The following is a 57671-nucleotide window of genomic DNA, read 5'->3' as shown; positions in this document are numbered from 1 at the left end:
GAAAGTGCCACCCCAAAACGGAAACGCGGATCGGCAACGTAACTCTTGAGTGAGAGGAAAAACAGTGAATCACCCAAAACATGCCGCAGCATGTGAAGCACGGATGCCCCTTTGCGATACACGGTCGGTTGATCAAACAACGTCCGGACAACCGATGTGTCGATCTTGACAAGAGGGCCGACGGCTCGCTTTGCCGTTGTCATCGTTTCAGACATTCTGTTCCGGTACTGTTGTATTCCATACCGGCCCTCTGCAAATATTGACTCGCCGTACGATGCGAAGCCTTCGTTGAGCCAGAGATGTTGCCAGTTTGCACAGGTAATGAGATCGCCGAACCATTGATGCGCAAGTTCATGCGCGAGAACGTATTCCTCAAACGCAGCGAGCGTAAGCGAAGTCATGGTTTGATGTTCCATTGCGCCGCCCGAGCCGAATTGTGCGTGCCCGTATTTCTCATTGAGAAATGGATAGGGGCCGAAGCGATCCGAGAAGATGTCCAACATCGGGAGAACTTTTGAGAGGCTATCGCGGGCTTGCGTAAGATGTTGGGGGAGAACGTAGTTCAGAACAGGCATCGAATCGGTTGGAGTATAGCGGTACCAATCGGTGAACTCGGCGTAGTTTGTGAGCGACACGAATACGAGGTACGTCGCAATCGGGTAGCGTGTGGACCAGAAGTATGTGTGCGTGTTGTCCGGATTCCGGGTAATGCCGGCGAGTTTGCCGTTTGACGCAACCTTGAAATCCTGCCGGCAAGTAACGAAAATGTCAACCGAATCGGCCTTGTCGATGGGATGATCCTTCGAAGGCCACCAATCCCGCGAGCCGTAGGGTTGACTCAACGTCCAAACCCAAGGCGTGGAGCCGTGCCCGCCGAAGACGAAGCTGCCGAATCCTGTTCCTTGCGGAGTTCCTTGATAATACACATCCAGCACCACCATCTGACCGAAACCGTAACTTCGGTTGAGTTCGATTGAAACGGTAGTGGGGTGCTGGACAAACTGAACGTTGACGTTCTCCACCTTGATGGAATCGACCGTCAAGGTATTGGTCAAGTCGAGAGATAGTGTCGCTAGCTGGTCGACTCTGCTGATGGCGTTAATGGTCACGACGCCTCTCAGGAAATGAGGAGACGTCGTGAGGTGGAGATTCAAGCGGTAGTATGTAACATCAATTCTGCTGTCGGCGACGGATTGCCGCTGAGTTGTGAGGTACGACTGATACCGACGGGCTTCGGAGTTGAACGTATCAACCTGCTTTTCCGGCAAAACCAGCATTTGGCCGGGTGCCGCATGCATACACACCAACACCGCAACCGCCAGTTTCAGCAATCTCATCAACTCTATGCAAGTAGTAAGACCCCGGGCCGTTCCGTGCACGACGCACGAAAACGGCCGGAGGTGAAAGAACACGTTTATCGTTTGCTCAGTGAAACAACGTCCCGCTTGTCGTGCCCCAGATACACTTGCCGCGGACGGGCAATCTTCTGCTCGGGATCGAGCAGGAGTTCCTGCCACTGGGCAAGCCACCCGCTCATCCTTCCGATTGCGAACAGAACGGGGAACATGTCAACGGGGAACTTCATTGCCTGATAGATCAATCCGGAATAGAAATCAACGTTGGGATACAGCTTTCGTTTCACAAAGTAGTCATCCTCGAGAGCGATGCGTTCGAGTTCGAGCGCAATATCCAGTTTCGGGTTGCGTCCCGTTACCTCGAATACCTGATCGGCGAGCTTCTTGATAATTTTGGCGCGAGGATCGTAGTTCTTGTACACGCGATGGCCGAAGCCCATCAGTTTGCCTTTGCCATCTTTGACTTCGCGAATGAACGCCGGAATCTTGTCCTTGCTGCCGATTTCATCGAGCATATAAAGTACTTCGGCATTTGCTCCGCCATGCAGCGGGCCATACAGGGCTGCTGCCGCCGCCGCCGCCGCGCTGTACGGATCGACATGCGAGCTGCCGACGGAACGCATGGCATTTGCACTGCAGTTCTGTTCGTGATCTGCGTGCAGGATGAAGAGAATGTCGAGTGCCTTGGCAAGAATCGGATTGGGCTTGTACTTTGGCTCGGCCACTTTGAACATCATGTTCAGGAAGTTCTCAGCATACGTTAGCTCATTATCGGGATGGACATACGGCATGCCGATGCTGTGACGATAAGCGAACGCAGCCAACGTCGGGACTTTACCGATGAGCCGATAGATTGTGAGCATCCGCTCTTGGGCATCATGAATTTTCTTTGCAGATGGATAAAACGTTGAAAGTGCAGCGATGGTGCTGACAAACATCCCCATCGGGTTTGCATCGTAGTGGAATCCATCCATGAACTTCTTGATGTTCTCGTGAACGAACGTATGGGTCGTGATGTTGTTCGTCCACACTTCAAGTTGTGTCTTGTTCGGTAACTCACCGTGAATAAGCAGGTATGCTACCTCAAGATAGGAGCAGCGCTCTGCAAGCTCATCAATCGGATAGCCGCGGTAGCGTAGAATACCTTTGTCTCCGTCGATGAACGTAATCTTGCTTTTACATGATGCCGTGTTCATGAACGCGGGGTCATAAGTCATCATGCCGAAGTCCTCTGCATCGACTTTGATCTGACGTAGATCGATCGCCTTGATTGTACCGTTGTCGATCGGGATTTCGTACTGCTTACCGGTACGGTTGTCGGTGATTGTAAGCGTGTCAACTGTTTGTGTACCTTTCTGTTGTCCGCTTGGGGCAGTTGTAGGTTCCATTGTTGCTCCTCCAAATAAGTGGGTTATTAATCACGAAGAGAAATCTCGCAAGGGAGGTGGGGAATGAGTAGAGCGGAAGTAAAAAGTCCCAGAGAGATTTGCTCTCCATTTGGATCTGAAAGAACGAGACTTTCTGAAAGTAACCTATGAAGAACAGAGAGCAAAAACAAGTATCTAAAGTGTCAGAACAGGAACACAGAGAGCTTCCAAATCGCTGATGTACGTAGTGTGCTTGCGTGGGTCTCTGCGGATGCTCTTTTCTCCTAACCCATTCCTTAGAACACGGCACATTCACAAAACGAGTAAAATAGGGAAATTAAAAATTCATAATTACAAGAATATCTGAAAATTTTTGCTTGACAAATCAGTATAATACGTTATATTTGTATTTGTCTGCTGTATGGCTAAGTCGGTAAGGATAAACAAGTAAAATGAGAACCATAAGGGCTGGCTACAAGTGTCTGTCAGGTACGTTTTACTCTAATTTACGCATGGGGGCTCTTTTGGAATATCTTCGTACAGCAGTTTTTGCATCCCTCCTTCTTCTCACAATGCATTCATCGGCAATCTCCCAACGGGTAGACTCAACGTTTGCAATATCTAAGCCGTCACCAATTAATCTCAATGATGGAGTAAGTTTCGAAATCGCACCGCACACCGGATTGATGGGTCGAAGTGGAACATTCGGGTTACGTCTTTCAATGAACTACGGATCGTTCAATCTTGAACTGGCGGGGGAGCAGGTGATCGGCAATCTGGCAAATCTGTACCCCTTATCTGTCAATGCAATTCTGAATCTGTCGACCCGTTCCCGGCTTATTCCGTACGGGGCAGCCGGAGTAGGCTTGCTGCTTACCGTGCCAACCGCTACTATCGGAGACGAAACAGTCTCGTCCCTTGCCGTGAACTTCGGGGCCGGGGCTCGATACTATTTTACACGATCTTTCGGCGTGCGCGTCGAAGTGAAGCAGTATGTCACTAATGTGAAGAACACTAGAGACCAGAAGGATGAGTTGCTGCTCTTTCAAGAGATAAGTCTCGGCGTTACGTTCATGGTTCGATAAACATCTACCAACGGAGTTCACTGCATGAATATGCGACTTCCTCAGATCTTCTTTTTACGCCTTCCCTTGCGGGTCATTCTGCTGATTGCTTCGTTGTCACTGTTCGTTACTGCCCCCGTGCGTGCACAGATGCCGTACGATAACAGTGTCAGTATATCACTGGGTGCATATGCCGCAAGCGGATTCGGTACGAATTTCAGTTACGGAGCGCGATACAACTACTTCATTTCAGGAGGAAAGTTCTTCATTGAAGGCGCCCTGAGTTTCGGAAGTTTGAAATCGCAGGTTCTCGAGAACATTACGCGATCGCAAGTCTTTGATACGGATCGCTTGTATACGTACGAGTTCGTTGCAGGCATTGACCCGTATCCGAATGGCTATACTCCCTATCTTGTGGTTGGAGTGGCGGGATTGAATCAGGGCGGGCAATCAAACTTTGCCGGAGTTCTCGGTCTCGGAAAGAGAGTTCCGTTGAAAGGGCTGTTTGGAGGCGACAGGCTGGGATTCCGGTATGATGTACGCGATCAGATTTTTTCCCAAAGAATAATGAACAATGATCCGTTCATTTCCCATAATATCGTCTTTACGCTCGGATTGCAACTGTATTTCTAAATCGACACACAACATGAATCTTGGGGAGAGGCGTATGATTCACAAACAAGTTGTTCTCCGAATATTCTCGAATGTACTGTTGTACGGAGTAATCGGCGCAATGCTTGCGGCGTGCGGTTCTTCACCGCCGGATGACATTCTGGATAAATCCGGCCAGGCGGCGCTCGTGTTTGTGAAGGAAAAAAGCCGCACAAATAATATCAGCGAGCCGATGCGTAGCAATATCGACAAATACTATCCCGGCAGTGATCTTTACCTGCTCAGCCCGATCTCCAGCCAGGGCAAGTTGACGAATCTGACTGCGCAGTACACGACAAATGGCATTACCGACCCGCGCAACTTCGGCGCCTGTGCCGATCCGGAAATATCATACGACGGGAGGAAGATTCTCTTCTCAATGAGAGTGAACCGGAACAGCCGGTGGCGACTGTACGAAATGAACTCTGATGGAACCAATCTCGTTCAACTCACAGACGGATCAACGGGTGACGATATGGATCCGGCATATCTTCCGAATGGCCAGATCGTATTCACGTCGACTCGTCCCGGAATTGTTGATGAGTATGAACGTCGCGAATCCCCCCTGCTTCACGTTGGAGATCGGGCGGGCGATGGAAGGCTCGTCAACATCAGGCAGATTTCCTTCAACCAGAGCCACGATATCAACCCGATGGTTCATTCAAGCGGAAAGATCATCTACGGCCGCTGGGAACATCTTGGCAACCCGAACAAGTTTCCGCTGTTCGTGATGAATCCGGACGGGACGCGTCCGTTCGTTCTGTACGGCAACCATTCTCCGCAGGCCAGCGGCGACAGATCATTTACAGAAGCTCGTGAACTCGCTGACGGCGGCTTGGTATGCTCGGTGATGGAACGAAATTCTCCATTTGAGGGCGGCGCAATCGCCATCATTGATATTTCAAAATCGGATGATAATCTCACTTTTATCTCCCCGCCGGATGCAATTTTCAACAACTCCGGCAGGGCAACAAGCGCCTTCTTCAAAACTCCTCATCCGATTATTGATAAAGGCGCCTCTGCCGATAGAAGAGAGAAAATCCTCGTCGCAATGTCGCCCATACCGCGTGACCCCGGGGGAAGCCGAAGTGAAGGAGTAGACTACGGGCTCTACATTATGGATAAAGACGGCCGTAATCTGCGCCTCATCTATAACGATCCCGAGTACAACGAAATCGACCCGGTTCCCCTTCTCCCTCGTGAAAAAATTCCCGGCGGGATTCCGCAAGTGATTGCAATGGACCCGAATGTTGCGAGCGGCCTTGCGACCGGTGCATCAACAGGAATGTTCTTTGACGGCAACGTGTATGATAGGGCGACGAACGACGGGCAAGTGCGGCCATCGGCGACATTCGTGAACGATGACGGGACGGCAGGCCAGGTAAGGTACGTGCGGGTGTTGGAGGCAGTATCATTGCCGCGGGAAGGCAACAGGCGGGGACAAGCCATCGGTAATACAAATCTCGAAAAACAAAGAGTCGTGGGGTATGCCGCAGTCAGGTCGGATGGTTCGTTCTCAATTGAGGTGCCTGCCAACCGTTCGTTGCATCTCCAAACCCTTGACCAACATGGCGTTATGCTCGTCAACCAGCTGACCTGGATTCAGGTGATGCCGGGCGAAAAGCGTTTATGCACTGGCTGTCACGATTCACATGATCGCGACAAGATCATCAATGACCTGCAGATTGCGCCGAACAACCAGGTCTTGAACCGTGCACGCGGCAGTGCCTATGAATCGGGGTTTCATAACGCCGAAGTTGTTGTGAACCATCCCGCGGCGCGAACCGATACACTTGACTTCTTCGACAGACACCGAACGAATCGGACCAACACGGTCCAGGCTGTTTTCGACCGGCGTTGCATTTCGTGTCACGGTGAAACTGCTCCCGCTGGTTCACTCAGCCTGCAAACAGTCGCAGCCGACCTGACGCCGCCGCCGGCAAACAGCAACATCACAACCACTGTGTACGAAAGGATCACGCAGAATGGAACGTACCGCACGCCATCCGGCAACCAGTTGCGGTACGTGAGGGATGACGGGGCACGACGCAGCCCGCTCATCTGGGTTATGTTTGGAAAGCAATTGAACGATCAAACTAATAGAGACTACCGAACACTTACGTACGACCATACACAACTGTGGACGAAGGATCAGTACAACAGAATCGACCCGTTCCTGCCGGCAAACCGCGACTTGCTGATGATGATCGAATGGGTTGACGCCGGAACGCAGTATTCCAACACAGTAAGCAGATAAGGGAAAGAAATGAGAATAACACAATTGTTCGCTGTGGCGCTGTTGCTGTACTTTGTTGCAGGCTGTTCGTCAACGAAAGTCTATCAACGCGGCAACCTTGGCGATCCCATCATGGAGCGGAAGGATGTGTTCGCAAAGCAGAGTCTTGAAGAGAAATTTTTTTCAACGCGTGAAGGCAGCATCGGCGGCACAAGCGGTATTGGTGGCGGCTGCGGTTGTGCGAAGTAATGTGACTCATGGAGAAACCGATACCTGAACGACACAACGATATGAGACGATACATCAAGCCGATTTCCGTATGCACGCTGTTGTCATTTCTCCCGTGGCTGACGGGGTATGCCGAGGGTGAACGTGAAGGTCTCGGCTTCACAACGTACTATTTCTCGGACAGTGGCGACAACAGTGTCGTGACGACATCATTCAAACTTGCCAAGAAACTCCTGGAGAACACGTTGTTTTTGATTGATATAGAGTTGGACCAGGTCACGGTTCCTGCTGTAACGGCTGTTACCGGTGCTACAAGGCCGCAAAGGCGGAAAAATGAACCGTTCGAGAAGAACCGCGGCCAGATAATCGTTGGTGTACAGCAAGCTCTCGGTGACAACGCATCGTTTGCGGGGAACTTCTACCGAAGCCAGGAAATCGACTACGTCTCGAATGCGTTTGTCGGCATCTTCAGCCACGAATTGAATGACAAGAACACAACGGTAACGCTGCGGGGTCAGTACAATGCCGATCTGGTCGGAAAAATTCTGGATGATGGCGATGTTGTCAATCAACGGAAGAAAACCTATAACGGCTCATTCAATCTTTCCCAAATCCTCTCGCCAAACACCGTTATGGATCTGAGTTACGACTTTGTCCTGCACAAAGGATTTCAGAGCGATCCGTACAGGCAGGTACGTGTGCTTGACGCAACCGGCGCTTCGATTACGGTTGATGAACTCCACCCGAACTCACGAACGCGGCATGCCGCAGCCATGAAGCTGAGCCAGTTCATTGCGCCGATCAAGGCATCCGTCATCGGAAGCTACCGGTACTATTTTGATTCGTGGAAAGTCAAATCGCATACGGGGGAAGTCAAGTTTAACAAGTACATTCTCAATGACCTCGTCTTCGGTGTCGATTTCCGCTACTACACGCAATCGGCGGCGTATTTTTACAGCGAGAAATATGGCGGGAACCAGTATCAGGCGGGAGGACTCCGCACAGCAGATTACAAGTTAAAGGAGTTCTCATCCAATAATTTCGGGTTTACGTTGACGTATCTGCTGCGAGGACTTGCAAAGTCGAATCCCGACATGCAATTCCTCCAGGATTCGGCCATTGAACTTCAGTATTTTCGGTACTTTAACAGCTTGGATTTTTCCGCGGACATTATTCAAGCAAGCATCACGTTTTCGATTTAATCGGGGAGAAGCGTATGGGTACGATAAAAGTGTGTGCGGTGATGGTGATGAGTGCTGGCATGTGGGTGGCGGCAAGTGCAGGAGGGTCACGCTCGCCTGAGCAGTTGGGTGCACACTGGGCACGGGTTTCCGATGAGGCGCAGATCCAGCTTATTGTTGATAGGCTGAGATCGGGTGGTGGTGAAGGGACGGAACGGAAACTCGTGCCCGCAAATCTTGCAACAGCAACACACACAACAGGGCACTCGCTCGCAGGGGAGCGCGGTGGGACGGCAGGAGCAGTGCGTACATCTACCAATGTGGCTGCGGAGCGGCAACGGGGCGACCGCTCGTCGTACAGCGTAAGGATGCAGGCGAACGCAGCCACGGTGGATTTTCAGTCTGGCGAGAAGCTTGAACTACTGAAGGTCGATGGCCTCTGGAAAGTGACCGGAGGTTCAGTTCCCAATGGCCTTTCCGCGGAAGGTGAACCCCGCACGATAACCACCATAACGGGAGGATCGGGGCTTTCCGTTGGAGAAACGTTCGCCGCCGCCGCAATCAGCCGGGAATACAGCATCGGACGCTTGACAAGTGGCGTTACGCGGGCCCGAATCGGACGGCAACTGTTCGGAGCGCCGGAGAATACTGCGTCGTACTACAGTGTTCGCTACAGGAAATCAGCTCCGTTTGTCGAGGCGACCTACATTCAGTTTGTTCTTGATCCGGAATGGAATCGCATTGTGTACGGCAGCATGGGAAACTGGATCAGAACGTACACTGTTCAAAGTCCCTCGGGAATTGCGGTGGATGCCGACGGAAATGTATTTGTGGGAGAACCCGCAAACAAACGCGTGCTGGTTCTGAAACTCGCCGGCAGCGGAAACGATGCGGTGTTACAGCATCGCCATCAAATCAACACCATCACAACACCGACCGATATTGCAATTAATGACAACGGCACGCCGTTTAACACCGCCGACGATTTCGTGTACATTGCCGATGCATCGCAAAACAAGATTTACAAATATACCGGCGGGGCAAATCGTAATTCCCTTGTTGCCGTGTTCGAAGGGTTCGACACGCCGACCGGAATTGCCCTCGGCAGATGGAACGGGGCGAACGAAAACATTCTCTATGTAATCGACAAGATTGCAAAACGCATTCGAGTGTACGACGACGAGGGGACATCCCTCTTCCTGTTGGGGGAATACAAAGGGGAATACAGCCAGTACTTTTCATCAATAAAGATTGACCATTTCGGGCATGTGTATGTGGTTGACAAGGTGAACTCCGGAATCCTGAAGTTCACATCATCGCTCGACCTCCTCGATGCGGAAGGCGGTGATGATACCTACAAAGCGCTGGCGCATATCGATATCCCGTTTGCAAAGATCGTTGTTGAAGGTGAAGGAAACTACTGGACCGGGTTCAACCAATTGTTTGCGATTGAACGTTGGGACAATGGCAGTGGTGCACAACGTCGGACACTGGGTGTGAAGATGAAAAACATCGAATTCAGCGCCGATGCCGACGTCAGTGCAGTCCGCAATGATTTTACGTTGACGGATGTCAGCAATGTGCATGTCAGAATCTATGATGAGAACAAGCGGCTCGTTCGCACTCTGACTTCATCGTGGATGGTTGCCGGAAGCAAGGACCTGCAGTGGGACAGGAGAGATGATGAGGGAATGCAGGTTCCTCCCGGCACGTACCGTTATGAAGTCGGGGCAACATCGGCGTATGGCGGCGAGCCGGCAATTTCGAATACCCGCTTCTATTTGCCGCTGTACTACCATGAAGATTGCGGCAGTACAAACCGGATCAATGATGCACATCTCGTTCAGGGAAGCGCTGTGGCATGGGGCTCTGCTCCGTCGCAAACAGCGAGTGAGCATGCTTCGTCGGTGCAATACAGGTTCACCGGTTTGAATCCGGCGGGTGAATATGAAGTCGCTGCAGAGTATGCGGCTGGTGACGGGGTGCAGCGACTTCAGGAATTAACGGCCGATGGTGTCCGGATCGGCGGGCATTTTCGCGTCTCGGCAAATCCTGCAGCAACAGGCTTTATGAAGCTCCCGCAGGAAAGTTACGCCGACGGTGAAGTAACGATTGCCGTGAACAGACTTGCAGAAGGTTCGGCAATGGTAACCCAGTTGTGGTTGAAGGAAACCGGAGTCGGGTTTAACCCGCAGCCTGTAGCCACAGTACCATCGAAATACCTGCTCGACAGAACTTCTCCCAATCCCTTCAATCCGACCACAACCATCCGGTATGCAATCCCGGAAGATGCTGTCGTGACGTTGAAGGTGTACAATATTAACGGACAGGAGGTGGCAACGCTGGTGAGCGAGCCGAAAGCCGCCGGCAAATACGAAATAACGTTTGACGCGAAAAACACATTCGGCAGCTCACTCTCGTCGGGGATTTATTTCTACAGAGTCACGGCAGGAAGGTTCACAGAAACGCGCAAAATGGTGTTGTTGCGATAGGATGTCAGCTAGTACATTTCAATAAACAACTGATACGTTACGAACGTTGGATTAGTCGGGGAGATACGAAAATGAAGACATATGCACTTTTTTTATTATTACTCATTGTTTGTTTCACACCTCAAGTTCCCGCGCAGCCGTCTGTCACGTGGGTGAATGCGTACTACACCGATTGGGACTATCAAAGAATGCCGCCGAGCGCTATCGACTTCCGAGGGCTGACGAATATCATTTTCATCAACCTCGATCCGATTGGCAGTTCTCCCTACTTTCAATTTCACTGGCCCGGTCAGCAAGTCTTTGAGGCAACTGCGGCCGATTTGATTGCCCGGGCTCATGCAAACGGCGTGAAGGTTCTTCTCGGCCTCGGCGGCGTGTGGTGTCCCGGCGACTGCGGCGGGAATGCATTTCTCAACCACGCAAATGACCCTGTGTGGGTTCACAACTACGTGACCGCTGTTCTCAACTATGCCAGATCCAAAGGGTATGACGGAGTTTCGCTTGATTGGGAAGGAAGCGTATTTCGTGAGGGGTGGATTCGGCTTACCGACAGTCTCAGGGCCGGACTCAACAGGTGGAATCCAAGAGGCAAGTTCAGCGCGGCAATAGCCGGTATGATTCAGATGGGTTGGAACAATCCATACGATATTGATGCGCTCAACAGGAACATCGACTACATTGAGTCCATGACGTTCGACCTGAACGGATTCTGGAGCGGCGCGAGCGGATTCAACTCGCCGCTATACGACCCGACTCCCAACTGGCCCGGATACAGAGGCGACAACGTACACCAGTCGTCCCTTAACTGGATAGCTCGCGGCGTTGATCCGGCGAAGTTTGCCACAGGTATCCCATTCTACGGGTTCAAATGGTGGGGGATTACGGCTCCGGGACAGACCGGTTGGTCCAACAGCTATTTTACACGGTATCATTTTGTTCTTCGAGAAGATCTGGGGAAAGGTGTGTTGCGTCGCGATACGCAGTCCAAGACTCCGTGGATCAGCAAAGTGAGTGGACAGCTTGGCTCGAACGAAACGGCATATATCGATTACCACGATTCCCAGGCCGTAACTGAAAAAGTGAATTACGCCCTGCAGCAAGGGCATGGCGGCATCATGATTTTCGACCTGAACTCAGGATATCTGGATCCACAAAACTATCCGAGTGTTGCCGACAGAAATCCACTGCAAACTGCAATGAGGGTTACACTGGGGTCCACATCACTTCAACCACCCGACGTCCTGCCCCAACGGTTTGTGCTGGAGCAGAACTTCCCGAATCCCTTCAACCCGACAACAACAATACGATACACGTTGGCTGAGGATGCGGTTGTTACATTGAAAGTGTACAACATGGTCGGGCAGGAAGTTGCAACGTTGTTGAGTGAGCCGAAGCAGGCCGGAACGCACGAAGTAGCATTCGAAGCGAGGAACAATCTCGGCGATGTGCTTACGTCGGGCGTGTATTTCTACCAAATGAAGGCAGGCGGCTACTCCGAAACAAAGAAGATGGTCTTGCTGCAGTAGATGCATGAAAAATGGGGGGTGTCGGAAGGTCCTGATGAACGGATCGGCGATAATGGTTTCCTCTTGCCTGCGGGTGAGACATTTTGTATCATTGGCTTCACGTAAACACCGTGCGCCTTGCCTTTTTGGCTCAAGAGGCGCAGCTATACACCCATCGTCTTTTGAGGGAAGCCAATGAAGAATCTCGCAGGAACAATCCTACTCGTGCTCATGTGTTTCGTTGCAGAGCGCGGCTTTGCGCTGGACAGGATTGCTGTTTCGCAAGTCGGATTTGCGCCGACGTCGATCAAACAGTTCTCATCTCCGGCACAGTTCACTTCTTTCGAGATCCGAAGGATTTCGGACAATGCTCTTGTGTTTGCCGGTGGAGCGCCTCTCCGCCAGGTGACGTCTGCATTGATTGGAGGTCTCCCTGTTTGGATCGGAGATTTTACCGCATTCACAGATCCGGGGCGCTACAAAGTTGTTGCGGGCGGCCTGGAAAGTTATCCGTTCAACATCGACATAAATGTTTTTGATCAGCCTGTGCGCGCTGCACAACGCATGTTCTACTACCAGAGGGCGTTTACGGAAATCACGATGCCGTATGCCGAAGGTCCGTGGGTACATCCTTCCGATGCAGACAAAGCTCCGGCCGGCATCGTCAAAGGCTGGCACGATGCAGGCGACTATGCTATATATATGCCGACGATGGCACAATCAATTTTCTGGCTGCTTGAAGCGTGGTCGGATTTCGGGCCGCTTGATGACAATACGAACATTCCCGAAAGCGGCAACGGTGTTCCCGATCTTCTTGATGAAGTACGGTGGGGGCTCGAGTGGGTCCGTTCCATGCAAGACCCCAACGGCGGATTCTGGGGGTCTGCATGTCCGGGATGCAACAACAACTACTACTGTGGAACCTCCTTTCCGCATACGATTCCGCAATATTGCAAGTCCATTCCACCTACGGTACAGAATACTGCAAAAGCCATCGCCGTGCTTGCGTACGGGTCACGTGTCTACACACCGTACGATGCCGCTTTTGCAAATTCCTGCCTCTCTGCAGCGCAAGCCGGGTGGACGTGGATGATCAACAATCCGACTGCAACCAACGATGCGGGTCCGTGTACGTATGAGCAAGGGGCCGACACATTCCTGCTGCAAACAAACAGAATGTGGGCGGCGGCCGCGATGCTGTACGCAACCGGCAATCCGATGTATGAGACTGCTTTTCAGTCCGAGTATCAGGAGACCGGCTGGATCAGCTCATACAGCAAGACAGACGGGTTCGCCAACAGTCTGTATTTGCGAACAACTTCGGGGGCGAATCCTGCAACACAGAATGCCATCAGGCAGCAGATTTTTGTCATGGCTGACACGATACGAAGTGATGCAAACAACCATCCCTTCCAATATGCAACCCATTATTATTGGGGATGTAACGGAAATGCAATGCACCGCAGCGGCGAATTTTCGTGGCGGGCGTACTTCCTTGATACAACACGTGTCGCCGATCGTGATCAGGCGCTTTCGAATCTGGATTACATCTTCGGACGAAACTACTACAACCAGTGTTATGTAAGCGGAATCAGCGGCGTCTCGAAACCCAGAGTGAACGGATTTCACCACTGGATGAAAGCACTGAATGCAAACCCGTGGCACTACCCGGGGGCGCTTGCCGGAGGGCCGAACGAGTTTCCCGATGTGAACGATATCTCGTATCCCGGAGCGCAGCCGTATCCCGTATGGGGATATTGGGGCGACCCGGCAAACCCGAGAAGCGCATCAACTCCCGTTGAAGGGCGTTTCACAGAAAATGACAGCTGGTCCACAAATGAAATCGATATCAATTGGAATTCGGTTCTCGTGTACAATCTCTACGCGGCGAAGAAGATCGCCCGGGGAGGAAACGTGAACGGCATTGTCCGGAACTCGGCGGCGTTGCCGGAAGGTTTTGCGCTCTACCAGAACTATCCGAATCCGTTCAATCCGCTGACAACCATAGAATTCAATTTGCCTCATCGCGAATATGTTACCGTCGCGGTGTACAACATGCTCGGACAGGACGTTGCACTGTTACTGAATGAAACACAGGATGCGGGGAAGTATACGCTCCGGTTCGATGCATCCGGATTGACATCCGGTGTATATTTCTATCGCCTGCAGGCGGGAGGCTATTCTCAGACAAGAAGCATGGTTCTTGTGAAATAATTCCATGCAGATGAAAAACACAACAGTTACGCTATACACATATACACCATTCCAACGACATGACAATGAAGGAGAGAGATGTTATCAAACTATCGAGCTTTGCGGGCAATGGCTTTGGCCGTTGCATTCTTTACAACAACATCGTCAGCAGGGGTGTTCTCAACAACACTTCTTGCCGGCTATAAAGGTGGAACAGGTGTTGCATTGAGCGGATCTGCGGCCGGGTTTGCTTCCGGCTTTCCCCTCGCGTTCGAATTCACAGTCGGTCACGCCCGGATGGATCCGGGAAGCGCGGAACAGGCGCGGAAGATCTTCATCAACGATGCTACCGATGGAACGCCGGAAAAGGCGGGCTGGATGTGGGATATGCAGTTCGATTTTCTCCATCCCGTCAGGATACTCGGATTGAACAATGCCAATGTATATGCAGGTGTCCGCTATTCGATTTTCACGGCGAACTTCAAGTTTGTTGGTGGAAACGAAGACTTCGACGTCACAAGTTACCAATGGGGAATAGGGGCCGGAGTGAAGGCATTGTTTCCGATGAGCAGAAGTCTGGGATTTGTTGTGAAGACAGGGGTTGAACATTTTTTCACCGGCACACTGTACGGACACGACACATCCTACAGTCCTGACGGCGAGTATGTGAATAGTAGGAGAGACTATACATTCAAGGAGGCGGACGCGGTAGTCAACCAGCCGAAGTTTCATTTTGTTGGTATGTTGGGGATCAGCTACGTGTTCTGAGTTCAGGGTCAATAGTATACCATGTACATTGGGGGGTGGGGGATGAATCTCGTACATCATTTTCATTGGACGTCGTCGGTAAAATGTCCGAACCATCACGAAGCAGTCAACGTCTTCGTGGATCAGCCTGTCGCGCCCGGGGGTTCGCACATCGAAATAACGGGGTGTTGCAGGGAATTTACGGGGCTTGTCGAAAAGAAATTGCGAAGCGTTGTGCGGGCGAGCTTTCACACAAGCGTGACGACTCCGTCGGAAACAGGGATGGCGGATTGGCTTTCAAAGCTTCCGCGCAGAAGCTGAAACCGGAATTGCACCATCCGCTCGGCAGCGGAGAATAGTTAACGCACAATGGGCAAACGCTGTCGGGTGGTTGGTGGTTAGACGTCGAGTGCCGGCTCGGTTCGCTCGCCCAGCGGCGATTCCCGGGGCATTGCCTTCCGCGGCAATTGTTTGGACCGGGAAAAGAGGAGATGTGATTGTACGTCAAACGCCGGTTCGCCGTTCGTTGGCAACACACGCGTATAGTTGCCGTTCGCATCCAATACACGGGTTCCCGCCGTATCGCACAAAGCGTCATCAAGCGTTTCGCGTTTGATGAATTCGGCCCAGACCCGATCCTCGATCGGGAACATGAGTTCGACGCGCCGGTCGAGGTTGCGTCCCATGAGGTCGGCGCTGCTGCAGTAGAGTTCGGGATGTCCATTGTTGGAGAAATAGAAGACGCGGCTATGTTCAAGGAATCTTCCCACTATGCTGCGTACACGGATATTTTCGCTGACACCTTTCACGCCGGGACGCAGACAGCAAATTCCCCGCACAATAATATCAATCAGTACTCCTGCCTTCGAGGCCTCGTACAGCGTTTCGATCATTCTCGTGTCGGTCAGAGCATTCATTTTCATCACTACTTGTGCGGGCTTGCCGTTTCGCGCATGCCCTATCTCCCGCTGAATCAGTTCTGTTATTCGACTTCGCAAGTTCACGGGAGCAACGATCAGCTTTTTGAATTCCTCCTTATGGGAGAACCCGGTAAGAAAATTGAACACTTCGGAGGCATCAATGGCAAAGTCCTCTTTGCAAGTCAGATAACTGATATCGGTGTAGATGCGTGCCGTGTCGGGATTGTAGTTGCCCGTGCCGAGATGAACGTACCGGCGAAGCCCGTCCGGTTCTTTCCGGATCACCAGCGCGATTTTCGAGTGTGTCTTCAATCCGACCAAGCCGTACACGACATGAATACCCGCCCGTTCGAGTTTTTTCGCCCAGCCGATGTTGTTTTCTTCGTCGAAGCGGGCCTTCAGTTCCACGAGCACAGCTACCTGCTTTCCGCTTTCGGCAGCAAGAATCAACAGCGGAATAAGCGGCGATTCCTTCCCGATTCTGTACAACGTCTGTTTGATGGCAAGAACATTCGGGTCGGTTGCGGCAGAACGGATGAACTGTACGACGGGGGCGAACGAATCGTACGGATGATGAAGCACAACATCGCCCCGCCTGATGAGGGCGAAGATGTCGTCTCCCTCTTCTTCATTCAACAACAGGGCCGGATGGTGAGGCGCATCTTTGAGATCGGGACGGGGAAGCTTCAGCAGTTGCATAAGATGGCCGAAACCGAGAGGCGGCTTGAGGTGGTACACATCATCTTGCGTGATTTCCAGATTCTCGGCAAGAATGTCGATTATCCGCTGGGGCATCGTATCTTCCACTTTCAGTCGCACAACCGATCCGAATCGTCGCATCTTGATCGATTCCTCGATCGAGTGAATCAAATCCTCAGCCTCATCTTCCTGGATTTCAATGTCGGCGTTGCGTGTGACGTGAAACGCGTGCGATTCATTTACGGTCATACCCGGAAAAAGCATGCCGAGGTTCTCGCGTATCAGGTCTTCAAGCCATACAAAACGGTGCGGGGGTGCAGCGCCGCCCGGAATTTCCACAAGGCGCGGAAGAACATCAGGTACCTTCACGCGTGCGAAGCGTTCCTCGCCCTTCGGGTTGCTGACGGAAACTGCGAGGTTCAGGCTCAGGTTGGAAATGTACGGGAACGGATGTCCCGGATCGAACGCAAGCGGCGTGAGTACAGGGAAGATTTCGCGGGCATAGTACTCCGAAAGCAGGGCTTTCTCTGTGGTAGTGATGTCATTCATCTTCAACAGATGAATGCCGTTTTCCGCAAATTGCGGCTGCAGTTCGTTCCAAAAAAGGCCGGATTTTTCTTTGAACATGCGCGACGAACGCTCGTGAATTGCTTTGAGTTGCTGAACCGGAACCTTGCCGTCGGGAGAAAGCTCCGCAAAATCTGCAAGAATCTGTTCCTTGATTGCGGCGACACGGATCATGAAGAATTCATCGAGATTGGAGCTGGTAATTGCGAGAAACTTGGCGCGCTCAAGCAGCGGATGGCGCTTGTCCTGCGCTTCTTCAAAGACACGTTGATTGAACTCAAGCCAACTCAACTCGCGGTTGATGTACAACAACGGGTCAAGCGTGGTTTGTCCGGGCAATCCCTGATCGGCTGCGCGCACGGGCTTGCGGCGGCGGATCCGTGATGTTCGTGCTCTGCGCGGTTTGGCCTGACCCTTTGAATCTGGTTGATCTATATTTCCCTTCCCATCGGGTTTTCTGGCCAGGGAGTCTTCTTCTGAGATTTTCTTGCCTTGTTCGCGTTGCTCGAGCATGAATAATAGGGCGGGTCGTTGACTCGCAGCCGTTCTTTGTGAATATGAAGTAGTGAGATTGTGAATTGATGATAAGGCATGTTTCGCAAGAAGGCAAGTTATGGTTGTGTAAAGAAACCTGTCCAAAACGGCAAGATGTCGGCCTTTTTTGGGCGGTTTTCGGTTCAATCCGGTATTATCTATTGAACTACGACTCATTCAGTCCTTGTTGATTATAACTATCTTATTGATATTTCATTGTGTTTTCACGTCCAAGAAGCTTCGCGCTATCGCCACTTTATGTGTTCCTTGTACGTTAATGCAAAAAAAAACACGCTGATGCAAAAGGAGCTTGCTTGGCACATAAAGTCTTTCTGTTGTTTCTGTTCTTTGTAGCCGGAACCGCAATCATCGTTGTCGGTATCAACGGATTCGGATACTACACCACCCCCATTCCCCAACGACCCTTTCTTCCCGAATACGACACCATGAAACCGTCCGGCAAATACAGCCACGGGCTCGGGATTATCGGGGCATCGATGATTACCATCGGGGTTACGATGTATTCGACGCGCAAACGCGTGAAGAAACTCTGGAATCTTGGCAAGCTATCGCGCTGGCTTGAAGTTCACATCTTTCTTTGTTTGCTGGGTCCCATTCTTGTAGTGTTTCATACCACGTTCAAAGCGGGCGGCATTGCGGCAATCAGTTTGTGGTGCATGGTTTCGGTTGCGGCCAGCGGCATCATCGGCAGGTTTTTGTATGTGCAAATTCCGCGCAATCTCAAGGGAAGTGAATTGACCCAGCAGGAAATCATCAACGAACTGGACAGACTTCGAGACGAAATAGCGCATTCCCCTCTCGGACTTCAATTGGTAGAGAAGATAGATGAGAGCTTCTCGGCAATTCCGAAACCGAACAAATTGCTTGAGACCTTCGGGCTTCTTATTCGTTTGCAGAATACAAGACGCCAGGTAAAACATGCCGTCCGTGAGATGATTGCTAAAAGCAGGATGACGCATGAACAGACCCGTTCACTCTACAAACTTGCCTCCGCCCGTACAACGCTCGTCCAAAAAACAGTACTGCTTGCCCAGGTTGAGAAATTGTTCTTTTACTGGCATGCCATACACTTGCCGTTTACCGTCATCATGTTCATTACGCTGGCAGCACACGTTGCGGTAACCGTGTTGCTCGGATACCGGTGGATCTTTTAAGTGATGGCGACTAAACGCATAGTCCCTTTGCTTGTTCTCCTTGTGTTGAGAGGAATCGCTTATGCTCAGTTTTCGCCGGGGCAGCTCTCGCGTGTGCATCTTGATCTTGAAGGAATGCAGAACTGCCTTACGTGCCATGAAACCGGAAAGGAAATCAGCGGGCAGAAATGTCTTGCGTGCCACGAGGAAATCAAGTCTGTCATCGACGCGAAGCGCGGGTATCACTTCCGGGTTGCCGCACAGAGATGCGTTGCGTGCCACAAGGAACATCTCGGCCGCGATGCGCAGACAATTTTGTTCGACAAGAATACGTTCGATCATGCGCAAACAGGCTTCAACCGGACGGGGAAACATGCAACAATCCGGTGCGAGGATTGCCATTCCACAAAAAACATCAAAGACCCGGGCATACTTGCACTTGTGAAGCAAACCGGACGGGAGACTTATCTCGGGCTTTCTCAAGCCTGCGCCGGTTGCCATGCTGACAGGCATAATGCCACTGTAGGCAAGGAATGTCAAACCTGCCATACGACAACGTCTTGGAGGCCGGCAGCATTTTTCAATCATGCGAAGACGGAATTCCCGTTACGGGGCAAACATACCACGGTAGCGTGTATCGGATGCCACGCTGACTTTGAACGGGCAGAGAGAGAAACCGCTCTTCTTTTCTCGACGAAGTCTTTTCCTGATTGTGCCCCCTGCCATCGATCGCCCCACAGTATCGATTTTGTCGGAAAACAGGCTTGCAACTCCTGTCATACAGATGAGGGATGGGGGAGTGCGCGGGCAAGCAACAAGTTCAACCATGACTTGACGCCTTTCCGACTTGTAGGAAAACATGCGTCCGTCCAATGCGATAAATGCCACAAATCGGCAACATTTCCGGTTCCCGGTCAGCGGCTGAAGTTGGCACACAATGCGTGTCGTGATTGTCATACCGACTATCACAAGGGGGAATTTTCGGCGAGGTTCGAGAGCAAATGCGAATCGTGCCATACTCCATTCGGATTCCGGCCGGCAACATACACTATTGCTGCTCACAACACTGCACGCTTTCCACTGACAGGCGCCCACGTGGCGACACCTTGCGAGAAATGTCACGCGGTCGGTAATGACGGGAGAAAGACTTTTCGGGTTCCGAATATTCAATGCGACGGATGCCACAACGATGTACACAAGGGGCAGTTTGCCGTTGAAATGGCAGGGCAGAATTGCGCCGCGTGTCATTCAACGGAAGACTGGTTTCCCAATAAATTCGATCACTCGAAAACACGCTTCGCCCTGGTCGGCAAGCATACTCAGACGAAATGCGCAAGCTGTCACAAACCAGTCAGGATCGGAAACGCAGAAATTGCTCAATTCAAGAATACGCCTTCAAAATGCGAATCGTGCCACAAGGAAGTCCACATGGGACAGTTTGCAAAGAACGGTGAAACAACCTGCGCAAGCTGCCATGAAGCATCAGGATGGAAGTCGTTGGTATTCGACCACAATACACACAGTTCGTTTGCTTTGACGGGCGGACACTCACGCGTCGATTGCCGTCAGTGTCATCAGGAAGAACAGAGTAGCATCGGCAGATTTGTTCGCTACAAGCCGCTGTCCACGAAATGCGAATCATGTCATACGCAAGGGAGTATGAGGCAATGACTGCAACCGTGAACCAAAACGAAATCAATGCCACAGCTAATCAATCAGGAATGAAGAAGCTGAGACTGTTCCTTTGTCTTCTGAGCATTTTTATATCGGTTTTTTCCGTAGCCGAAAACGGGGCAGCACAGGAATCGCCTCACGGCAAAATCCGTTTCGAATGCAGGACATGTCACACAACGGAAACGTGGAAAATAAAGGACGGTGGTATATTCAACCACGAAGCAACAGGTTTTGCATTGACCGGGCAACACACGTCGCTGCAGTGTGTATCGTGTCATGAAGGCCTGAAATTTCCCAAGAAGTCTTCGGACTGCCTGTCATGTCACACCGATGTTCACAAAAGTGAGATGGGAAACAACTGCTTGCGATGTCATACAACGCAGTCTTGGAAAATTGCCGACATGGTGCAGAGACATCAATCAACCCGATTTCCACTCCTCGGCAAACACTCGACATTACCCTGCCAGACATGCCACACGAATGCCGCTCAGAAGCAGTTTGCGGGGACCCCGATTGATTGCTTTGGGTGTCACAAGGAGGATTTTTCGGCTGCACGATCTCCGAATCATGTTACGTCAGGATTTTCCACCGATTGCATGCAGTGCCACGACGTTACGGCGTTCAGGTGGGGAACGGGATTCCAACACGAACTGACGCGATTTCCTCTCACGGGGGCACATGTTGCGGCATCGTGCTTTACCTGTCACAAGAACCAGGTCTTCAAATCAACACCAACGGAATGTGTGTCTTGTCACCAGCCTGAGTATACTTCGACGGCAAATCCGAATCATGCGGCGGCTCGCTTTTCGACTGCATGTCAAACGTGCCATACCACTTCGCGATGGTCCGGAGTCGCGTACAACCACGATCAGACACGGTTTCCGCTTGTTGGTGCCCATCGCAATCAGCAGTGCCGGGATTGCCACGCCGACAATGTGTTTGCGGGAAAGCCTACAGATTGTGTTTCATGCCATCGCACGCAGTTCAATTCCGCAATGAACCCGAACCATGTTGCAGGCAGTTTTCCGACGGACTGTCAACTGTGTCATACTTCAATCGCATGGAGTCCGGCGCAGTTCGACCATAACGCGACACAATTTCCGTTGACCGGGCGGCATGCCGGTACGCAATGCCAGGCATGTCACATCAACAATAACTACCAGCTTACCTATACAAATTGTTACGAGTGCCATCAGGCAAATTATAATCTTCCGACAAATCCGCGGCATGCAACACCGAGCTTCGCCCTCGATTGTACGCCGTGTCATACCACGTCGGCATGGGTTCCCTCATCGTTTAATCATGGAGCGACAGGTTTTCCGCTCACAGGCCGTCACATTGCCACGCAGTGCAATCAATGCCATGTGAACAGTGTATATCAGAACTTGCCCGGAACATGCTGGGATTGCCATTCTCACAATTATCTTGGAGCGACAGATCCGAACCATGTGCAGCGGAATTTCAGCCATGATTGTACACAATGCCACTCAACAAACGGTTGGGATGGCGCATCGTTCGACCATAATACCACAAACTTCCCGTTGACAGGCAGGCACCTTTCCGCACAATGTGCACAATGCCATATCAACGGCAACTACCAGCTTGTGTACACAAACTGCTATCCGTGCCACACTTCCGAGTACGCCCTTCCGCAGAACCCGAACCACGTTCTCGGAAATTTCAATCAGGATTGTGCGCCATGCCATACAACAGCAACATGGCTGCCGTCAACTTTCAGTCATTCGACTACGCCGTTCCCGCTCGTCGGTGCCCATCAGTCCGTGTCGTGCAATCAATGTCACATCAACAACCAATATCAGGGTCTTCCTGGTACATGCTGGGATTGTCATGCAACGACGTTCAACAATACAACAAATCCGAACCATCAGCAGGGACAATTCAGTCACGATTGTTTGCAATGCCACACGCAATCTGCATGGCAACCCGCATCATTCAATCATTCAACTACAAAGTTTCCGCTCACAGGCCGGCATCTGACGGCACAATGCCAGCAGTGCCACATCAACGGCAACTATCAGCTTGTGTACACAAATTGCTATCCGTGTCATACAACGCAGTATGCGCAGCCGCAAAGTCCGAACCACGTTCTTGGTAATTTCAGTCACGACTGCGTGCCCTGCCATACAACAACTGCGTGGATGCCGTCGACATTCAGTCATGCAAGTACGCCGTTTCCGCTTGTTGGCGCGCACCAGGCAGTGTCGTGCAATCAGTGTCACATCAACAACCAATATCAGGGACTTCCGAACACATGCTGGGATTGTCACTCCGGGGATTTCAATGCAACGACAAATCCGAATCATCAGCAAGGGCAGTTCAGTCATGAGTGTCTGACGTGCCATACGCAGTCAGCGTGGCAGCCAGCGACATTCAATCATTCATCAACGAGTTTTCCTTTGACAGGCGCACATACCGCGACTGCCTGCATTTCGTGTCATGTGAACGGAAACTACCAACTCACGTACACGAACTGCTATCAATGCCACGCAACGCAGTACGCTATCCCGACGAACCCGAATCACGTCACGCTGCAATTTGGTCACGATTGCACGCCGTGCCATACACAGTCGGCGTGGCTTCCTTCAACGTTCAACCATGATCAGCAATTCTTCAGGATTTACTCCGGCAAGCATCGAAACAAGTGGACGAGTTGCTCGCAGTGCCACCCGTCGATCGGCCAATATCAGAACTTCACGTGCATCAGTTGCCACGAACACAGACAATCGGAAATGGATGATGAACACCAAGGTGTTCCCGGCTACCAGTACAATAGTCCGGCATGTTACAGTTGCCACAGGAATGTGTAATGAGGAGAAGATATGTGTGGGTGTGCATACTGCTTGCACTGAGCGCAAGAGGTGAAGTGAAGCACATACGTGGTAAGGTGACGTACGTGGCAAGCGGAACAGTGTACACGTCGCTGGGGAGAGAGTCGGGGGTTCAGGATTCTACTCTTCTTTTTGTTGTTTCGGGCAGTGATACGACAGCGTTGAAAGTGTTTGCTGTGAGTTCGAAGTCCTCGGCCTGCCGCGTTTTGCACGGCACGCGTTCTACCGGCATCGGTGATGAGGTGTTCGGAACCATAGAAATTGTTGAAACAATCCGGCCGGCAACCGACACTATCCGAACGGCAGATCAACCTTCGAGGGTTCCGCTTCCCAATCCGCGTGCGTTGCCCCCTGTTTCTGTCCAGGAAAACATTCTGAGCGTGCGAGGTAGGCTTAGCGCCCAGTACTTCGCATCTCTCTACGACAATACACTGTTCAACAGTTCACAGCCCGGAGTTGTCGTTAACTTGCGCGGCACGCTGCGCGACATCCCTCTGAAGTTCGACGTATACGCAAATGTCAGAACCCTTTCTGTCGGAAACAAAAGCCCGTTCTCCGGAGGAGCGATCAACCAAACCCGTGTTTACGGTCTCTCGGTAAGTTACGATGACGGTGAGAATGTTCTTTCTTTCGGGCGGATTATACCTGTCTTTTCGCCCTCCATCGGCTATATCGACGGGGCGCTCGTGTCGAAAGCGTTTGGCAACCTGACTGCGGGAGTGACAGTCGGATACCAACCCGCATTCAATCTGCGCAGCATTTCCACAGACTATAGGAAGGTTGCGGTATTCGCACAGTACAGAACACCCGATCGCATTGCGTTGTCTGTTTCGACTGCGTATGCACGTACGTACTTTCGGTCGGCGCTTGACCGGGAGGTAACCAGTGTGCTGATGAATGCTTCGCTTGCGTCGAACCTCTTTCTCTATGCCAATACGGAAATTGACTTGAGAAGAAAGTCCGGCAGCAACTTCATCCTCTCGCCCAAGCTGACCGGTGCGAACGTTCATCTCAACTATCGTATCATCCGTCCGGTGAGTGTCGGCATCGGGGCCGACGCATCCAGACCGTATTACAGCTTCGAAACCGTACGGCATATTCCGGATTCACTTCTGAGGAACGACGTACGCTCTGGAGTGAGTATCAGCGTGAATATCCTGTTGCCGGGTGGTATATCGCTGTTCAATACGTATACGCCCCGGTCTTCAGAACACGCATCGTTCGGCAGGGACTACTCGAACTACTCGGCAATCAACATCTCTGATGTTCTTTCAAGTGGAATCGGCATCCGTACCACTATGAATGTGAATGCGAATCAGTTTACACGTGGAACCGGATACGGTGTTTCGATCCAGAAAACTTTCGCGCAACTTCTCGATATCATTCTTCGCGCACATCGCAACGGTTACACGGTGAAGCAAACCGATGTGAGAAGCTCAAGCTCCACACTAGGCGTTGACGTGATAGTGTTTCTTACGAGAGAACTCAACTTTGTCGCATCGTACGACAGGCTGAGCGGGTATGGTACAGTGTCGAATTCTGTATTTGCCGAACTGAGCGTACGATTGTAGGCGAAGAATGGAGACGGCCTATACACTACTGGTGTTTGTCGTTTTGTTCGGGGCGATTGCTGTTCCCTATTGGAGAAGAGTTGCGCGCCACAAGCGGGAAGCGGTTGAGAAGTTTGAGAAGAACCAGCGGATGGGAATACTGCCTCCCGTCACGATGCATCCCCATTTCGATCTCACGAACTGCATTGGCTGCGCCAATTGCGTGCGTGCATGCCCTGAACACGTGTTGGGTATCGTGCAAGGCAGACCTGCAATCATCAACGGAACAAAATGCGTGGGTCATGGTTTGTGTGCTGATGTGTGTCCCGTTGGCGCCATCACGCTCGGTTTCGGAACGCCGCGCCAAGGCATGGAACTTCCCCAGTATGATCACAACTTCGAAACGAATGTCCGCGGCCTGTATATCATCGGCGAGTTGAGCGGCATGGGTTTGATCAAGAACGCAATTGCTCACGGGAAAAAGGCTGTGCAACACGTTGCCTCAAACGGCCGGTCAAAACATCTGGATGGGCTGGATATTGTTATTGTCGGTGCGGGACCGGCGGGTCTCTCTGCCGCCCTCTCGGCACAAGCGTTAAACTTGCGGTATGTTCTGCTCGAACAAGACGAAATCGGCGGAGCATTGTTGCATTATCCGCGTCAAAAACTCGTGCTCACGAGTCCTGTGGAGTTACCATTGTACGGAAAGCTGAAGGTCTCGGAAATCAAAAAAGAAGAATTGTTGAGAATCTGGAAGGAGGTCGTCGGGAGATTTCACTTGAATGTCGTCACAGGGCAAAAGGTCGAGGTGATTCACAACATAAACGATCGCTTTATCGTGAAGACGCAGACGGCCGAATTCACCGGGGCAAACGTTATGCTTGCTCTGGGGAGGCGTGGAAGCCCCCGCAAGTTGGGCGTGACAGGAGAGAATCTCTCCAAGGTGATGTACAGATTGATTGAGGCAGAATCATACAAGCACAAACATATTCTCGTCGTCGGCGGCGGTGATAGCGCCGTCGAAGCTGCAATCGGGCTTGCAAGCCAGACGGGGAATGTTGTGACTATCAGCTATCGCAAAGAAGATTTCGTGCGTCTGAAAGAAAAGAATGAACAAAAGGTGAGACAGTACCTTGATTCCGGCACACTCCACACAATGTTCAATTCGCAAGTTCTTGAAATACGGGAAGACACTGTTCTTGTGCAGGAGTCGGGCAAAATCATGCACAATCTGAAGAACGATTTTGTGTTCATTTTCGCCGGGGGGGAATTGCCGACGGAACTATTGAAGAAATGCGGCATCAAGCTCAGACCGGCGGAGGTTGAGGCGCAGGCGGTTGCGGCATAAGAAAAGGACGCAGTCAAAGTCCACCAACTGTCGCGTTTGTGGCGTATGACAGGGGAATAATCCCGAATCATCGACCTCATCGTAATGGGTTGGGAAAGGATGTGACGTATATCGTAGTGTGTCTGATGAGTTTGCAAAAAGGCTATTCCGCGGGTATATTAGTCAGCCAAGAAACAGGATTCATGTACCATCGCCGGATAGCAACGTGATCATAGCGCGGACTCCATTCAGGAAGCGTCTCCACAATCTCTATTGGGAGTATCGCCTCGGCATATCTACGAGGGGTATTATCGAAGTAAATTATCCTGATGCCCATCACTATGCCACCATGCTCTACTCAACCATTCAGCGGGTTATCACTTTCCTTGCGCTGGATCCTTCCGATGTTTTCATTGATATCGGCAGCGGCAAGGGCCGCGTCCTTTGTTGTGCTGCTCGATTAGAGGTCCGGAAGGTCATTGGAGTGGAGCTTTCAGAAGATCTGTGCAGCCACGCCCGGAGAAATGTCATACGCATGAGGGAGAGGAAATCAACGGTGGAAGTACATCGGGGCATGGCCGAGCATTTTGACTACTCGAACGGTACCGTCTTCACGCTCTTCAATCCTTTCGGGGCGGTCACGTTGGATCAAGTTCTTCGGAAGATTGCAGCCGATACAGGCCCAAACAAATCTCGCATTCGTCTTGCGTATGCAAACCCGGAACATGATGATGTGTTCCGCTCACACCCTTGGCTGGAGCGGTATGAGTATTGGGACAGGAAGAACTTGAGAATGGAGCATTCCGTTTCCTTCTATCGAGCCAGAACATAATACACATTTCACACTGAACGCCGCCCGATTGAGTGGTTTTCCCCCCGTAATGCCAATTTCTACAATCTACTGTGAACGCCGTCATACGCCTGTGTGGATTCATTGACAATCAAAACATCAATGGATATATTTTTTGGCACATTTTTTTAATCTCTCTTATGAGATAGAGTACTGTATTAAACTACCTCTTTCCCCCAAATGGCTGAATTGGACGAAGCACAAGAGCGGCGCAAGAGAAGCGGCGAATACCTGAAAATGGCTGACAAGCTGTTCAAGGTTGCCGATTATGAGGGCGCGCAACGGCTTGTCCAACAGGCCATGGATACCGATCCGAACAATCCGTATGCACTTGCATATCGGGAACGCGTCCACTATGCTCTTCAAGAACAGCATGCGAAGCGAACACCATCATCATCGTCATCGCCACTAACTTCACCTCCATCGAACCAGCCCGAAACGCGTACTGCTCGTGTTGCTGAGATACGCACGCCGGCTGCTGAGAATCTTGCAGTCAGAGAAGAACGCGGGCTTGGCAAAAGTGCTGATAAACAGAAGAAAAGCGAACCGGTTGACGACGAATCCCAACGTCGCGCCACCGAATCTCGTCAGAAAATCGAAGCCGAACTTGCCCGTCAAAAATCGTTGGTTGAAGCTGCATTGAAGATCGAGGAGGTTCGGAAGAAGAGCAATGAGGAAAGCCTCCGCCAGCGCGCCGAACTTGAAGAGAAACTCAAGGCAATCGAGGAGGAAAGCCGTCGCATTGCGCACGAAGCCATCCAGAAAGCGGAGAAGGTAGAGCAGGATCGTCTCGCCGAGGAGCAGAAACGCAAATGGGAAGAAGAACAGCGCCTCAAAGCTGAGGAAGCTCGGCGGAAGGCCGAGGAGGAGCTTGCCCGACAACGTTCCCACTTGGAAGCAATAGTCAAAGCAGGTGAGGAAGAAAAAAGAAAAATTGCCGAGGAGGCTCTCCGCACCGCCGAGGAGGCGAAACGTCAGGCCGAGCAAGAAATTGCGCGGCAACGTGCTGAAATGGAGCGTCGCCTCAATGAAGAGGAACAAGAACGACGCCGCATAGCCGAAGAAACGCGTAAATCTGCTGAAGCCGAGATTCAGCGTGTTGTGGAAGAAACAAAACGACTTGCAGAGCAGGAAATCGCCCGTCAGCGTGCCGAGTTGGAAGCCCTCATTAAAGCCGGTGAAGAGGAAAAGCGAAGTATTGCAGAAAAAGCAATGCGCGAAGCCGAGGATGCAAAGCGGCTTGCAGAAGAGGAAGTTCGCAAAATCACCGAAGCATCACGGCGCAGGGCTGAGGAGGAAGAACTGCTCCGACTTGCAGAAGAAGTACGTCGAAAAGAACAAGAAGAGCAACGAAAGCTCGCCGAAGAAGCGCGCCAACGTGCAGAAGACCAGCGGAGGAGGGTTGAAGAGGAACTTGCCCGTCAACGCGAGATTATCGATGCGGCGTTGAAAGGAGAAGAAAAGCGTAGAAAACTCGATGAAGCTTCTGTACAGCAATCAGCGGAAATTGAATCCAAACGGAAACGGGAGGAAGAACTTCGTCGACGTGATTTGGAAGAGGCCCACAAACGGGCCGAAGAGGAAATCCGCAGAAAGCTTGAGGAGGCAACCCGCAAGCTTGAAGAAGAACGCCGACGCTACGATGAAGAAAAGCGTGCACGCATCGAGGCGGAAGAACTTCGAAAACGCCAGGAAGAGGAGCAGCGCAGGCAGCAGGAACTTCGTCTGAAAGAAGAAGAAGAGAATGCCCGGCGGCTCATCGCCGAACAGGCAAGTCAGCAACTCGAAGAGGAACGCAAGCGGATTGAGGCTGAGGCACAGGCCCGACTGGAAGCAGAACGGAGACGTATCGAGAAGGAACTGCAAGCCAGAATCGAAGAGCAGCAACGCAAACTCGATGAGGAGCACCGGCGGGAGAACGAAGCAATGGAAGTCCGGAAACGGGCAGAGGAGGAAGAGCGCCGGCGCATTGAGGAGGAATTCAAACGTCAGATTGAAGAGGAGCGACGACGGCTTGCCGAGGAACATCAGCAACTCCTCGAGGCCGAGCGTAAACGCATCGAGCGGGAAACGCGACTGAAGTCCGCCGAGGAAGCCCGCAAACGCGAAGAGGAGGAACGGCGTGCCAACGAAGAGGCACGACACGTGGCGGAAATAGAGAAGCAGAAGTACCTGGAAGAAGAAACCCGGAAACGGATTCAGGAAGAAGCACAGGAAGAACTTGAAGCAGAGCGTCTGCGTCTTGAGCGTGCCGCTTCCGCGAAACTGGAAACCGAGCGTCAGCGCATTGAAGATGAACTGCAAGCCCGGCTTGAAGAGGAACGTCGCAAGCTTGAACTTGCCGAACAGAAGGAACAAGAAGAGCGCGCACTCAAACAACGGGCTGATGATGAAGAGCGAATACGCATCGAGAAAGAATACCAACAACAGATTGAGGAAGAGCAACGGCGCGTAGAGGCCGAACAAGAACAACTTCTTCAAGCCGAGCGACGGCGCATTGAGCATGAAGCGCAACAAAAGGCAGAACATGAGGCACGTCGAATTGAGGAGGAGGAACAGCGCCTTCTTGCCGAAAAGCGTCGAAAGGATGAAGAATCCGAACGGTTGAGGCAGGCCGAGATCGAACGCCTCAAGGATGAGCAGGAAATTCTGACGAAGAACCACGAAGAGGCGGTCCGTCAGGCAATCGCGGAGGGGCGACGATTGGCCCAACAAAAGAAACTCCGTTCATACTTTGAGTCGGCAAGGCAGTTCCTTGCCGCTGGTCGGTTCGAGGATGCAATGAAGGAAGTGACGAAAATCTATCTCGTCAATCCAACCGACGCCGAAGCCAAGGAGTTGGAAACGGAGATCTACAACGGGCGTCAACATCAGGTCAAACGGAAAGAGGGCGCCCGCCGCTGGCGGGAGGAACATCTTCACAAAGTCGAATCGCTTCAAAAGGAAATCGCCGAACTTACACTTAAAGAGCGCGAGGAGGAGGAGAAGCGTGCAATTCGCAAGAGCAAGATCGATGTGATTCTCAAAAAGATTGAAGATTTCTACCGGCATCGTCAATTCGACAAAGCGCGAGCAGAAATCGAAACCGTATACGCTATCGATCCTTCACACACGCGTGCCCAGGATTATGAGATGGATATCCTGAATGACATGAACCTCAAAGAAGAGGCGCGGCGCGTGTTTGAACAACGCACAAACCGGGGCACGGCATGGAAGCGGGAGGAAGAAGCCAGAGAACGGACGTTGAGTGAACGTCGGTCGACGTTACGCAAGGAGTCGGTCGGATTGTACAGAAGTTTTCTCAAACACCTCTGGAGCGAGGGCAACCCTGCCGGCGAAGAAGCATCGTTGTTGGCTGCAATCCGTTCCTCTCTTGGTATTAGCGAAAACGATCATGCTGTTATGGAACGTTCCATCCGGGTTGAGGCATACGCCGATACCATGCGGCGAATGCTCGACGCGAAGCAACTCGGCCGTGATCATATGGAGGCAACCGCCCATCTGCGTGAACAAATGGGCATTACAGTAGATCAACATGCTGCCATTATGGACCACCTGACAGGCGATCGGGATGCTGTGCATCCTTGACTTGTTGTGCAAGGAAACGCTTCCGGTACAAAACGGAAATGCCCCATATGCAGTTCATGCCGAAGATGTTGGCAAGAAGGTATTCCTGCAGGTGATTCGTAACAGAAAGCAGCATTAAGAGAAACAACTCCGTTCCCAACCCCAACAACCCCGACAATCGCAATCCGATGCGGTCGCTGTACCATCGCTTGAAGAATCTCGAATCGGGTTCACCTTTTCCGTAACACCAACGATCAATTTCTACCATGAGTCTATCCTGCCATCCGTACAGGAACAAAAATACACGCTGGAGACGAAGCGTCATGGGCGTTTCTTGCGCATCTTCGCAAGTGATGTCCTCCGTAACTCTGTTTGCTTCGTATGAGTTGCTCAAGTGAAGAAATGATGTATGGTAGAATACGTGGTAGGAAACCCGGAGAGTTGTGCCGACGAATGCGAGTACGCCAAGGAAGGCCAGCGCTGCGGAACCGGAGCCGTATATGAGCGCAACAGTGATAGCGCAGAACACAAGAGCATTTACAATTATATCACCGATAGAGTCGAGAAACCGGCCGACGCGACTGTACTGCTGTCTTGCCCGGGCCAGTTGCCCGTCGGCGGAATCCAGAACATCCTTTACCGTTATGCAAAAACCGGCGACGAGGTTGTGCAACGCCGTGCCTTCGAGATAGAAATACGCAGCAACCAGCCCGACGAATATCGATGCGATCGTAACATGGTTTGGTGTTAGGGGGGTACTGTAGATGAGACGGACAGCGATGCCAGCCAGCGGGCGTATCAGATAGGTGTTGATGAGTTCATCGGAGACTCCCGACTTTACCGATGCAGCGTAGGAGTACGTTTTCTGCACAGTCACTTCAACTTTTTTGCCAGCTTTTCTGCCGCGAGGAGATCATCTGGCGTATCAATTTCCATGCAAGGCAATCCACCGCTATCAATTGCATAGATTTTTGCACCGTTGTCAATTACTTCCTGAAAGGACGCTTCGTAGAACTCATCGTGCACATGGCGGCGTGAAAGAACATCAAAGAGTTTGGCTGTTGTCGGGCCGGAAAATCGCTCGATCCCGAGTGATTCTCCCGCCGAGCGTTCCGGCTCAATGTGCTTTCCGATCCGGGCTATTGATCCGTCAGCACGTACCTCACACTTGATTTCTTCATGCCCGAGAGAGCCGTCGGCCCGCATGATAAGTGCATCAACGTGAGGAGATGCAAGTAACCGTGTCAGAATGGTGTTGTGGAAGAGAATATCGGCGTCAAGCAACACAATATCCTCGGCATGAACTGCAGGCCGCGCAAGCCAGAGGGAGTAGTTATTGTTGGTTTGATCGAACACAGGATTGTGGATGAATTCGATCTCGATTCCGAGCTGCAGGCTTGAGACAAATCTCTCGATCATTTCATGGAGATACCCCGTTACCATCACACACCTGCGAATGCCGTTTGCTTTCAGCGATTCAAGATTGCGTTGCAGCAAAGGTTTGCCGCCAACCTCAAGCAGCGATTTCGGGAGATCGTTAGTCAGAGGTCGGAGCCGCGACGCGATTCCTGCGGCAAGAATGACACCCGTCATTATCTTACAACCTCGATGAGGGCCGGCAGACGCAAGACGACGTCCTTGAATGCTTCCACCACTCGGGCGTTTTGTTCACGAGTGCCAATGGTGATGCGGATGCAATCCGTAACGCCGGGATCATCGAGAAATTTCACAATTACGCCGCGCTGTTTCAATCCATCTTGCAGCTGTTTCTTGTGGTCAACCGGGAAACGTACCAGCATGAAGTTCGCGTCAGATTCAAATGCTTTGAATCCCTCCAGTTGATTGAACTCCCGCATGAATATGGCCTTGTCGTCACGCATATAGTTGGTGATGCGTTCGTAGTACGCCTTGTCCGACAGAGCTGCAAGAGCTATCTTTTCCGTCAGTTGATTGTAGCCCAGATATCGTGCGCTGAACTCGATCAGGTGGGTCAATTCTGTTCCGACGCATGTATACCCGATGCGGAGGCCTGCCAGAGCATAGTATTTCGAGAAGGTCCTCAACACAACAAGCCGGCTGTGCGTATCGAGCAGGTTCTTCAGTTGGTCGTTGGTCGAATCCTCGAAACCGAAGTAAGCCTGATCGAGAACGATGAAGGAATCGGTGCAGTAGTCAATGAGTCGTGCAAGGTCGTCACGCCGCATTGTGCTGCCGGTCGGGTTGTTGGGCGACGCAATGAGAATGAGGTGCGGCTTGTGAATGTGGTACAGCCTGATAATCTCATCCACATCAAATTCAAACCGGCTGCCCCGCTCATGCAGGGGATATTCTACATGAGCGCCGTGTACTTCCTTTGCGATCTTTTTGTAGTACCACCATGATTGCTGGGGAAGCAGAAGTCGCTCTCCTTCATGCAGGTAGCAATGCACGACTTGCTTCAGCATATCTTCACTTCCGTAGCTTAACAGGACCCGTTCCTCCGGGATGCCGATGTCGTCGGCTATCTTTTGGGAAAGTTCGCTCTTTCTTCCCTTGGCAAAGTCGCGGGAATACAAGCTGAGCTGTTCAAGATTCGCATTACGCAGCACGTCATAGCAAGCCGGAGCGGGACCATACTGGTTCTCATTCCGATCCAAGACAATCTGATCCATAAAAGAAAATCCTTACATGTGTGTATGAAACGTTGCCATTTCGGTGCGGCGGAGAGAGCAGAATGTTCCTATGCTGCAACTGGCGTCGCAAACAGGTTGGATTTTACCGCAGTGTTCAGTTTGCGTGTGACTTCTCTTTGCCAGAGAGTCAAGAACACGAGGTACAGGTTCATCGGCACTATCACCGCCCAACAGAACCATTCAGGGGCTGTGAGCAATCCGGCAATCATGAGCAGCGAACGGTTTGTTGTCGGCCCCAGGAATGTCCACCACCGCATGATTGACTTGTTGTACGAGCGGTAGAGTTGAGGAGGATAGTGGGGGAGTTCAACATGCCGTTCGCGTGAACCTTCTTGAACGGTCAGATACCACCGATAAGCAGAAAGAAACAGTCTCCGAACCGGATTGGTTGTGATGTTCAGTTCAGCGTTGATTTTTTCACTTTCCCGATCGATGAAGTTACGTTCGCCGCGAACGGTGGAGATATATTCCTGTTGTCGTTTGTCGAACATCATAGCGTGATAGCCGGATAACATTCCGGCAGCGAATGCCAGAAGCCAGAGCAATGGCTGTCCGTAGTAGGCAGACAAACCAAGCCCAAGCCCGAAGAAGATCGCCACGCTTGATACCCAATCAACAATCCCATCAACAATTCTGCCGAGCGGCGTTCCGCTTTTCTGCAGGCGGGCAAGCATGCCGTCGCCGCAATCGAGCACGTTTGCTATGGCATACCAGATTGCTCCCCAGATAAATCCATTTGCCGTTCCCTGCCCGAATTCGAACGCGGCAATAAGGCCGGCAATCAGTGCTGCATAGGTGACCTGGTTCGGAGTGATTGGCAGTCGGTAGATGAGCTTTACGAGGATGAATGCAATTGGCCGGTAGAGCATGAGGTCGAGTATCTCTTCGGCCTCAGCCATTTTGAGTGATTTTCTGTATTCTTCAGCGATGGTCATGGGAGTTTCTTTCCATAAGAAACAAAAGATTTACCAGAGGCGCAAGAAGCGCGCCCCAAACAACATTCAAAGCAAAATCATATATTGACAAGCACAACTCTTCTCATACGGCATTTTTACAGGGCCGTGATCCCTGGAGAGTTGTTATTGGCATTATTCCTGACTTTTAAGGAAACGCATGAAACTAAAACGAATAGGCATACTCACCGGCGGCGGCGATTGTCCCGGACTGAACGCAGTAATTCGCAGTGTTGCGAAGCCGGCAATGGCGCATTTCAACGCAACAGTGATTGGCATTCTCGATGGATACGAGGGCATGGTGGAAGGGCGGCATCGCGAATTGACTCCGCGTGACGTCACAGGCATTATCAACATGGGCGGTACCATTCTTGGTACCTCCAACAAAGGTGATCCGTTCCATTTCCCTATGGGAATTGGAAAAAACATCCGCATTGTCGACGCGTCACAACAAGTCATCGAACACTACCGCGATCTCAAACTGGATGTATTAATCACCATCGGGGGCGACGGAACGCAAATCATTGCCGATAAATTTTCGGATCTCGGCCTCAATGTCGTTGGCGTTCCCAAAACAATCGACAATGATCTCGACGCTACGGACATTACATTCGGACATGACTCGGCAAGGGCAGTTGCCACGGAAGCGATTGACAGACTGCAGACAACCGCCTCGGCGCATCATCGGGTTATGGTTGTCGAGACAATGGGACGGTATGCCGGATGGATTGCGCTCGGTGCCGGCGTGGCCGGTGGAGCCGATATTATTCTGATTCCGGAGATTCCCTTTCACTGGGACAAGTTGTTTGAGGCAGTTTTGAAACGAAGCAAAGGGGCCAAGTTCAGCATCGTCTCGGTGGCCGAGGGAGCAAAACCCTTCGGCGGTGACATCAGCGTAAAGGCAATAGACAATAAGCGAACCGACCCTGTCCAACTCGGCGGCATCGGCGAAATGGTTGCCAAGAGAATTGAAGAGGAGACAGGACTCGAAACCCGTGTCACAGTTTTGGGGCATGTGCAACGCGGCGGCAGCCCGACGGCGTATGACAGGATTCTCGCCACACGCTTTGGTACCGTTGCGCTTGAAGCTGCATCTCGCGGTGAATTCGGAGTTCTTTCGAGCCTCCGGCAAAACCGTGTCGTTACCGTGCCGCTAAAGGATGCCGTCGGCAAACAACGTCTCGTTCCTCCGGATGGTCAACTCGTGTTTGCGGCCCGGGCAGTTGGGACTTGTATGGGAGATTAAGAAGTATAGATTGCGTTCTTTGAGTTTTATGGGGGATGTTTGACGCTGAAGACAATCACAAGAACGGTTGTTTGTGCAATACTCCCGCTATTCCTGGTTGCTCAGGCAACGGGTCAGGAATTTGCCCGTGAAATCAGCCAATTTGTGGGTGAGAATGCGCGACCGTTCCTTCAACCGGTGGTTGATGCATTGCATTCAAATGTTCATGCAGGACTCTTTGTGCCGGTAGTTGCAGATGGAATTCATATCGGTATTCAGGCCGTGTTGACGGGTATTACTATTCCTGATGAAAGGAAGACATTCAGACCGACACCATACAGCAAAACGGTCGAGTTTACGCGCAACGGGGTAACATATCTTGGCGATCTTGACATTTCACCGGACGAACTTCCGACGGCGGCAGGTCTCGATAGACGGTACACATTCACCGGCAGACTCAGACGTATTCGACCCAAAGGTCTGCCGTATGTCCCCAATCCTGTTTACGATTCCATTCAGCAAGATGCGTCGGTGACAATAGGAGGCTACAAGGACTTATCTACTGTGGTTCTTGGGACACCGCAACTCACCGTGGGTTCGGTGTTCGGAACGGAATTAATCATCCGCATTCTCCCGAAGGTCAATATTGAGGATGTTGGCGATGTCAATTCGTTCGGGATTGGCATGAGGCATCTCGTCAGCCGTTATGTGGATGTCCCGTTCGATATAGCAGCTTCATTTATGTACCAAACATTGACCTTGAGCGCAAGCGATGAAGGCTTCAATGCGGCGTTGGAAATATCGACGTTCTCCGGACAACTTTGCGCGAGCAAGAACATCCCCCTCGGGGTTCTGACGCTTATACCATATGCAGGTTTCGGATTTGAGACGGGAAGCATTGATGTTCGTTACGACTTTGCAGATCCGTACATTGATAAGCAGCAACTGACATTCGATAGCGGAATGCAAACCCGTTTTATTGGTGGGCTTTCTGCGTCCGTTTGGAAGGTCAGAGTCAATGCTGACTACAATATCGGACTGATGAACGGATTCTCAATTGCGGTGGGTGTTGAGTGGCCATGAACCGGATGACTACTGAACACATCGACCACGCAATCGGAGCGGGAGTGCCAACTCAAGGTGTTTTCTATGTTGCTACGGGTGAGAAACACAGACAGGCGTCATGCGATGCGATCGAATTTCTCAGATCGACAAACCCACACCTCGGGATAACGGTTTTCACAGATGAACCCGAGTCGTTTGTCTCCGTCCATCGCCTGCTCGATCAGGTGATTGCCCTCTGGTCACCGCGGTACTCATTTATCGACAAGCTGTACGGCTTTTTGCACGCCCCGTACGTCAAGAATGTTTTTCTTGATACCGACACATTAGTTGCGGGGGATATTTCGGATCTGTTTGTTCTTCTGGATCGTGTGGAATTTGCCGCCGCTCATGCTCCAGGTCACTCCGGTGCTCGCATGCACCCTTACGAGTCGCCGGAGTTGCCGGCAGCGTTCACTCAGTTCAACACCGGGGTTGTTGGTTTTGTAAAGTCTGAAAGAACGCACAAGGTTTTTGAGCGGTGGCGTGAGTTGTATGAGTCGAACCCTCAACACCGCCATGACCAACCCGCATTGCGTGAAGCGTTGTTTTACTCGGACATCTCCGTATATGTTCTTCCGCCGGAGTATAATTTTTTGGTGGGTCATGCCTATCTCTCCGGGCCCGTCAAGATATTTCACTCATCAATAATGAGAAACAGCCCGCGCGAGTTTATCAACCTGATCAATCAGCATACCGGGCCGCGTGTATTTATTCCGCCGGATAAGGTCTGCCGGATGTGACTGCGGGCTGAGCAGGGACATAGTGAACAGAGTTGATGTTCCTCTGTTTCCCTAGCTTCATCAACCTCTCAATCTCTGCGATCACAGCTCCTTGGTCATCATATAATCCTGACAGTCACGATTGTTGCGTCATCACTGAATTCTTCCCTGCCGGTGAAGGCCCGGACCGCTCCGATAATCTGTTCAGTGGCCTCTTGTGCATTTCGGTCCGCAACGGATGCCACCGTTTCCCCAAGGCGTCCCGTACCGAATTCTTCGCCGGCTTTGTTCGTCGCTTCGATAACGCCGTCCGTATACATAACCAACATATCCCCCGCTTCAATCGGGTGCGAAATTTCTGTGAATCTGGATTGCAACTGCATACCGAGACCCAGGCTTTGCGTCCGGAATTCCTGAATGCCTCCTTGCGCTGAATGCAGAATAACCGGCGGGTGTCCGGCAGTTGCAATTCGCGCGTGCTGCGCGTTCCGTTCAATAAGAACATAGCCGAGTGTCACGAATGTTTTCTTGTCGGAGATTTGGCAAAGAACAGCGTTCAGCATATTCAGCAGGGCAATGGGAGCGGGATCGTGAAGTACTTGTGTGCGGAGGGCGCTCTTTGTCATTGTGGAAAGAATGCCCGCCCCGATACCGTGCCCCGATACGTCGGCTGCAACAAAAGCGACCGCATCATCGGAGATTCTGACAAAATCAAAATAATCCCCGCCAACATCCGCAGCGGGGATGGTGATTCCGAACGCTTCGCAGGAGGATGTCCGGAGAATTTCCGAGGGCAGAAGCTGTTGCTGGATATCGCGGGCAAGATGAATCTCTGTCTGGTACCGGACCCGCTTGTTACCCTCCTTGTTGAGAACAAAAATCCAGGTTACGTAGCCTGATACAAGCAGAAGCACCGCGAGTGCGCCGACAACGTTTCGCTGATCGTCAACGTCCCTCAGGCGTTCCGTCATTTCCGGACTGGTTTCTATCGCTGGAAACGGACGCGCTTGCGTAACCCATCTTGTGATTTGCGGGGCCGACATGTTGATTGCTTGAAAAAGCAGGAATACAAGCACCAGCAGGATCCTTCTCCGTCCGAAGAACACAAAGCTGGAACCAATTCCTCCCGAGGCAAGCGTCCCGATGAGAAGAGTCAACGGATGAATCGGAGCGGTTGAGGAACTCATCAACGTAGTGATGGGTCCAATGATGGAGAACGTCAGGAACACGGCGATGCCCATCCTGGCACGCACGGCAGTTTCCATTTCACCAAAAATATTGTATGGTGCTTTTTCGCTTTTTGTGGATTGGAATATCTTGATCGGGTTGCGCTGCTCCTCCGGTTTCAATTTGCGTGACAACATCCACCCGCCGCCTATCATCACAATGCCTGCTGCGACGAAGGTCAAGGCAAACGCCGGATTGTCGCGCCACAGAATGCGAAGATCTCCGTCGTCATTAAAATGAAATGAGAGTGAAAGAAGAATGAACATGGGGCCGGCAACCAGAAGAAAGCGGCTGAGAAACTTCAAGGGTGAACGGGCATTCATGTGCAGTACTTACGCTGTGAACTTATCGTCATGCCAATACCGTGTCATTTCAAGCCAGAAGAACAATCCTCGCCATGTACCGAACTGCTCATAGTGCTTCTCAATAGTCGAGTCCTTCACCGCGCGTCCTTTACGATGCTGCTTGTAGTACTGCGCCCGAACCCACGAATCGAGTCCGAGATAATCGTACCGGCCGATGAGTTTCATGATGTTGCCCGCGGCATAGGGGCCGATTCCTTTAACTTGCCGCATGTGTTTGAAGAGTTCATCTGTCGGCAAGTCCGATGTACGCCACGATTCAAGGTCAAGTTCACCGGATGCTACGCGTTCCGCAAGCTCGATCAGATAGGGTGAACGGTAGCCGGATTTGATTTCTTTACGCAAATACTTGTCAGATGATGCGGCTATTGCTTCAGGTGTGGGGAAGGTATTCAGCGTGCCGTTGAATTTGTCGCCAAACTGTCCGACCAGATTTCCAACCATAATTTTCGTGAGCGCCCATGTACAGTTCGTTGTGCAGATCATCTTCACGACATCTTCAAAGACCGTCGGCGAGCGGAGCATTCTGCCCGAACCTGTTGTCGCAATCCACCTGAACGCGGGGATTTTCCTTGCTGCGCGGTGGAATTCCGAGAAGTCTTCGTCTAATCTGAGGCATGTACGAACTTGAGAGATGATTTCTTTCCTCTGTGCTGAAGAGAGGGGTCCGGCTGATGTAGTTGTAATTCGCAGCTTCATCCTGCTTGCGGAAAGCGTTGCCAATACGCGGGCTTTGCTATCGAGTGTCAGGACGCGGGAGATTATCTCGTTCTCGGTATCATGGGAGAACGGCGGCAAGTCACACCAGCCGTGGCTGTATGCTGTCCGCCAGAAATGGAAGTTAGCGGGGGTGGTGATTGTGAGAACGGTTTCTTGCATATTCGGTTACTGCCGGTGCTTTCGGCGAAGCGCTTCCGCCGATCAAAACTTGGAAAGTACCAGTTCATTTGTCGGATACTGCGAAAGCAGCTTGTGCACAGCAAGCATCGCGTCCCGCGGCGACATACGGGCGATTGAGCGCCGCAAATTCTGGTGCAGCGTTGTCGTGTCACCGAACAATAGTTCCTCCCGTCGTGTTCCCGATAATCCCAAATTCATGGCGGGGAAGATGCGTTCGTTTGCCAGGTCGCGGTCGAGGACGAGCTCCATATTGCCGGTGCCTTTGAATTCCTGAAAGATCAGTTCGTCCATGCGGGAACCCGTATCAATTAATGCCGTGGCGATAATCGTCAGGGATCCCCCTCCTTCGCAATTGCGCGCTGCGCCGAAAATCCGCTTCGGAATCTCCAGCGCCCGCGCATCAACGCCTCCCGACATAGTACGCCCGCTGCTTTTTTGATGGATGTTGAAAGCCCGGCCAAGGCGTGTCAGCGAATCGAGCAGGATGACGGCATCCTTCCCGACTTCGACTTTGCGTTTGGCATACTCGAGCACGAGTTGCGCAAGCCGGACGTGTGCTCCCCGCTCACTGTCACTGGAGCTCGCAAACACCTCTCCTTTGATGGAACGCCGCATGTCGGTGACTTCTTCGGGGCGCTCATCAATCAACAACACGAGCAAATCAATATCAGGATTGTTGTGGCTGATGGCGTGAGCAAGTTGCTGCATCAGCATCGTCTTTCCCGCCTTTGGAGGAGAGACGATTAATGCGCGCTGGCCTTTCCCGACCGGGCAGAATAAATCTACGACGCGCATGGGGATTTTCCCCAGCCGTCCCGCCGCCGAGGTATCGGCTCCCTCGAGTTTAATCACTTGGTCGGGAGAAACGACTTCATGTTCGGAGAATTCTTTCACCGTCAACCATTCCGCAGGCGAGATACCGTTGATGCGTTCAATCACTATTGCTTCGGAGCTTTTATTTCTTTTTTCCTCTGCTGTGCCTTCAACGAAGGCTCCCGTGCGGAGCTTGTGCCGTGCAACGAGGTTGGCGGGAATAAACACATCCGTTGACGAATGTTTCACCGAATGCGATATCGTCCGTGCGAATCCGAACCGGCCGCCTGCTCGTTTGTCGTTTTTATCACGTCCTGACGGCCGTGCGGATTTCGATTCGAGTTCTACAATTCCTGAAAAGGGTACTGCCATGGAAAGATCTGAACAATCACTGTGAGTGAGAATGCTTCGAACTTATCAATACACCCCCGGCACCGATCAACAGCATGATGGCTGCTTGTACCATTGTCTTGTATGCTATCTCCTCTCCGCCAAACACCGAGTCATACAAAAACCATCCACCTAAAAGAATGAGCACGGAATAGATGGCAACCATGATGCTTCGTGCGCGGGCGTTGGTTGCAGGCGTATCTTCGACGAAGAATCGATTGTACATCAACAGGCCGGCCACCGCTACAATATCCAGTACGGCGAACATCAGCCAGAAGTTTCTGTACGTATCTTCAACGCCGGTTTGGCCTGCAAGCGGTTTTAACATTGACTCGTACAGGGCTCCGCCAAGGTTCGAGCCGACAAGGCTCCCGATGACGCCGTAGAGAAATGCATATCCCATGTACACGGCCTTCTTGTCCGCGGGCGCAACGAGTCCGATATAGCTGTAATATTTTGGATGCGCCGTCATTTCGCCGATGGAGAATACGGCAATACCGAGAATGAAAATCCAGGCGGTGGAGGCGTACGCAAGAAAGACAAAACCGATTCCTCCTATCACCATTCCGCTGATCATCGTGGGAAGCGGTTTGATATCTTTCACGACACGACTGACCAGCACCTGAAGGAGAATGATAGTTCCGGCATTGATGATGGTGACGAACTCCGCATCGAACGTCATCCCGAGGCCGAGAGAGGCGAACAGATTGTTGACCGGCGTCGGGTCGATGAAGTCGCGCAGGAACCAGAGTACTGAACCGAAATTCTGGAAATAGAGAATCCAGAATCCGGAATACACAAAAATCATCAGCATAAAACGGGCATCACCCAACACCATCGCGGCACCGCTGAGTACCTCCTTCAGCTTCTTGGTATTTTCCGGCTTCGGCGGATCTTTGTACAGAAAGATCGTCGGCAGCAACATCAATGCGCAATATAGCGATGAGGCAATAAAGACGTAATTCCACGAAAAGCCTTTAATGTAATTGACAACGAGCGGGGCGATGAATGCGCCGAGGTTGATCATCCAGTAGTACACACCGAAGCCGAAACCGGAATTTGATTCGTTCGTCGAGCGCGCAAGAGTTCCGGAGATGATCGGTTTGAAGAGACCCGCGCCGGTGGCCATTACCAGCAGGGCAACAAACACAACACCATACGTGCTTGCCTGTCCGCTGAGGAAGTAGCCTGTTGCGAGAAGCGAGAATGCGACAAGCAGCATCTTTCTGTATCCGTACCGATCTGCCAATGCACCGCCAAGAATCGGGATTATGTAAGTAAAGGCGTAAATGAGTCCCTGCAAAAAACCGACGGAGTTCTCAGAGAAACCAAGTCCGCCTTCTGCTATGGAGTTGGTGAGATAAATTGCAAGAACAGAGTTGAGTCCGTAGTACGCGGCTCGTTCAAATAGCTCCATGATGTTGGCGACCCAGAATACCCTTGGGAAGGAGCGGAGAATGCTTTGTTTAGGTTCAGTCATATAAGTGTGGGATGTAGTTTAGAAATCAGGTTGATTGGAGCTACTTTCTCGGCGCGACGGAGAGGATTTCCTGGATTGTCTTTTCGTCGGCAATCAGCGTCCCCGAAGCGGGTAAACGCGGAACGAGCGTTGCCCAGTTCGGATCTTTAGAAAACACCTCTTGGAAAATGGGGAGAGATTCTTTAACGCGCCCCGCATTTACGAGGGCAGTGGCATGCCAGAATTTCATTTCAAGATTGTCGGGAAACATTTTCTCTGCAGCACTGTATTCACGTAATGCGCCGTCGATATCTCCGTGTTCGACCGCCAGATCGCCTGCGTTCATGTGTTCATACGCGCGATGAACGTTCACGAGTCGCCGCAGTTCTTTCAATGGTTCCTCATGATCTTCAACTCGTAACTCCATCACACGATCAGCCCACGGGCGCCCCGTGGATTGTGCTTTGACAATCAGAATTGCGGCGGATTGCTTTCCGCGTATGTCGCCGCCTTCAGCTTCAGCAGCATCGAGTGCGGCAAGCATTCGTTCTGCAAGATCACCCGTGGCGCTTTCGTACGCTTTCGACATTGCTGGCCAGATGTTGTCGTTCAACATCAGATTTGCCTGCACGGAGTAGTTGTTTCCCACAATATGCCCCGCGCCTTGAATGCACTTGCTGCCCGTGTGCGCGGCTACATTTCCCTTCGCATCAATCATGGCAACTTGCCGGACATCCCTTCCTTCATCAGTCGACACAAGCGAATTCAACGCCTGGTGCGCCGTCTTCCCTGCCCGTATCAAGTCAAGTCCGAGAGGACCGTACGCCGGATCAACAAACGATTGCGTGGCGACTGCACCAACTCCTGCCTCTGCCCACGTCACCAGCGACCCGACACTGAACCAATGCGACTGAACGGCAACACCCATCTCTCCCGTTACCGTATCCCGTGCGACGATCGAGTAGGTGTGAACAGGACGCGAATGCCGTTCTTGCGCGTGCGATACATGCGCAAGAACAAGAAGAAGCAATACAGCTGTTCTCATGGCTCATCCTCGTGGCTTGTGAATGTTGTTATTATCGGGAATACTGGGCGGCAGTCTCTGTAATCCTCGCAATAGTTGTCGAGGTATTCAAGACAATCTGCCAACTGCCGGTGCGATGCACAAGCTTGCGTATCTCTCCCATAAACTCCGGCCAGATTGTATGAATCATGGAAAGGTAATGATCGACTGCGGCAACGCGATGCCGGTGTCCCTTTCGCTCTGCCGTTTGAACACATACCGGCTCAAAAACGCTCTGACCTTTTGCATTCCCGACCTTGGGACACGACAAGATTTCCTTGTCAACTTGCTCGCCTGCGGCAAATATCTCCCGCTCAAGTTGAGTCAGATGATGCGCAAGGTATTTTGTATGGAAACGCCATTCGTCATAAGCCGAAGGGATGCTTGCAGTATCCGCGGCGGCGAGATGTGTGAGTTCAGCCAGAAACGACTGCATCAAGGTATCTACTTGATCCGGACAACGAGTGAGCGCTTCCGCGGCGTCAAGAGCCGGTGCCGGTAACGACAAAAGGAACCTCTCCGCTTCAGGCGAATGTGTTTGTCCGATTGTTGCGGATGAGACGACGATGAACATCGCGAGCAAAAAACCGGGCGTTCTTTTCAGACTCATCTCCCCTGGTGAACTATCCTGCCATTGGCAGAATGGATTGCAGCATCATCATGAAATGACAGAAACTCCCCGCCATGACAAAGAGATGCCAGATTTCGTGAAAGCCCAACCAACCGGGGATAAGGTCAGGCTTTTTCATCGCATACATAACAGCGCCGCCTGTATAGAACACGCCTCCGGCCAGAAGCCAGAGAAGCCCTACTGTCGGAAGAGCCTGCAGAAGAGGAACAATGGCGACCGCGGCAGACCATCCCATTGCAACGTACAGGGCGGTGTAAAGCCAGCGCGGAGCGTTCATCCAAAACAACGTGAAGAGAATTCCCGCGGCGGCAAGTGTCCAAATGAGAATAAGCATGCCGAGTCCCCACATTTCCGGCAACACGATGAGGCATACGGGCGTGTAGGTTCCGGCGATAAGGATATAGATCATCATGTGATCGATACGGCGAAGAACGGCGATTGCTTTTTCCGACACCGGTAGAAGATGGTACAAGGCGCTTGCGGCATACAGAAGTATCAGACTCGCGCCATACACGGCAAATGCCAGCACATGCGTGGCTTTTCCTGCAGCAGCGGCAGAGCTGATAAGTACCAAGATTCCTGCAACCGAGAGGAGAGTGCCCGCCGCATGGGTCAGACCGCTAACGGGCTCACGAAAGAACGGGTGGCGGTGATCGTTCTGCATCCTGCTTCATAATACGCAAAGCTTTCCTTCGAATCAATCCGTTGAAGGGGCCCGTCTTTTACTCTCCCTGTGTGTAGTTTCGCAAACCGGTACTCCGAGACAGTGGACACAAACAGGTTGTTGAAGGGCAATAAACTAAAGCGCCACTGTCAGAAGGGAGAATCTTGACGGCAAGGGCGCCCTTCTCGGTTTTGTTGACTTTGGAATATCAAAGCTGTAGTTTGCTACTACTGGAAAAGGCCAAATGCAAAGACGGCACTTCACGCTTGACGCATTTGACCTGCACACAATCCGTCACAATCACATGGAACTTGCGGAGGATCTTGCCATGTCGAATCGTTCTCTGACTGTTGCTTGTCGGATGTTTCTACTAAGTGTTGTTCTTTTGCTAACAGGTGCCGATGCCGCTCGCCCGCAAACGCCGAACGAGTATTCCAGACTTCTCGATGAGTTTCTCACTCTTTCGGTTGACAATAATAAGATTGCGCCCGTTTCACAACTGACGGTGCGTCGCGACGAAGGCATTTTTCTGTTTGAAGACGGAACATTCTACTTTTGTAAACCTGTGCAACAGCGGTACTGTGCCGCACTGTTTTTCGGGAAAGGAAGGTTTACGCTCAGACCCCCGACGGATATCGAGCGTGGACGCCTGCAACGTGTTTATGAAAAGGAATCCGCAGACGAGAGATTCAATTTTCTTTTCATGATGTTTGCCGACAGCACGTACGAAGAGTTGACGGCTCAACTTGCCTTTGAAGACCGAAGACTTCCTTTTGACATTAAAAGCAGAATGCAGCACGCAATGTCATTCCTGAGTGACAAGGATAGAGAATATTTCCACAGTTCATTCATAAAAACATTTCTGGAGGGAAGACGGAATGAGCTGTTCTATGCCCACTTCAGCTTCGAGAAGTTCCACCCGAAATTCTTCATGATCGATCCCTACCAGGAAGAGGAAGTGCATTTCATGCAAAGCGTTATTGGATTGCCGTGGAGCGCCTTCCAATCGCTGACACAGTTTCACACAAAGCACGAATACGAAAAATCGCTGATACGTGATGACGAAAGCAAGAGCGGGCTGAACATTCAATCATACGCCATTGAATCAACGATCAGCAAGAATCTCGATTTCAATGCGGTGGCCAAGGTCCGGTTTTCCGCGCGGGTAGAAAACGAACAGTGGTTTCAGTTCTACTTGTATCACGATTTGGAAGTGAGATCGGTGATGTGGGGAGATGGGACTCCCCTTCCTTTTTTCAAGGGCGATAAGAACCCGTTCTTGTGGATCAAGTCCCCCAAGACGTTGGCACAGAACGAGCTTTGTTCCCTGACAGTATCATATGGCGGCGATCTCTTGGAAAGACGGATCAACCCGTATATTCCCTTGCGGTCTTCCATAACGTGGTACCCGCGGCATCGAAGCGGCGAGGCAGCTTCGTTCGAGTTGACATTTCACTATCCGTCAAAGTACAAGTTTGTCAGCATAGGAAACCGTATCTCCGAATCAACACAGGGAGACATGACGACATCACGATGGGTGACTGCGCAACCTACAAACGGCTCGGCCTCCTTCAGCGTGGGGTTTTTTACCGAAATCAGGCTGGTCCCCAAGGAAGCTCCTCCCTTGACGCTTTTTGTCTTTGAAAAATCGAGAAGGCCGACGCGTCATGTATGGGATCCGGTAACACTTGGGCGTGACCTCGAATCCATAGTCGGATTCTACCACTCATTACTTGGTGAGTATCCATTCTCGCAACTCGCTGCCACGGAAATTGTCGGATTGCATGGTGAGGCGTTTCCCGGCCTTGTCCATTTGTCGTGGGCATCGAGTTTGGACCACAACAAGCTACTGTCAGAATTTCAGATCTATCGCGCACATGAACTTGCACACCAATGGTGGGGTGTGGGAGTAGGGACGAAGTCCTACCACGACACATGGATCAGCGAGGCATTCTCGGAATATTTCAGTCTTATGTACATGCAATCCCTGCTGAACGACAATACTTTGTTCTACGCCTTCCTTGAGCGAGCGGCACAAAGAATCATCAACAATCGCAAGTTTGCTTTTGGCGACGGCGTTGAATCGGATCCTGTGTGGCTTGGCAGCCGGGGACATCCCAACGATTACGGATTGATTGTGTACCAGAAGGGAGCGTTTGTGCTTCACATGCTCCGCGTTCTTCTTCTGGATCTCAACACTATGAATGAGCGCCGCTTTGTAAATATGATGCGCGAATTCTATCACACATACAAAGGGAAGAAAGCATCAACAGCGGATTTCCAAAGCGTTGTCGAGAAGTATGCCGGAGATGACATGAGCTGGTTTTTCGAGCAATGGGTGAAGAACAACAAGGTCCCCCGGTATCTGTTCTCGCACAAAACCTTCCCGGCGCCTGACGGGCAATTCATCGTGAAGTTTCGCGTGAAACAGGAGAATGTTCCCCCCGACTTTCGTGCGTATGTGAATGTGCTGGTGAGGCTATCGGATGATCGGGCATATCGCAGCCGCGTTTTGATAGCGGGGGAGCAGTATGCCTTCGACCTACCCGTGCCGTCATATCCGGAGAAGGTGTTGTTTAACGACCTCGGTTCCGTGCTCTGCGAGGTGAAAGAAGTGGATTGGAAAGGTGAATGATTCATCCTCCCGCGGAGGGATGCTCACCGACAACCCCTATCCTCAGCGTCAAAGGCCAGAAAACTCTCTTTGTGTTTCGGCCTGTGTCCCATTCCTTCCGCAAGGCGCGCTCAATGAGATTCAGGGGATTCTTCGACGTGGCAGTGATATACCGCTGCGTCGCTGACCACGATCGCAAGTACCCGAGTAACTGCTCCAAAGTCCATTCCGCCTGCATTTCAATTGCAGGTGGCGTGAGTTCCCGAAAAGGAAATGGGAGTGAACGGTAGCCATCAATAATGTGCGAGCGTTCGGGCGGCCAATATCCTTCGAGAACCTTGTCGTGATACTCGCGGACGAGAGTGTCGATCTCCGGCGAGATGCAGTTGATACCGTACGTCCACACCGCGAGTATGCCGGCAGGTTTCAATACTCTTCTCGCTTCAGCATAGAACTCGTCGAGCGAAAACCAATGAAGCGCTTGGGCAACTGCGACAAGATCTGCAGTGTGCGGTGCAACGCCGAGCGCCTCTGCTTTTCCAATCTGATATGTGATGCGGGGATGGCGCGGAGCATGTGCAAGTTGCTGGGGGCTTTGATCAAGGGCAACAACGCGACCGTAATAGTCTGCAAGTCCGACAGCTGCCTGCCCGTTTCCCGTGGCACAATCAACGGCAAGCTCATGTTCACTTGTCAACGAGGCAAGATAGGCGAACAGTTCTTTCGGGTATCGGGGACGGTATTCGGCGTACTCGGCGGATTGTTTTGAGAAGTGATCCTTGGGGTTGGGCTTCATGATTGCCTTTTTCGGAAGCCGAACCACCGCGGAACGGTTCGAGTGTACTCCTCATACGCGGCGCCATTCTTCTTTCGCAGATGAGGTTCTTCAATGAACACAATCGTGAGGTGGAAGAACAACAAGACAATGGCGGCATAGATGAGCAACACACCAGACCCGAACCACAGCGCTTCGCCGATAATGAACAAGAGAACACTGACGTACATCGGGTTCCGGCTGAATTGATACAGTTTTCCGCGAACGAGCTTTGCCGGTTCCTCGCCAATGAAAAAGCTGAACACTCTGGTAAACCACATTGCCGGCGTCCCACCGCCTTCTCTCAAAAAGGCAAGCGCGCTAAAGATGTACATGACAAGTCCATCAATCATCAGAAACATCCCGCCGAAGCGCCAGTCTCCTATATCGAATTTCCCGGGGAACATCTGGAGAATCCAGTAGGGGGCGAAAACGGCAACCGTACCTGGAACGAGTAGGGTGAAGATGATGAGGCGGAGAAGTGTCATTCGAATGTTTGGACTTGTTGTCACACCTCCGGTGGCGGCATCCCGTATTGTGCCCATTCCTCGCGTGTCGGGCCGTACAGGCCGGGAACAGCCAAACCGGCAATGCGCATCAGCGCAATCATCTCTCCGCGATGATGAATTTCGTGTTTGACGAATCCTTCCAGGGTGAAGCCGCGCTTCCATTTTTCTCCGTACATATCATTCACGACCTCGAGCGTTTCATCTTTCCAATTCTTCTTCACTTCTTCGAGAAGAGAAATTGCGGCATCGCTGTAGCCCTTGAGAATTTCCTTTGCCGTTGCAGGAATCGGATCGTTCTCTTTCGGTCCGGCGAGGTTCAATCCCATCTTGCCGCACATTTCCGGAATGGTAATCGTAATGTGCCACGCAATCCTGCCGAGCGTTCGCACATCGGGATGGATGACTTTGGTCAGCGATTCATTGGTGAGATGTTTGAAGACTTTCTGCGTATTCTCGATTTCCGCAGACCAGAGATGTTCAAAATCGGAGATAGTTCTGATCATGATAAATCCTTCGGATTGATGGAGAAGAATGCCGGAGGTTCTTACCCGGCAGTTCCTGTGAACAGTGATTCAAGATTAAGAGATGGCGCCTTTGTTTTGCTGGCGAGAGAGACGTAGCTTCGCGCAAGCGCATCTTTCCCTGCACCCAACACCGTGCAGACCAGCCCAAGCGCCTCAGCAAGATCAGCGGCGGGAACGTTCTTGATAATATGGCGCCAGATTGTTTCCTCCAAGACATTGAATGCCGTCTGGACCTCGGACAGATCGTATCCTGCTTTGAAGCGTTCTTCGGCAATAGTGTTGGCGTGGGCAATCATGGGTCCGACGTTGCGCTCTTTGATGCCGCGAACGGCAAGAACAAACAATGCCTTGATTCGCTGGTGCGTATGATCGGGCCCGGCCTTTTCGTAGTTCGTCAAATGGGATCGTTGCAGCGCAACCATCGCTTCATTGATGATGGAGTTGGAATGTTCGTGCAGAACGTCCTGTAGTGTCATGAGGTCACCTGTGGCATATTGTAATGGGCTGGAAGCGGTTCAACTTCATCATAAATATACCACAGGAACACCCTTTATTCAATTACTCGGCGAGCGACTTGAGCCGCGCAGTTTCAAACTCATCACCGGCGTTCCAGCGGGGGGTTTCCTTCCGGTTGGCAATGTTGTGCCCGACAAGAAACGTCAGTTGAATATCTTCCACAGCGCCGCTCAAATCCCAATCCGGCGTAATCTCATCCGAAGGTTGGTGATACCGGGTTCTGACGTACTCGCGTACTTTCTCCTGCGCAAACTCCGGAGGCTTGCCGATGTAGTCCAGGCCGGCCCGGAGATACATGCACGGCACGCCGGCTTTCGCGAAGTTGAACTGATCGGAACGATAGAACGCCCCCTGCTCGGGAAATTGATCCGGCTTCACGATGCGTTTCTGCCATGCCGCGACATCCGTGAGAATCTTGTCGATACTCGATTTTCCGTAACCGATCATTATAACGTCGCCCGTTTTGCCGAGAACATTCATGCCATCGATGTTGATGTTCGCTGCGGTCTTGCTCATCGGAAAAAATGGATTGAGAACGTAATGTTCGGACCCGAGTGTGCCGGATTCCTCCGCACCGACGGCAGCGAAAACGATCGAGCGTTTCGGTTTCTCATCCAACGAAATGAACATGGCAGCGATGTTCAGCAAGGCGCTCACACCGGTGGCATTATCCATTGCGCCGTTGTTGATGGAATCGCCGTTCACGGGGGCGGTGATTCCGAGATGATCGTGATGAGCCGTGAACACCACCGCTTCGTTTTTCAGTACCGGGTCGCGTCCGGGAAGTACGCCGATAACGTTTGCCGACGTCGCGGTTTTGATTGTCGTCTTGACGACTGTTGACATCGTGATGCCGAGCGGTACGGGCGTGAAGGATTTGCTCTCGCCGCTTTTCATCAACTCGTCAAGCGAATGGCCTGAAAGACTGAGGAGTTTTTCCGTGGCGGCGGATGTCGTCCAGCCGTTGAACAGCGTTGATGGTCCCGCAGGATCATTTGCAAGGGCGAAGCGTTCCCTACTCCACGAATTCTCCACAACGTTCCAGCCGTATCCGGCCGATTCGTCGGTATGAATCACGATTGCTCCTGCAGCTCCTTTCGCCGCGGCAATCTCGTACTTGTACGTCCAGCGTCCGTAATACGTGCGGGCGTCGCCGCCGAAGAATGCCGGATCGTCCCCCGCGGGATCGTTGTTCATGAACAGCAGAATCTTCCCTTTCACATCAACATCCTTGTAATCATCCCACTCCTGCTCGGGAGCTTCGATGCCGTAGCCGACAAACACCAGCTCAGCATCCTTCACTTCCACCCGTTCCTGCTGTCGCCCCGCAACGCCCACGAACTCGGCGCGGTTCCGCAATTGAATCGACTTGCCCTTGTGCGTGAAGGTAAGAGTAATAGATGGATCAACCGTTGTGGATACCATCGGAAAGGCCTGCAGGTACGTACCGTCGTCGCCACCCGGCTGCAGTCCCAGCATCTCCATCTGCGAAGCGATGTATGTTTGCGTGAGCTTGTCGCCGCGAGTGTTCGGGCCGCGTCCCTCGAGGAGATCATCCGAAAGAAACCGGATGTGTCCCATAAGGGAATGTGTGGTTACGTGATTCAGGACGTTGACTGCTCCCGGTTCCGGCGTGTCTGAGCCTTCGCGGGAAGTACAGGAGGCGAGGGCGAGCGAACATGTTGTCAGAACAAATGCAACGGTGCGTTGTTTCATGCGTGATTCCTTTCAGTAACACAATTGATGAATGGCGGACAGCTGCGGCGCGTCATTCTTCACCGACATCTACCGCAAGCGGAATCTCGCTGCGAAACTCCGGCGTTCTCAATGAGCGGCTCCTATAAATGAACAGATTTCTACGTTGGATTCCAATCAATAAACGACTTTCTCGTCGGCGCTTGGCACTTCGGGCAGAAAAAGACGTCATATCCCCTAACGCCTTCACGGCGGATTTTTGTTCCGCAACGGGGGCAGGGCTGGTCTTTGCGATTGCGGACGTTCATGTGGTCACGTACTTTGATATGAATCGGTTGCGCGGCCGATTCAACTTGTTCGATCCCCCATTTCATGACGGAGAGAATGGAGTGATAGAGTTGATCGAGTACTTCATCCGGGAGCCTGGCAACGAATGTCTTGGGATGGATCTTTGCTTCGAACAGAATTTCGTCTGCATACGCGTTGCCGATGGAGCTGAGAATAGTGTGGTCGTTAAGGAACACTCGAACCTGCTTGCGTGTGTGTTTCTTTGCCAATTCAACAAACAACGGAAGCGTGAAAACCGGAGACATGATATCGACGCCTTGCTCACGATACTTCGGAATGGCTGCATACTCGCCATGCCGCACGAGGTATGCTTTTGCCATTTTCTGTTCATCACACAGATTCAATCTCGAACCGTCGTTCAAGAATAGCGAGAAACAGAGATGTCCGGCCCCCTTTTCATGCTGTCGTTGATGCTGCAATTTCCCGGCTAACATCAGGTTCATCACAAGATCGAGATCGCCCGAACAGTCAAGCTTGATAAACGGGCCGTGAATTGTGCATGATGTGATTGTCTTGCCTGTAAGCAGATCGCCAAATCTCCCTTCAACGGCAACACGCAGGACAACCGGCTGGTTGATGTCAACTTTTGTGATGGTATGGCGACAGACGTTTCTGTCGAGATGGTTTTTAATGTAGAGAAGATCGGGGAGTTCGGGCATATGCTCGATGAAGTGAAGTATCTGACAATGGCAATATACGCAGCCGACGGGTACTCTGCTTGTTTGACCTGGGTGGGACCGGCTTCAGAACCCCGAAGGGTTTTCGATGTCCATTTCGAGTTTGAGAGATGGGTTGGCGTAGATAATGGTGTTGCGTTTGTCGGAAATCTGAACAGCCCAGTCGCCTTTTCCGTTACGAACGACCGAACCGAACAGTTTGCGGAGTTTGAGTTGGGAAAATTTTTCCCAAAAAATCCAACCGAAATACGCGCATGCATTGTCGAGATAAAACGCGGGAACGCGTTCGCCGGGAGTTACGTGTACACCCGCAACCGTGACAGGCGCATAGCCGCGTTGTTTCAGTACCTCAATGAACTCCAGCGAAACATCACGCGAGTTCCAGCGCAGCTCGTGCTTTGCGCGTTTGACGATTCGTCCGTCAATTATTTCAGCCAGGATTTCTTCAAGTTGGCTTGGGAGGAAGGTCATTGGACAGCAATGAGTGTTGCTACTCCAGGTTCTCTACGCGGCTGCCTGCTCATCAACCAAAGCTCGAATCGGGACGCCGAGTGATATCTCGTCGGGAGTGATTCGTGCCCTGTACGCCATGATTTCCACGCCCGTTTTCACGGCTTCCCTGAAAAGGTTTCCAAACTCCGGGTCAATGTCAACAGCATCGGAGAAAAAATCGCAATCTTCACGCTGAATAAAAAAGAACGCTATAGCACGATGACCCTGCGCAGCAATTTCCGTGAGGTCTTTCAATCCCTTTCGTGCGCGGGCATTGGGTGTTTCGGGAAATTTCGCAACGCCGTTCTCCGCCCACGCAACATGATGGATGTTCATGAACACGTTCTGATCGTTTCCGTGCATCATGATATCCACTTTATTGCCGCGGCCATATTCTGCATCGAGCAGCAGTTCGGTGTAATGCTTGAGGGAAGGGATTTGTTTGGCGCGAAGATTTTCCGCAACAACCCTGCGAGGGATTGCGACATTGATGCCGACCCACGTGCCGTTCATCCGGATCATCTCCCACGTGTAGGCGTTGCGTCGATGCGGATCTTTGCTTTCCGATAACAATACCGGGCTGCCCGGAGCCGAGCAACCGACCATCGTTCCTGAATTCGGGCAATGTGCTGTTACCACGGGACCACTATCAAGCTGTACATCTACCAAAAAACGACGGTAGCGCCTGACGAGCTTTCCCCCGATAAGCTTCGTCGAGAACTTCATTGTGCTGATTTGTTTCCTGTTGCGAGTTGAAAAACTACCCGGTAATTACGTGGAAATTCTGAAAATGCTTGTTATCTTGTATCACAAACAGAAAAAAGTTCAAGCATAACTGTCCAATTTGGAATCTGTTTTTGCTGAACCCACGTTCTTGACGAACTGTCACATGAAGACTATCGGTTTTGTATCCGGTGATACGTTTTTGAATCACCGCACACCTGAAGGACATCCGGAGCGGCCGGAACGGTTACGGCACTTGCTCGGGTATTTGAAGAAGACGCAAACGTGGCAAATGCTCACGCACATTCAACCAACTTCTGCGAGTACTGGAGATATTCGGGCCGTACACACTGAAGAACATCTACGCTATATCAAGGAGGTGTGTGCGCAAGGCGGCGGCGTGCTGGATGAGGGAGATACGCATGCAGTTCGGGAATCTTTAGACACAGCCCTCCTCGCTGCCGGGGCCGTAAACAACGCCATTGATGCCGTAATGACGAAACATGTAAACGCGGCATTCTGTGCCGTCCGTCCGCCGGGACATCATGCCGGGCGCGACCGGCCAATGGGATTCTGCCTCTTCAACAATGTTGCCGTCGGTGCACGCTACGCGCAACGCACGCATGGAGTGAAGAAGGTGGCAATCCTCGATTGGGATGTTCATCACGGCAACGGCACGCAACACATCTTTGAGGACGACCCGACGGTGTTCTACATCAGTCTTCACCAGTATCCGTTCTACCCCGGAACGGGAGCGAGAGATGAGAATGGAATTGGAGAGGGGAAGGGCTTCACACTGAACATCCCGCTCCCCGCCGGAACGGGAGAACATCGCTATCTCGAAGCCTTTACGGATGAAGTGGTGCCTGCGCTTAAAAAATTCAGCCCCGAACTGCTAATCATCTCCGCCGGATTCGATGCGCACAAGGATGATCCGCTTGGAGGGATGAGGTTGACGGAGAAATCATTTGCCGGGTTCACAAGGCTTGTGAAGCATGTTGCGCCCGTTGTTTCTGTTTTGGAAGGGGGGTACAATCTTGAGGCGCTTGCGGCAAGTGTTGAGTCACACATTGACGCTATGATGGTATAACGGTTATTGCTTTTCACCCTAATAGTCGATACACTCCTGTGTGTGCCGAGGAAGAGCATCGGCTGACAACACACCTCGAAGAAATCCCTTTCCTGGGCAAGCACTGACTCTTTTCTTACCAACCAAAACAAGGAGGTTCTATGCGGCTGACTCTACTTGCTGTTGCAGTTCTATCGTTGTGTCTGATTGCTTTACCATCTTGGTCACAAGAGATCGATCACTCCGATAGAGTGGTTCCAATACTTGACGGATTCACTCCGGTGACCACCCCGCAGTGGGGAAATGATGTGCTTATCGTTAACAGTGAACCGCTCGGTCGTCCATCGGCTGCCGGACGAAGCAACGGCATTGCGTTTGTTGCTGTTCCTGATACTACTATCGTTTCCGGCCGTTCAACGGTGATATACAAGACGACGAATTTTGGAGATACGTGGACGCTGTTTACATCCATTTCACCTGCCCGGTGGGTAAACAAAACGAAGCTGGTTCGTACGGCAAACGATTCGATCTACCTGTTCTATCTGGCAGAAGGTGTTGTTCGATATTGGAATGTGGAGACGCCGACAATCAGAGTCCTCGATTCAACCAGAATTCGTGATTTCGACGTCGCCACTTCCAGTACAGGGGGGCTGTACTTGTTCTGGGATGCAAACTACAACAATGATATCCGTGCGGCGTGTTCCTCCAATGGTGGAGAGACCTGGTCCCAGAGAATCTTTCTCTCATCTGCTGGCGCGTTCCCAAGGCTGTTCCTCAACCCTGTAGCGACCGACACGATGATTATCAACTACTACGGCCCTGTGAAGGCCGATACGGCTCGCTCCATTATCCGTCAGGCCCGCTATCGAGAAACCGCTCCGGGTACAATTGCTTCGGCGGGATTTACGAATGTCAACATCGATACCACGAATTATCGAACAGAATTCGGGTCTGTAAAACTCGGCAATGTGGTGTGGTTGTTTAATACACTGGGACTCACGGGTTCAATGGATATTGAAGCGCGCGTGAGTACGGACGCGGGAGTCACGTTCGGGGCTCCATTCCTCGTTGCCGGGAATGCGAATATCGACGAATACTGGTTTGACTTCAGGAATTACACCATCGGGGGCGGCGGTGTGGATTTCATCTACTATGCAGACAGTCTTGGCGCAACTGTAAACAACAACACCGACAAGATCATGTACGCTTTTCTCCGCCAATCTGCCCCGACAACAGTCTCCGGCCGGATTCGCTTGAGCGACCATCCTCCCGTTTGGTCACCAAACGACTATATTCCGACAGTGTTCGAGTACTATGATGTCGATGCCGAAGTGGGCGTGATTTGGGTTGGCATAGATGGCGGACAACGGAAGTTATTCTATGATCGCTACAATGCAACACCGACGGATGTACGCCCGACAAATGCCGGAGTTCCTGATGTGTATGTTCTGAAGCAGAATTATCCTAACCCGTTCAATCCAACAACCACAATCGAATTTGCAATTCCGAAGAGTGAGTTTGTAAGGCTGACCGTGTACGATTTGCTCGGAAGGGAAGTTCAGAAACTGGTTTCGGAAAACCTCAACGCAGGCTCGTACAAAGCAAGATTTGACGCTGGAAGTCTCGCAAGCGGCATGTATCTGTATAAACTGCAGACAGGCTCGTTTGTGGAAACCCGGAAACTTCTGCTCATGAAATAGCTTCCGGAATGATGAGGTGGATCAAAAAGGGACTCTTGCGAGTCCCTTTTTATTGACGGTCGCATGTATTTCAGCGAAGTTCGTTCTTGATTTTGTCACAGACTTTCTTTTTCCTACTGCACCTCCCCAATCTCAACCATGAATCTTGCACAGCATGAAACGAACATCACTCTATTACGGCGACTACCTGCAACTCGATAAGCTTCTCAACAGCCAGTTTCCTGAAAGCGCAAAGCACGGCGTTCAGGCGCACGACGAAATGCTGTTCATCGTCGTCCATCAGGCGTATGAGTTGTGGTTCAAACAAATCTTGTTCGAACTCGATGCAATCATTCGGGAATTTCGGTCGAACAAGGTGGATGAACGCCAGGTTCATATTGCCGTCCACCGCCTGAACCGCATTGCGGAAATCCAGAAACTTCTCATCGGGCAAATCCGGGTTCTTGAGACGATGACGGCGCTTGACTTCCTTGATTTCCGGGACGTACTGTATCCTGCATCGGGGTTTCAAAGCTACCAATTTCGATTGGTGGAGAATCGGATTGGCGTCCGTCCAACTCATCGTCACACATATACACCCGGTTTGCCGTACTTTGTGAACCTTTCGGAGGAACATCAACGCCTCGTTCTGCAATCAGAAATCGAGCCTTCTCTTTTTCAGGTTGTGCAAGATTGGCTTGAGCGGACACCGTTTTTGGAGGTTCATGATTTTGATTTTTTGGGGGAATACGAAAAGGCGGTCCGCGGCTCGGGACAGGAATTGCGTGTCTCTGAAACGGATTTGAATGCGTTGCTTGATGACAAATCCCACGATGCGTTAATGAAGGAAAACAAACGCCGCCTTTCCCGCAAAGCGATGGTGGCTGCATTGTTCATCTCACTCTATCATGATGAGCCGATTCTTCATCCGCCGTTCCGACTACTCACGGCATTGATCGAAATGGATGAACAGTTCACGGCGTGGCGTTACAATCATGCTCTGATGGTGCAGCGGATGATTGGGACGAAAATCGGAACAGGCGGCTCATCCGGATATGAATATCTGAAAGGAACATTGGAGCCGCACAAAGTTTTCGCCGACTTGCTGGCAGTCTCGTC

46 protein-coding genes (1 of these 46 running past the window's edge) are annotated in these 57671 nt (G+C 51.6%); 24 read left to right on the top strand and 22 right to left on the bottom strand.

Going from position 1 to position 57671, the window contains the following annotated elements; all coding sequences use genetic code 11:
- Both KF749_06635 and KF749_06630 read right to left on the bottom strand, forming a co-directional pair.
- Nucleotides 1–1337 carry the 5' portion of a T9SS type A sorting domain-containing protein gene (locus KF749_06635; protein MBX2990832.1) on the bottom strand. 625 nt of this gene lie to the left of the window's left edge, so only the first 1337 of its 1962 coding nucleotides appear in the window; it begins with the start codon at nt 1335–1337; the stop codon falls past the left edge of the window.
- 77 nt (nt 1338–1414) lie between these two features.
- Nucleotides 1415–2743, bottom strand: coding sequence for a citrate synthase (locus KF749_06630; GenBank protein ID MBX2990831.1), 1329 nt, complete (start codon nt 2741–2743; stop codon nt 1415–1417).
- Nucleotides 2744–3408: 665 nt separating this feature from the next.
- On the opposite strand from KF749_06630, the gene KF749_06625 reads away from it, so the two are divergent.
- The 10 genes from KF749_06625 (at nt 3409) to KF749_06580 (ending at nt 15340) form a co-directional block, all read left to right on the top strand.
- Nucleotides 3409–3807 (top strand): hypothetical protein, encoded by a 399-nt coding sequence (locus tag KF749_06625; protein ID MBX2990830.1) that lies wholly within the window; start codon nt 3409–3411, stop codon nt 3805–3807.
- Between the two features lie 24 nt (nt 3808–3831).
- Nucleotides 3832–4419 carry a hypothetical protein gene (locus KF749_06620; GenBank protein ID MBX2990829.1) on the top strand — a complete coding sequence of 196 codons (588 nt, stop codon included), beginning with the start codon at nt 3832–3834 and terminating at the stop codon, nt 4417–4419.
- A gap of 34 nt (nt 4420–4453) precedes the next feature.
- The gene (locus KF749_06615) at nt 4454–6694 is read left to right on the top strand and encodes a PD40 domain-containing protein (protein MBX2990828.1); all 2241 of its coding nucleotides are present in this window, start codon (nt 4454–4456) and stop codon (nt 6692–6694) included.
- A gap of 9 nt (nt 6695–6703) precedes the next feature.
- Entirely contained in the window at nt 6704–6922 is a 219-nt protein-coding gene (locus tag KF749_06610; GenBank protein ID MBX2990827.1) for a DUF4266 domain-containing protein, read from the top strand.
- Between the two features lie 41 nt (nt 6923–6963).
- Nucleotides 6964–8103 (top strand): DUF3570 domain-containing protein, encoded by a 1140-nt coding sequence (locus KF749_06605; protein MBX2990826.1) that lies wholly within the window; start codon nt 6964–6966, stop codon nt 8101–8103.
- 14 nt (nt 8104–8117) lie between these two features.
- On the top strand, nt 8118–10574 hold the full coding sequence (locus KF749_06600; protein ID MBX2990825.1) for a T9SS type A sorting domain-containing protein: 2457 nt from the start codon (nt 8118–8120) through the stop codon (nt 10572–10574).
- Between the two features lie 71 nt (nt 10575–10645).
- Complete coding sequence (locus tag KF749_06595) at nt 10646–12100, top strand: T9SS type A sorting domain-containing protein (protein MBX2990824.1); 1455 nt, start codon at nt 10646–10648, stop codon at nt 12098–12100.
- Between the two features lie 174 nt (nt 12101–12274).
- A complete protein-coding gene (locus tag KF749_06590; GenBank protein MBX2990823.1) occupies nt 12275–14293 on the top strand; it encodes a glycoside hydrolase family 9 protein in 2019 nt (672 codons plus the stop codon).
- A 78-nt stretch (nt 14294–14371) separates the two neighbouring features.
- Nucleotides 14372–15040 carry a hypothetical protein gene (locus tag KF749_06585; protein ID MBX2990822.1) on the top strand — a complete coding sequence of 223 codons (669 nt, stop codon included), beginning with the start codon at nt 14372–14374 and terminating at the stop codon, nt 15038–15040.
- A gap of 42 nt (nt 15041–15082) precedes the next feature.
- A complete protein-coding gene (locus KF749_06580) occupies nt 15083–15340 on the top strand; it encodes a hypothetical protein (protein ID MBX2990821.1) in 258 nt (85 codons plus the stop codon).
- Nucleotides 15341–15417: 77 nt separating this feature from the next.
- On the opposite strand, the gene ppk1 is transcribed toward KF749_06580, so the two are convergent.
- A complete protein-coding gene (gene ppk1, locus KF749_06575) occupies nt 15418–17718 on the bottom strand; it encodes a polyphosphate kinase 1 (GenBank protein MBX2990820.1) in 2301 nt (766 codons plus the stop codon).
- Nucleotides 17719–18053: 335 nt separating this feature from the next.
- Between ppk1 and KF749_06570 the strand changes: the two genes are divergently transcribed.
- From KF749_06570 to KF749_06540, 7 genes are all read left to right on the top strand, one after another.
- The gene (locus KF749_06570) at nt 18054–18914 is read left to right on the top strand and encodes a hypothetical protein (protein MBX2990819.1); all 861 of its coding nucleotides are present in this window, start codon (nt 18054–18056) and stop codon (nt 18912–18914) included.
- Between the two features lie 3 nt (nt 18915–18917).
- Nucleotides 18918–20564, top strand: a complete 1647-nt coding sequence (locus KF749_06565; protein ID MBX2990818.1) for a cytochrome C — start codon at nt 18918–18920, stop codon at nt 20562–20564.
- Between the two features lie 404 nt (nt 20565–20968).
- On the top strand, nt 20969–23395 hold the full coding sequence (locus KF749_06560; GenBank protein MBX2990817.1) for a hypothetical protein: 2427 nt from the start codon (nt 20969–20971) through the stop codon (nt 23393–23395).
- Nucleotides 23395–24987, top strand: coding sequence for a hypothetical protein (locus KF749_06555; GenBank protein ID MBX2990816.1), 1593 nt, complete (start codon nt 23395–23397; stop codon nt 24985–24987). The genes KF749_06560 and KF749_06555 overlap by 1 nt, the downstream gene beginning before the upstream one ends.
- 7 nt (nt 24988–24994) lie before the next feature.
- Nucleotides 24995–26314: an NAD(P)-binding domain-containing protein gene (locus KF749_06550; GenBank protein ID MBX2990815.1), complete on the top strand. Its 1320-nt coding sequence runs from the start codon at nt 24995–24997 to the stop codon at nt 26312–26314.
- 205 nt (nt 26315–26519) lie between these two features.
- The gene (locus tag KF749_06545; protein MBX2990814.1) at nt 26520–27125 is read left to right on the top strand and encodes a class I SAM-dependent methyltransferase; all 606 of its coding nucleotides are present in this window, start codon (nt 26520–26522) and stop codon (nt 27123–27125) included.
- Between the two features lie 198 nt (nt 27126–27323).
- Nucleotides 27324–30731 carry a hypothetical protein gene (locus KF749_06540; protein ID MBX2990813.1) on the top strand — a complete coding sequence of 1136 codons (3408 nt, stop codon included), beginning with the start codon at nt 27324–27326 and terminating at the stop codon, nt 30729–30731.
- Here the strand turns inward: KF749_06540 and KF749_06535 are convergent.
- The 4 genes from KF749_06535 to KF749_06520 all read right to left on the bottom strand — a co-directional run bounded on the left by KF749_06535 (nt 30688) and on the right by KF749_06520 (nt 34317).
- Nucleotides 30688–31581, bottom strand: coding sequence for a CDP-alcohol phosphatidyltransferase family protein (locus KF749_06535; protein MBX2990812.1), 894 nt, complete (start codon nt 31579–31581; stop codon nt 30688–30690). The genes KF749_06540 and KF749_06535 overlap by 44 nt on opposite strands.
- Nucleotides 31582–31583: 2 nt before the next feature.
- Nucleotides 31584–32303, bottom strand: coding sequence for a phosphocholine cytidylyltransferase family protein (locus KF749_06530; protein ID MBX2990811.1), 720 nt, complete (start codon nt 32301–32303; stop codon nt 31584–31586).
- Nucleotides 32303–33361, bottom strand: a complete 1059-nt coding sequence (locus KF749_06525) for a histidinol-phosphate aminotransferase family protein (GenBank protein MBX2990810.1) — start codon at nt 33359–33361, stop codon at nt 32303–32305. Before KF749_06525 ends, KF749_06530 begins: the two co-directional genes overlap by 1 nt.
- A gap of 68 nt (nt 33362–33429) precedes the next feature.
- The gene (locus tag KF749_06520) at nt 33430–34317 is read right to left on the bottom strand and encodes a CDP-alcohol phosphatidyltransferase family protein (protein ID MBX2990809.1); all 888 of its coding nucleotides are present in this window, start codon (nt 34315–34317) and stop codon (nt 33430–33432) included.
- A 178-nt stretch (nt 34318–34495) separates the two neighbouring features.
- On the opposite strand from KF749_06520, the gene KF749_06515 reads away from it, so the two are divergent.
- The 3 genes from KF749_06515 to KF749_06505 are packed head-to-tail and all read left to right on the top strand — an operon-like array spanning nt 34496 to nt 37404.
- Complete coding sequence (locus KF749_06515) at nt 34496–35581, top strand: ATP-dependent 6-phosphofructokinase (protein ID MBX2990808.1); 1086 nt, start codon at nt 34496–34498, stop codon at nt 35579–35581.
- A gap of 39 nt (nt 35582–35620) precedes the next feature.
- The gene (locus tag KF749_06510) at nt 35621–36643 is read left to right on the top strand and encodes a hypothetical protein (GenBank protein ID MBX2990807.1); all 1023 of its coding nucleotides are present in this window, start codon (nt 35621–35623) and stop codon (nt 36641–36643) included.
- Nucleotides 36644–36648: 5 nt separating this feature from the next.
- A complete protein-coding gene (locus KF749_06505; protein ID MBX2990806.1) occupies nt 36649–37404 on the top strand; it encodes a hypothetical protein in 756 nt (251 codons plus the stop codon).
- 98 nt (nt 37405–37502) lie between these two features.
- On the opposite strand, the gene KF749_06500 is transcribed toward KF749_06505, so the two are convergent.
- From KF749_06500 to KF749_06470, 7 genes are read right to left on the bottom strand one after another with little or no spacing between them, the layout of a single operon-like run.
- The gene (locus KF749_06500; protein ID MBX2990805.1) at nt 37503–38915 is read right to left on the bottom strand and encodes a PP2C family protein-serine/threonine phosphatase; all 1413 of its coding nucleotides are present in this window, start codon (nt 38913–38915) and stop codon (nt 37503–37505) included.
- Between the two features lie 27 nt (nt 38916–38942).
- Nucleotides 38943–39851: a DNA-3-methyladenine glycosylase 2 family protein gene (locus KF749_06495; GenBank protein ID MBX2990804.1), complete on the bottom strand. Its 909-nt coding sequence runs from the start codon at nt 39849–39851 to the stop codon at nt 38943–38945.
- Between the two features lie 42 nt (nt 39852–39893).
- Nucleotides 39894–41057, bottom strand: a complete 1164-nt coding sequence (gene rho / locus KF749_06490) for a transcription termination factor Rho (protein MBX2990803.1) — start codon at nt 41055–41057, stop codon at nt 39894–39896.
- Nucleotides 41058–41073: 16 nt separating this feature from the next.
- Nucleotides 41074–42555: an MFS transporter gene (locus KF749_06485; GenBank protein ID MBX2990802.1), complete on the bottom strand. Its 1482-nt coding sequence runs from the start codon at nt 42553–42555 to the stop codon at nt 41074–41076.
- Between the two features lie 40 nt (nt 42556–42595).
- Nucleotides 42596–43579 carry a DUF1028 domain-containing protein gene (locus tag KF749_06480; protein ID MBX2990801.1) on the bottom strand — a complete coding sequence of 328 codons (984 nt, stop codon included), beginning with the start codon at nt 43577–43579 and terminating at the stop codon, nt 42596–42598.
- A gap of 31 nt (nt 43580–43610) precedes the next feature.
- Entirely contained in the window at nt 43611–44207 is a 597-nt protein-coding gene (locus KF749_06475; GenBank protein MBX2990800.1) for a hypothetical protein, read from the bottom strand.
- A 13-nt stretch (nt 44208–44220) separates the two neighbouring features.
- On the bottom strand, nt 44221–44892 hold the full coding sequence (locus KF749_06470; protein MBX2990799.1) for a hemolysin III family protein: 672 nt from the start codon (nt 44890–44892) through the stop codon (nt 44221–44223).
- A gap of 244 nt (nt 44893–45136) precedes the next feature.
- Here KF749_06470 and KF749_06465 point away from each other — a divergent pair, with 244 nt between their 5' ends.
- Complete coding sequence (locus KF749_06465; protein ID MBX2990798.1) at nt 45137–47527, top strand: hypothetical protein; 2391 nt, start codon at nt 45137–45139, stop codon at nt 47525–47527.
- A gap of 1 nt (nt 47528) precedes the next feature.
- On the opposite strand, the gene KF749_06460 is transcribed toward KF749_06465, so the two are convergent.
- From KF749_06460 to sfsA, 8 genes are all read right to left on the bottom strand, one after another.
- On the bottom strand, nt 47529–48302 hold the full coding sequence (locus KF749_06460; GenBank protein MBX2990797.1) for a class I SAM-dependent methyltransferase: 774 nt from the start codon (nt 48300–48302) through the stop codon (nt 47529–47531).
- Nucleotides 48299–48832 (bottom strand): phosphatidylethanolamine N-methyltransferase family protein, encoded by a 534-nt coding sequence (locus tag KF749_06455; GenBank protein MBX2990796.1) that lies wholly within the window; start codon nt 48830–48832, stop codon nt 48299–48301. Before KF749_06455 ends, KF749_06460 begins: the two co-directional genes overlap by 4 nt.
- A complete protein-coding gene (locus KF749_06450; GenBank protein ID MBX2990795.1) occupies nt 48829–49332 on the bottom strand; it encodes a DinB family protein in 504 nt (167 codons plus the stop codon). The genes KF749_06455 and KF749_06450 overlap by 4 nt, the downstream gene beginning before the upstream one ends.
- A gap of 41 nt (nt 49333–49373) precedes the next feature.
- A complete protein-coding gene (locus tag KF749_06445; GenBank protein ID MBX2990794.1) occupies nt 49374–49829 on the bottom strand; it encodes a hypothetical protein in 456 nt (151 codons plus the stop codon).
- A gap of 82 nt (nt 49830–49911) precedes the next feature.
- On the bottom strand, nt 49912–51585 hold the full coding sequence (locus KF749_06440) for a M28 family peptidase (GenBank protein MBX2990793.1): 1674 nt from the start codon (nt 51583–51585) through the stop codon (nt 49912–49914).
- Between the two features lie 140 nt (nt 51586–51725).
- Nucleotides 51726–52571, bottom strand: coding sequence for a DNA-formamidopyrimidine glycosylase (locus tag KF749_06435; GenBank protein ID MBX2990792.1), 846 nt, complete (start codon nt 52569–52571; stop codon nt 51726–51728).
- Between the two features lie 84 nt (nt 52572–52655).
- Nucleotides 52656–53060, bottom strand: a complete 405-nt coding sequence (locus KF749_06430; protein MBX2990791.1) for a hypothetical protein — start codon at nt 53058–53060, stop codon at nt 52656–52658.
- 33 nt (nt 53061–53093) lie between these two features.
- Nucleotides 53094–53807 carry a DNA/RNA nuclease SfsA gene (gene sfsA / locus KF749_06425; protein ID MBX2990790.1) on the bottom strand — a complete coding sequence of 238 codons (714 nt, stop codon included), beginning with the start codon at nt 53805–53807 and terminating at the stop codon, nt 53094–53096.
- Nucleotides 53808–53970: 163 nt separating this feature from the next.
- Between sfsA and KF749_06420 the strand changes: the two genes are divergently transcribed.
- The 3 genes from KF749_06420 to KF749_06410 form a co-directional block, all read left to right on the top strand.
- Complete coding sequence (locus KF749_06420) at nt 53971–54894, top strand: histone deacetylase (protein MBX2990789.1); 924 nt, start codon at nt 53971–53973, stop codon at nt 54892–54894.
- A gap of 140 nt (nt 54895–55034) precedes the next feature.
- A complete protein-coding gene (locus KF749_06415) occupies nt 55035–56573 on the top strand; it encodes a T9SS type A sorting domain-containing protein (protein ID MBX2990788.1) in 1539 nt (512 codons plus the stop codon).
- Nucleotides 56574–56727: 154 nt separating this feature from the next.
- Nucleotides 56728–57671: tryptophan 2,3-dioxygenase (locus KF749_06410; GenBank protein ID MBX2990787.1), on the top strand; the 944-nt coding region annotated here is incomplete at its 3' end.

The sequence above is a fragment of the Bacteroidota bacterium genome (assembly GCA_019637975.1).
Lineage (GTDB): Bacteria > Bacteroidota > Ignavibacteria > UBA10030 > UBA6906 > CAADGV01.
The sequence above is the reverse complement of the archived record's forward strand: the minus strand, read 5'-3'. Positions and strand labels throughout refer to the sequence as shown.

What these genes read in the sequence shown, in the direction of transcription:
- KF749_06590 (MBX2990823.1), top strand. Translation starts at nt 12,275, where the DNA reads ATGAAGAATCTCGCAGGAACAATCCTACTCGTGCTCATGTGTTTCGTT.
- rho (MBX2990803.1), bottom strand. Translation starts at nt 41,057, where the DNA reads ATGGCAGTACCCTTTTCAGGAATTGTAGAACTCGAATCGAAATCCGCA.
- KF749_06430 (MBX2990791.1), bottom strand. Translation starts at nt 53,060, where the DNA reads ATGACCTTCCTCCCAAGCCAACTTGAAGAAATCCTGGCTGAAATAATT.
- ppk1 (MBX2990820.1), bottom strand. Translation starts at nt 17,718, where the DNA reads ATGCTCGAGCAACGCGAACAAGGCAAGAAAATCTCAGAAGAAGACTCC.
- sfsA (MBX2990790.1), bottom strand. Translation starts at nt 53,807, where the DNA reads ATGAAGTTCTCGACGAAGCTTATCGGGGGAAAGCTCGTCAGGCGCTAC.
- KF749_06480 (MBX2990801.1), bottom strand. Translation starts at nt 43,579, where the DNA reads ATGAGAACAGCTGTATTGCTTCTTCTTGTTCTTGCGCATGTATCGCAC.
- KF749_06595 (MBX2990824.1), top strand. Translation starts at nt 10,646, where the DNA reads ATGAAGACATATGCACTTTTTTTATTATTACTCATTGTTTGTTTCACA.
- KF749_06485 (MBX2990802.1), bottom strand. Translation starts at nt 42,555, where the DNA reads ATGACTGAACCTAAACAAAGCATTCTCCGCTCCTTCCCAAGGGTATTC.
- KF749_06445 (MBX2990794.1), bottom strand. Translation starts at nt 49,829, where the DNA reads ATGACACTACAGGACGTTCTGCACGAACATTCCAACTCCATCATCAAT.
- KF749_06495 (MBX2990804.1), bottom strand. Translation starts at nt 39,851, where the DNA reads ATGCAAGAAACCGTTCTCACAATCACCACCCCCGCTAACTTCCATTTC.
- KF749_06625 (MBX2990830.1), top strand. Translation starts at nt 3,409, where the DNA reads ATGGGTCGAAGTGGAACATTCGGGTTACGTCTTTCAATGAACTACGGA.
- KF749_06435 (MBX2990792.1), bottom strand. Translation starts at nt 52,571, where the DNA reads ATGCCCGAACTCCCCGATCTTCTCTACATTAAAAACCATCTCGACAGA.
- KF749_06560 (MBX2990817.1), top strand. Translation starts at nt 20,969, where the DNA reads ATGGTGCAGAGACATCAATCAACCCGATTTCCACTCCTCGGCAAACAC.
- KF749_06555 (MBX2990816.1), top strand. Translation starts at nt 23,395, where the DNA reads ATGAGGAGAAGATATGTGTGGGTGTGCATACTGCTTGCACTGAGCGCA.
- KF749_06460 (MBX2990797.1), bottom strand. Translation starts at nt 48,302, where the DNA reads ATGAAGCCCAACCCCAAGGATCACTTCTCAAAACAATCCGCCGAGTAC.
- KF749_06465 (MBX2990798.1), top strand. Translation starts at nt 45,137, where the DNA reads ATGCAAAGACGGCACTTCACGCTTGACGCATTTGACCTGCACACAATC.
- KF749_06630 (MBX2990831.1), bottom strand. Translation starts at nt 2,743, where the DNA reads ATGGAACCTACAACTGCCCCAAGCGGACAACAGAAAGGTACACAAACA.
- KF749_06530 (MBX2990811.1), bottom strand. Translation starts at nt 32,303, where the DNA reads ATGACGGGTGTCATTCTTGCCGCAGGAATCGCGTCGCGGCTCCGACCT.
- KF749_06550 (MBX2990815.1), top strand. Translation starts at nt 24,995, where the DNA reads ATGGAGACGGCCTATACACTACTGGTGTTTGTCGTTTTGTTCGGGGCG.
- KF749_06610 (MBX2990827.1), top strand. Translation starts at nt 6,704, where the DNA reads ATGAGAATAACACAATTGTTCGCTGTGGCGCTGTTGCTGTACTTTGTT.
- KF749_06420 (MBX2990789.1), top strand. Translation starts at nt 53,971, where the DNA reads ATGAAGACTATCGGTTTTGTATCCGGTGATACGTTTTTGAATCACCGC.
- KF749_06520 (MBX2990809.1), bottom strand. Translation starts at nt 34,317, where the DNA reads ATGACCATCGCTGAAGAATACAGAAAATCACTCAAAATGGCTGAGGCC.
- KF749_06540 (MBX2990813.1), top strand. Translation starts at nt 27,324, where the DNA reads ATGGCTGAATTGGACGAAGCACAAGAGCGGCGCAAGAGAAGCGGCGAA.
- KF749_06605 (MBX2990826.1), top strand. Translation starts at nt 6,964, where the DNA reads ATGAGACGATACATCAAGCCGATTTCCGTATGCACGCTGTTGTCATTT.
- KF749_06505 (MBX2990806.1), top strand. Translation starts at nt 36,649, where the DNA reads ATGACTACTGAACACATCGACCACGCAATCGGAGCGGGAGTGCCAACT.
- KF749_06470 (MBX2990799.1), bottom strand. Translation starts at nt 44,892, where the DNA reads ATGCAGAACGATCACCGCCACCCGTTCTTTCGTGAGCCCGTTAGCGGT.
- KF749_06415 (MBX2990788.1), top strand. Translation starts at nt 55,035, where the DNA reads ATGCGGCTGACTCTACTTGCTGTTGCAGTTCTATCGTTGTGTCTGATT.
- KF749_06440 (MBX2990793.1), bottom strand. Translation starts at nt 51,585, where the DNA reads ATGAAACAACGCACCGTTGCATTTGTTCTGACAACATGTTCGCTCGCC.
- KF749_06515 (MBX2990808.1), top strand. Translation starts at nt 34,496, where the DNA reads ATGAAACTAAAACGAATAGGCATACTCACCGGCGGCGGCGATTGTCCC.
- KF749_06450 (MBX2990795.1), bottom strand. Translation starts at nt 49,332, where the DNA reads ATGATCAGAACTATCTCCGATTTTGAACATCTCTGGTCTGCGGAAATC.
- KF749_06580 (MBX2990821.1), top strand. Translation starts at nt 15,083, where the DNA reads ATGAATCTCGTACATCATTTTCATTGGACGTCGTCGGTAAAATGTCCG.
- KF749_06585 (MBX2990822.1), top strand. Translation starts at nt 14,372, where the DNA reads ATGTTATCAAACTATCGAGCTTTGCGGGCAATGGCTTTGGCCGTTGCA.
- KF749_06475 (MBX2990800.1), bottom strand. Translation starts at nt 44,207, where the DNA reads ATGAGTCTGAAAAGAACGCCCGGTTTTTTGCTCGCGATGTTCATCGTC.
- KF749_06600 (MBX2990825.1), top strand. Translation starts at nt 8,118, where the DNA reads ATGGGTACGATAAAAGTGTGTGCGGTGATGGTGATGAGTGCTGGCATG.
- KF749_06615 (MBX2990828.1), top strand. Translation starts at nt 4,454, where the DNA reads ATGATTCACAAACAAGTTGTTCTCCGAATATTCTCGAATGTACTGTTG.
- KF749_06620 (MBX2990829.1), top strand. Translation starts at nt 3,832, where the DNA reads ATGAATATGCGACTTCCTCAGATCTTCTTTTTACGCCTTCCCTTGCGG.
- KF749_06565 (MBX2990818.1), top strand. Translation starts at nt 18,918, where the DNA reads ATGGCGACTAAACGCATAGTCCCTTTGCTTGTTCTCCTTGTGTTGAGA.
- KF749_06525 (MBX2990810.1), bottom strand. Translation starts at nt 33,361, where the DNA reads ATGGATCAGATTGTCTTGGATCGGAATGAGAACCAGTATGGTCCCGCT.